This is a genomic window from Trinickia sp., from assembly GCF_051954495.1.
In the GTDB taxonomy this organism is placed as follows: Bacteria; Pseudomonadota; Gammaproteobacteria; order Burkholderiales; family Burkholderiaceae; genus Trinickia.
The window spans coordinates 1-55,837 of record NZ_JBQCHR010000126.1; the positions used below are offsets into that span (position 1 = coordinate 1).

51 protein-coding genes, 1 other RNA gene and 1 pseudogene are annotated in these 55,837 nt (G+C 64.5%); 40 read left to right on the forward strand and 13 right to left on the reverse strand.

Translation table 11 applies throughout. The features are described from left to right. The first annotated feature begins 167 nt into the window (after positions 1 to 167). The 21 genes from rpmF (at position 168) to nagZ (ending at position 19,484) form a co-directional block, all read left to right on the forward strand. Positions 168 to 347 (forward strand): 50S ribosomal protein L32, encoded by a 180-nt coding sequence (gene rpmF, locus ACTHNR_RS17095; RefSeq protein ID WP_010105341.1) that lies wholly within the window; start codon positions 168 to 170, stop codon positions 345 to 347. A 310-nt stretch (positions 348 to 657) separates the two neighbouring features. Next, positions 658 to 1,761, forward strand: coding sequence for a phosphate acyltransferase PlsX (gene plsX, locus ACTHNR_RS17100; RefSeq protein WP_440548847.1), 1,104 nt, complete (start codon positions 658 to 660; stop codon positions 1,759 to 1,761). Beyond that, positions 1,762 to 2,751: a beta-ketoacyl-ACP synthase III gene (locus ACTHNR_RS17105; protein WP_440548848.1), complete on the forward strand. Its 990-nt coding sequence runs from the start codon at positions 1,762 to 1,764 to the stop codon at positions 2,749 to 2,751. Between the two features lie 97 nt (positions 2,752 to 2,848). Continuing rightward, a complete protein-coding gene (gene fabD, locus ACTHNR_RS17110; protein ID WP_440548849.1) occupies positions 2,849 to 3,787 on the forward strand; it encodes an ACP S-malonyltransferase in 939 nt (312 codons plus the stop codon). Between the two features lie 89 nt (positions 3,788 to 3,876). Then, on the forward strand, positions 3,877 to 4,626 hold the full coding sequence (gene fabG, locus ACTHNR_RS17115) for a 3-oxoacyl-ACP reductase FabG (protein WP_440548850.1): 750 nt from the start codon (positions 3,877 to 3,879) through the stop codon (positions 4,624 to 4,626). 134 nt (positions 4,627 to 4,760) lie between these two features. Continuing rightward, a complete protein-coding gene (acpP, locus tag ACTHNR_RS17120; RefSeq protein WP_004197638.1) occupies positions 4,761 to 5,000 on the forward strand; it encodes an acyl carrier protein in 240 nt (79 codons plus the stop codon). Between the two features lie 158 nt (positions 5,001 to 5,158). After that, on the forward strand, positions 5,159 to 6,397 hold the full coding sequence (gene fabF / locus ACTHNR_RS17125) for a beta-ketoacyl-ACP synthase II (RefSeq protein ID WP_440548851.1): 1,239 nt from the start codon (positions 5,159 to 5,161) through the stop codon (positions 6,395 to 6,397). 62 nt (positions 6,398 to 6,459) lie between these two features. After that, positions 6,460 to 6,867, forward strand: coding sequence for a hypothetical protein (locus ACTHNR_RS17130; protein ID WP_440548852.1), 408 nt, complete (start codon positions 6,460 to 6,462; stop codon positions 6,865 to 6,867). 148 nt (positions 6,868 to 7,015) lie between these two features. Beyond that, positions 7,016 to 7,615 (forward strand): RNA polymerase sigma factor RpoE, encoded by a 600-nt coding sequence (rpoE, locus tag ACTHNR_RS17135; RefSeq protein WP_440548853.1) that lies wholly within the window; start codon positions 7,016 to 7,018, stop codon positions 7,613 to 7,615. Positions 7,616 to 7,703: 88 nt separating this feature from the next. Further along, a complete protein-coding gene (locus ACTHNR_RS17140; protein ID WP_440548854.1) occupies positions 7,704 to 8,315 on the forward strand; it encodes a sigma-E factor negative regulatory protein in 612 nt (203 codons plus the stop codon). 4 nt (positions 8,316 to 8,319) lie between these two features. Then, a complete protein-coding gene (locus ACTHNR_RS17145; protein ID WP_440548855.1) occupies positions 8,320 to 9,360 on the forward strand; it encodes a MucB/RseB C-terminal domain-containing protein in 1,041 nt (346 codons plus the stop codon). A gap of 19 nt (positions 9,361 to 9,379) precedes the next feature. Next, positions 9,380 to 10,885 carry a DegQ family serine endoprotease gene (locus ACTHNR_RS17150; RefSeq protein WP_440548856.1) on the forward strand — a complete coding sequence of 502 codons (1,506 nt, stop codon included), beginning with the start codon at positions 9,380 to 9,382 and terminating at the stop codon, positions 10,883 to 10,885. Next, complete coding sequence (locus ACTHNR_RS17155) at positions 10,882 to 11,166, forward strand: glutaredoxin family protein (RefSeq protein WP_440548857.1); 285 nt, start codon at positions 10,882 to 10,884, stop codon at positions 11,164 to 11,166. Before ACTHNR_RS17150 ends, ACTHNR_RS17155 begins: the two co-directional genes overlap by 4 nt. 180 nt (positions 11,167 to 11,346) lie before the next feature. Further along, on the forward strand, positions 11,347 to 13,140 hold the full coding sequence (gene lepA, locus ACTHNR_RS17160) for a translation elongation factor 4 (protein WP_440548858.1): 1,794 nt from the start codon (positions 11,347 to 11,349) through the stop codon (positions 13,138 to 13,140). Positions 13,141 to 13,155: 15 nt separating this feature from the next. Further along, positions 13,156 to 14,049 carry a signal peptidase I gene (lepB, locus tag ACTHNR_RS17165; RefSeq protein WP_440548859.1) on the forward strand — a complete coding sequence of 298 codons (894 nt, stop codon included), beginning with the start codon at positions 13,156 to 13,158 and terminating at the stop codon, positions 14,047 to 14,049. 141 nt (positions 14,050 to 14,190) lie between these two features. Further along, positions 14,191 to 15,285 (forward strand): ribonuclease III, encoded by a 1,095-nt coding sequence (gene rnc / locus ACTHNR_RS17170; protein ID WP_440548860.1) that lies wholly within the window; start codon positions 14,191 to 14,193, stop codon positions 15,283 to 15,285. 103 nt (positions 15,286 to 15,388) lie between these two features. Beyond that, positions 15,389 to 16,252 carry a GTPase Era gene (gene era / locus ACTHNR_RS17175; protein ID WP_440548892.1) on the forward strand — a complete coding sequence of 288 codons (864 nt, stop codon included), beginning with the start codon at positions 15,389 to 15,391 and terminating at the stop codon, positions 16,250 to 16,252. Further along, complete coding sequence (gene recO, locus ACTHNR_RS17180) at positions 16,239 to 17,183, forward strand: DNA repair protein RecO (protein ID WP_440548861.1); 945 nt, start codon at positions 16,239 to 16,241, stop codon at positions 17,181 to 17,183. Before era ends, recO begins: the two co-directional genes overlap by 14 nt. After that, a complete protein-coding gene (pdxJ, locus tag ACTHNR_RS17185; protein WP_440548862.1) occupies positions 17,180 to 17,944 on the forward strand; it encodes a pyridoxine 5'-phosphate synthase in 765 nt (254 codons plus the stop codon). The genes recO and pdxJ overlap by 4 nt, the downstream gene beginning before the upstream one ends. Positions 17,945 to 17,960: 16 nt before the next feature. Beyond that, positions 17,961 to 18,374 carry a holo-ACP synthase gene (gene acpS / locus ACTHNR_RS17190; protein ID WP_440548863.1) on the forward strand — a complete coding sequence of 138 codons (414 nt, stop codon included), beginning with the start codon at positions 17,961 to 17,963 and terminating at the stop codon, positions 18,372 to 18,374. A gap of 81 nt (positions 18,375 to 18,455) precedes the next feature. After that, on the forward strand, positions 18,456 to 19,484 hold the full coding sequence (nagZ, locus tag ACTHNR_RS17195) for a beta-N-acetylhexosaminidase (protein WP_440548864.1): 1,029 nt from the start codon (positions 18,456 to 18,458) through the stop codon (positions 19,482 to 19,484). A gap of 27 nt (positions 19,485 to 19,511) precedes the next feature. On the opposite strand, the gene ACTHNR_RS17200 is transcribed toward nagZ, so the two are convergent. The 3 genes from ACTHNR_RS17200 to earP all read right to left on the reverse strand — a co-directional run bounded on the left by ACTHNR_RS17200 (position 19,512) and on the right by earP (position 23,091). Beyond that, a complete protein-coding gene (locus tag ACTHNR_RS17200) occupies positions 19,512 to 20,891 on the reverse strand; it encodes a sigma-54-dependent transcriptional regulator (RefSeq protein WP_440548865.1) in 1,380 nt (459 codons plus the stop codon). Between the two features lie 309 nt (positions 20,892 to 21,200). Further along, positions 21,201 to 21,758 carry an elongation factor P gene (efp, locus tag ACTHNR_RS17205; protein WP_440548866.1) on the reverse strand — a complete coding sequence of 186 codons (558 nt, stop codon included), beginning with the start codon at positions 21,756 to 21,758 and terminating at the stop codon, positions 21,201 to 21,203. A 166-nt stretch (positions 21,759 to 21,924) separates the two neighbouring features. After that, entirely contained in the window at positions 21,925 to 23,091 is a 1,167-nt protein-coding gene (gene earP / locus ACTHNR_RS17210; RefSeq protein WP_440548893.1) for an elongation factor P maturation arginine rhamnosyltransferase EarP, read from the reverse strand. A gap of 157 nt (positions 23,092 to 23,248) precedes the next feature. Between earP and uvrC the strand changes: the two genes are divergently transcribed. Continuing rightward, the gene (uvrC, locus tag ACTHNR_RS17215) at positions 23,249 to 25,330 is read left to right on the forward strand and encodes an excinuclease ABC subunit UvrC (RefSeq protein WP_440548867.1); all 2,082 of its coding nucleotides are present in this window, start codon (positions 23,249 to 23,251) and stop codon (positions 25,328 to 25,330) included. Between the two features lie 126 nt (positions 25,331 to 25,456). Beyond that, the gene (gene pgsA, locus ACTHNR_RS17220; protein WP_440548868.1) at positions 25,457 to 26,050 is read left to right on the forward strand and encodes a CDP-diacylglycerol--glycerol-3-phosphate 3-phosphatidyltransferase; all 594 of its coding nucleotides are present in this window, start codon (positions 25,457 to 25,459) and stop codon (positions 26,048 to 26,050) included. Between the two features lie 84 nt (positions 26,051 to 26,134). On the opposite strand, the gene ACTHNR_RS17225 is transcribed toward pgsA, so the two are convergent. Next, positions 26,135 to 28,033, reverse strand: a complete 1,899-nt coding sequence (locus ACTHNR_RS17225) for a tetratricopeptide repeat protein (protein WP_440548869.1) — start codon at positions 28,031 to 28,033, stop codon at positions 26,135 to 26,137. 189 nt (positions 28,034 to 28,222) lie between these two features. Here ACTHNR_RS17225 and ACTHNR_RS17230 point away from each other — a divergent pair, with 189 nt between their 5' ends. Further along, complete coding sequence (locus tag ACTHNR_RS17230; RefSeq protein WP_440548870.1) at positions 28,223 to 29,974, forward strand: FAD-dependent monooxygenase; 1,752 nt, start codon at positions 28,223 to 28,225, stop codon at positions 29,972 to 29,974. Positions 29,975 to 30,005: 31 nt separating this feature from the next. Here the strand turns inward: ACTHNR_RS17230 and ACTHNR_RS17235 are convergent, their stop codons facing one another. Genes ACTHNR_RS17235 through ACTHNR_RS17250 form a run of 4 tightly spaced genes read right to left on the reverse strand, consistent with a single transcriptional unit; the run spans position 30,006 to position 35,350 of the window. Then, on the reverse strand, positions 30,006 to 30,254 hold the full coding sequence (locus ACTHNR_RS17235) for a formate dehydrogenase subunit delta (protein WP_440548871.1): 249 nt from the start codon (positions 30,252 to 30,254) through the stop codon (positions 30,006 to 30,008). Between the two features lie 46 nt (positions 30,255 to 30,300). Then, entirely contained in the window at positions 30,301 to 33,249 is a 2,949-nt protein-coding gene (gene fdhF, locus ACTHNR_RS17240; RefSeq protein ID WP_440548872.1) for a formate dehydrogenase subunit alpha, read from the reverse strand. Between the two features lie 14 nt (positions 33,250 to 33,263). Beyond that, entirely contained in the window at positions 33,264 to 34,826 is a 1,563-nt protein-coding gene (locus tag ACTHNR_RS17245; protein ID WP_440548873.1) for a formate dehydrogenase beta subunit, read from the reverse strand. Then, positions 34,823 to 35,350: an NAD(P)H-dependent oxidoreductase subunit E gene (locus ACTHNR_RS17250; protein ID WP_440548874.1), complete on the reverse strand. Its 528-nt coding sequence runs from the start codon at positions 35,348 to 35,350 to the stop codon at positions 34,823 to 34,825. The genes ACTHNR_RS17245 and ACTHNR_RS17250 overlap by 4 nt, the downstream gene beginning before the upstream one ends. A gap of 145 nt (positions 35,351 to 35,495) precedes the next feature. Between ACTHNR_RS17250 and ACTHNR_RS17255 the strand changes: the two genes are divergently transcribed. The 3 genes from ACTHNR_RS17255 to ACTHNR_RS17265 all read left to right on the forward strand — a co-directional run bounded on the left by ACTHNR_RS17255 (position 35,496) and on the right by ACTHNR_RS17265 (position 38,211). Continuing rightward, positions 35,496 to 36,599, forward strand: coding sequence for a substrate-binding domain-containing protein (locus ACTHNR_RS17255; protein WP_440548875.1), 1,104 nt, complete (start codon positions 35,496 to 35,498; stop codon positions 36,597 to 36,599). Positions 36,600 to 36,732: 133 nt separating this feature from the next. Beyond that, positions 36,733 to 36,999 carry a hypothetical protein gene (locus ACTHNR_RS17260; RefSeq protein WP_440548894.1) on the forward strand — a complete coding sequence of 89 codons (267 nt, stop codon included), beginning with the start codon at positions 36,733 to 36,735 and terminating at the stop codon, positions 36,997 to 36,999. 84 nt (positions 37,000 to 37,083) lie between these two features. After that, positions 37,084 to 38,211 carry a Fic family protein gene (locus ACTHNR_RS17265; protein WP_440548876.1) on the forward strand — a complete coding sequence of 376 codons (1,128 nt, stop codon included), beginning with the start codon at positions 37,084 to 37,086 and terminating at the stop codon, positions 38,209 to 38,211. Here the strand turns inward: ACTHNR_RS17265 and ACTHNR_RS17270 are convergent. From ACTHNR_RS17270 to ompA, 5 genes are all read right to left on the reverse strand, one after another. Beyond that, positions 38,208 to 38,570: a sugar ABC transporter ATPase gene (locus tag ACTHNR_RS17270; protein WP_440548877.1), complete on the reverse strand. Its 363-nt coding sequence runs from the start codon at positions 38,568 to 38,570 to the stop codon at positions 38,208 to 38,210. The genes ACTHNR_RS17265 and ACTHNR_RS17270 overlap by 4 nt on opposite strands. 116 nt (positions 38,571 to 38,686) lie before the next feature. Beyond that, positions 38,687 to 39,044, reverse strand: a transfer-messenger RNA (tmRNA) gene (gene ssrA, locus ACTHNR_RS17275). Between the two features lie 136 nt (positions 39,045 to 39,180). Continuing rightward, entirely contained in the window at positions 39,181 to 39,894 is a 714-nt protein-coding gene (locus ACTHNR_RS17280) for an HAD-IA family hydrolase (RefSeq protein ID WP_440548878.1), read from the reverse strand. Between the two features lie 65 nt (positions 39,895 to 39,959). After that, positions 39,960 to 40,658, reverse strand: a complete 699-nt coding sequence (gene ubiG / locus ACTHNR_RS17285; RefSeq protein WP_440548879.1) for a bifunctional 2-polyprenyl-6-hydroxyphenol methylase/3-demethylubiquinol 3-O-methyltransferase UbiG — start codon at positions 40,656 to 40,658, stop codon at positions 39,960 to 39,962. A 150-nt stretch (positions 40,659 to 40,808) separates the two neighbouring features. After that, the gene (gene ompA / locus ACTHNR_RS17290) at positions 40,809 to 41,465 is read right to left on the reverse strand and encodes an outer membrane protein OmpA (RefSeq protein ID WP_440548880.1); all 657 of its coding nucleotides are present in this window, start codon (positions 41,463 to 41,465) and stop codon (positions 40,809 to 40,811) included. Positions 41,466 to 42,024: 559 nt separating this feature from the next. Here ompA and gyrA point away from each other — a divergent pair. The 13 genes and pseudogenes from gyrA to lapB all read left to right on the forward strand — a co-directional run. After that, positions 42,025 to 44,649 carry a DNA gyrase subunit A gene (gene gyrA, locus ACTHNR_RS17295; RefSeq protein WP_440548881.1) on the forward strand — a complete coding sequence of 875 codons (2,625 nt, stop codon included), beginning with the start codon at positions 42,025 to 42,027 and terminating at the stop codon, positions 44,647 to 44,649. A gap of 176 nt (positions 44,650 to 44,825) precedes the next feature. Further along, positions 44,826 to 45,428 (forward strand): DUF2059 domain-containing protein, encoded by a 603-nt coding sequence (locus tag ACTHNR_RS17300; RefSeq protein ID WP_440548895.1) that lies wholly within the window; start codon positions 44,826 to 44,828, stop codon positions 45,426 to 45,428. Between the two features lie 202 nt (positions 45,429 to 45,630). Further along, entirely contained in the window at positions 45,631 to 46,713 is a 1,083-nt protein-coding gene (gene serC / locus ACTHNR_RS17305) for a 3-phosphoserine/phosphohydroxythreonine transaminase (protein WP_440548882.1), read from the forward strand. Between the two features lie 57 nt (positions 46,714 to 46,770). Then, positions 46,771 to 47,853 carry a prephenate dehydratase gene (pheA, locus tag ACTHNR_RS17310; protein WP_440548883.1) on the forward strand — a complete coding sequence of 361 codons (1,083 nt, stop codon included), beginning with the start codon at positions 46,771 to 46,773 and terminating at the stop codon, positions 47,851 to 47,853. A gap of 51 nt (positions 47,854 to 47,904) precedes the next feature. Beyond that, positions 47,905 to 49,011, forward strand: a complete 1,107-nt coding sequence (gene hisC / locus ACTHNR_RS17315; RefSeq protein WP_440548884.1) for a histidinol-phosphate transaminase — start codon at positions 47,905 to 47,907, stop codon at positions 49,009 to 49,011. A 91-nt stretch (positions 49,012 to 49,102) separates the two neighbouring features. Continuing rightward, positions 49,103 to 50,032: a prephenate dehydrogenase gene (locus ACTHNR_RS17320; protein ID WP_440548885.1), complete on the forward strand. Its 930-nt coding sequence runs from the start codon at positions 49,103 to 49,105 to the stop codon at positions 50,030 to 50,032. Positions 50,033 to 50,043: 11 nt separating this feature from the next. Beyond that, positions 50,044 to 51,279, forward strand: a pseudogene (gene aroA / locus ACTHNR_RS17325) (3-phosphoshikimate 1-carboxyvinyltransferase); the annotation flags it as partial. Beyond that, a complete protein-coding gene (locus ACTHNR_RS17330; RefSeq protein WP_440548886.1) occupies positions 51,234 to 51,380 on the forward strand; it encodes a hypothetical protein in 147 nt (48 codons plus the stop codon). The pseudogene aroA and the gene ACTHNR_RS17330, both read left to right, overlap by 46 nt. Next, positions 51,377 to 52,051 (forward strand): (d)CMP kinase, encoded by a 675-nt coding sequence (gene cmk, locus ACTHNR_RS17335; RefSeq protein ID WP_440548887.1) that lies wholly within the window; start codon positions 51,377 to 51,379, stop codon positions 52,049 to 52,051. The genes ACTHNR_RS17330 and cmk overlap by 4 nt, the downstream gene beginning before the upstream one ends. A gap of 134 nt (positions 52,052 to 52,185) precedes the next feature. Then, positions 52,186 to 53,898 (forward strand): 30S ribosomal protein S1, encoded by a 1,713-nt coding sequence (gene rpsA / locus ACTHNR_RS17340; RefSeq protein WP_440548888.1) that lies wholly within the window; start codon positions 52,186 to 52,188, stop codon positions 53,896 to 53,898. 23 nt (positions 53,899 to 53,921) lie between these two features. Then, positions 53,922 to 54,245, forward strand: coding sequence for an integration host factor subunit beta (locus ACTHNR_RS17345; RefSeq protein WP_440548889.1), 324 nt, complete (start codon positions 53,922 to 53,924; stop codon positions 54,243 to 54,245). 330 nt (positions 54,246 to 54,575) lie between these two features. Further along, positions 54,576 to 54,869, forward strand: a complete 294-nt coding sequence (locus tag ACTHNR_RS17350) for a lipopolysaccharide assembly protein LapA domain-containing protein (RefSeq protein ID WP_440548890.1) — start codon at positions 54,576 to 54,578, stop codon at positions 54,867 to 54,869. Positions 54,870 to 54,920: 51 nt separating this feature from the next. Continuing rightward, positions 54,921 to 55,837: lipopolysaccharide assembly protein LapB (lapB, locus tag ACTHNR_RS17355; RefSeq protein WP_440548891.1), on the forward strand; the 917-nt coding region annotated here is incomplete at its 3' end.

Below are 55,837 nucleotides of genomic sequence, written 5' to 3' on the forward strand. Positions count from 1 at the left end.
CCATTCGCCGCGCTCGAGACGCTCAAGCGTGGCGGCGGCGAGAGCGGCAAGAAGCATTGAGCCGTTGCATGACTAATGAGTAGCGCGATGCGGCGCGCCGGCCGTTTGGCCACTGGCGTTACGCCGATCGGGCTGTGTTAGCATCCCGAAAATTTTTAGGAGTTACCATGGCAGTCCAGCAAAACAAGAAGTCGCCGTCGAAGCGCGGCATGCACCGCTCGCACGATTTCCTGACGACGACGCCCCTGGCGGTCGAGCCGAGCACGGGTGAAGTGCACATGCGTCACCACATCAGCCCGAACGGTTACTACCGCGGCAAGAAAGTCGTCAAGACGAAGAACGACTAATCGCGTCGGCGCGTGGCGGCCGCTGAAATCCGGTGGCGCTGTGCGCGGCGAGCGGCTTGCTCGACATTTTTCGGGGTCGAACGAAGGGCGGCATTCGGTTGCCGCTTTTTTGTGTCGGCCATAGTTGGCGCCTGATCTGTCGATCGGAGCTGGCGTTCAAGCATTCGCTCCGGCTCCGCGTGGGGTCGTGTCGTGTCGGCGTCGTGTTTCGCCGCCGGCTCGGAGCGAGCGCTCGAGCGCTTATTTCAGTTCCGTGCGGAGCGACATGCTCCGATCCCACACGCAGCGCGCCTGAAATTCGTCGCGGTCCATGACTATAAAGCTCACGATAGATTGCATGGGAGGCGACCACGGCCCGTCCGTGACCGTTCCCGCTGCCGTCAACTTCGTTCGTTCGCATGACGACGCCGAGCTGATGCTCGTCGGACTCGAAGCCCCGATTCGTGCTCAACTGAAGAAATGCAAGGCGCTCGATATTCGGGCGCTGACGGTCGTGCCCGCGACCGAGGTCGTCGCCATGGACGACCCGGTCGAAGTGGCATTGCGCAAGAAGAAGGATTCGTCCATGCGGGTTGCGCTCAACCTCGTCAAGGACGAGGCGGCGCAGGCCTGTATTTCTGCCGGCAACACGGGCGCGCTCATGGCGGTTTCCCGTTACGTCCTCAAGACGTTGACCGGTATCGAGCGTCCGGCGATCGCTTCGGCGCTGCCGAATTCGCACGGCTACACGATGATGCTCGACCTCGGCGCGAACGTCGATTGCGAGCCGCAGCACTTGCTGCAGTTCGCCGAAATGGGGCATGCCCTCGTCTCGGCGCTCGAGGGGAAGGAGCGCCCGACGATCGGCCTCCTGAACATCGGCGAGGAAGTCATCAAAGGCAACGAGACCATCAAGCGCGCCGGCGAACTCCTGCGCGCGAGCACGCTCAATTTTCGCGGCAACGTCGAAGGCAACGACATCTACAAGGGCACGACGGATGTGATCGTCTGCGACGGCTTCGTCGGCAACGTCGCGCTCAAAACGTCGGAAGGATTGGCGCAGATGCTCTCGGAGATCATCCGCGAGGAATTCGGCCGTTCGGTGCTCACGAAGCTGATGGCGTTCTTGGCGCTCCCGGTGCTCATGCGCTTCAAGAAGCGCGTCGATCATCGCCAGTACAACGGCGCCGCATTGCTCGGCCTGCGCGGGCTCGTCATCAAGAGTCATGGTTCGGCCGACGCCTATGCGTTTGAGTGGGCCATCAAACGCGGGTATGATGCCGTCAAAAATGGCGTCCTTGAACGCCTGGCGCGCGCGATGGAAGAAAACGCGGCTCCGCTCGCGCAAGCAGCGCGCGACGCGGGCGGCGCCGGTCACGTGAATCTCGCCGGCCGTCCGAGCGAGCCCTACGCCGCGGTATCCTCGAAAGCATAAATGGCCCAATCGAACCTCTACTCCCGCGTGCTCGGCACCGGCAGCTACTTGCCGCCCGGCCGTGTCACGAATCAAGAGCTCGCGGATCGCCTTGCCCAACGCGGCATCGAAACGAGCGATGAATGGATCGTCGCCCGTACGGGCATCCACTCGCGTCATTTCGCCGAATCCAACGTGACGACGAGCGATCTCGCGCTCGCCGCCGCGCAGCGCGCGATCGAGGCGGCGGATATCGATCCGCAAACGATCGACCTCATCGTCGTCGCCACGTCCACGCCCGATTTCGTTTTTCCCAGCACGGCGTGCTTGCTGCAGAACAAGCTGCAGATCAAGAACGGCGGCGCGGCCTTCGATATTCAGGCGGTGTGCTCGGGCTTCGCGTACGCCGTCGCGACCGTCGACGCGATGATCCGCAGCGGCCAGCACCGCACGGCGCTGATCGTCGGCGCGGAAACGTTCTCCCGTATCCTCGATTTCAACGATCGCACCACCTGCGTGCTGTTCGGCGACGGCGCGGGCGCGGCGATTCTGCAAGCGTCCGACGAACCGGGCGTGCTCTCGAGCGCGCTCCACGCGGACGGCAGCTACGCCGATATTCTCTGCACGCCGGGCCATGTGAACGGCGGCGTCATCGCCGGCAGCGCGTTTCTCCATATGGATGGGCAGGCGGTCTTCAAGCTTGCCGTGAACGTGCTCGAGAAAGTCGCCGTCGAGGCGCTTCAAAAAGCCGATCTGTCGGCCGATCAGGTCGATTGGCTCATTCCGCACCAGGCCAATATCCGCATCATGACGCACACGTGCCGCAAGCTGGGCGTGCCGCAGGAGCGCATGGTCGTGACGGTCGGCGAGCACGGCAATACGTCGGCTGCTTCGATTCCGCTCGCGCTCGATATCGCCGTACGCGACGGGCGCATCAAGCGCGGTCAGAACGTGCTGATCGAAGGCGTCGGCGGCGGCTTCACCTGGGGCGCATCCGTCATCCGCTTCTGATCGGCATACCGCGAGCGGCGCGGCCGCGCCTGTGGCGGCGGCCCGGTTCGCCCGTGCGCGCCGCTCAGGCCGAACAAGCTCAACATTTGGGGACGATATGAAATTCGCGTTCGTTTTTCCGGGGCAAGGATCGCAATCGGTCGGCATGCTCAACGCGTTCGCCGATCGCGCGATCGTGCGTGAAACGCTTCAGGAAGCGTCCGACGCATTGGGTCAGGACATCGGCAAGCTGATCGCCGAGGGGCCCGCCGAGGAACTCAATCTCACGACGAACACGCAGCCGGTCATGCTGACCGCCGCCTACGCGATCTACCGCGCGTGGCGCGAGGCAGGCGGCGCCGAGCCGGCGCTGGTCGCGGGACATAGCCTGGGCGAATACACCGCGCTCGTCGCTTCGGGGGCGCTCGCGTTTCGCGATGCGGTGCCGCTCGTGCGCTTTCGCGCGCAGGCGATGCAAACGGCCGTGCCGGTCGGCGTCGGCGGCATGGCCGCGATCCTCGGCCTCGACGACGACACGGTCCGCGCGGTTTGCGCGGACGCGGCGCGCGAGAGCGCGGGTGTCGTCGAAGCGGTCAATTTCAACGCGCCCGCCCAAGTCGTGATCGCCGGACACAAGGCGGCGGTCGAGAAGGCCTGCGAACTCGCCAAGGCGAAAGGCGCCAAGCGCGCGCTGCCGCTGCCCGTGTCGGCGCCGTTCCATTCTTCGCTGCTGCAACCGGCGTCCGATCGCCTGCGCGAGTACCTCGCGAGCGTCGAGATCAAGGTGCCGCACATCCCGCTCGTCAACAATGTCGATGTCGCCGTGGTGTCCGAGCCGGCTGCGATCAAGGATGCACTCGTGCGCCAGGCCGCCGGCGCGGTGCGCTGGGTCGAATGCGTGCAGTCGATGGCGCAAAGCGGCGTCACGCACGTCATCGAGTGCGGGCCGGGCAAAGTGCTCGCGGGCCTGACCAAGCGTATCGACGGCAATCTCGTTGGCGCGGCGATCACCGATCCCGCTTCGCTCGACGAAGCGCTCAAGCTCCTCGCCGCATGATGCCCGAGCCTTCGGGCTCGGCCGCGATGGCGAACCGGAATCGAAACTGCGACGAACTCACCGCGTGCTAGCGGATCATTCGAATCTATATGGAAAAAGCTCTCGATAAACAAGTCGCGCTCGTGACGGGCGCTTCGCGCGGCATCGGCCGGGCGATTGCGCTCGTCATGGCTCGGCAAGGCGCGACCGTCATCGGCACGGCCACGAGCGAAGCCGGCGCGGCCGGCATCACCGAAGCCCTCGCGGCGGAAGGCCTGGCGGGGCGCGGCGTCGTCCTCGAAGTCAACGATGCGCAGGCGGTCGACAGCCTCATCGATACGCTCGTCAAGGAATTCGGCACGCTGAACGTACTCGTCAACAACGCCGGCATCACGCGCGATCAACTGGCGATGCGCATGAAGGACGACGAGTGGGACGCCGTCATCGATACGAACCTGAAGGCCGTGTTCCGCCTCTCGCGCGCCGTGCTGCGCCCGATGATGAAGGCGCGCGGCGGACGCATCATCAACATCACGTCGGTGGTCGGTTCGGCCGGCAACCCCGGACAGATGAACTACGCCGCGGCGAAGGCCGGGGTGGCGGGTATGACGCGTGCGCTGGCTCGTGAGATCGGCAGCCGCGGCATCACGGTCAATTGCGTGGCGCCGGGCTTCATCGACACCGATATGACGAAGGTGCTGCCCGAGGAGCAGCAGGCCGCGCTGAAGACGCAGATTCCGCTCGGCCGCTTGGGCAGCCCCGAGGACATCGGCAACGCCGTCGCCTTCCTTGCATCGCCGCAGGCCGGGTACATTACCGGCACGACGCTGCATGTGAACGGCGGGATGTACATGTCTTAACGAATTTCGTTTACCATCCGCGCCGGCGGCAGCCGAACGCTTCCGGCGCCCTAGCCGTGAGCGCGCTTTTTGAGCAGGCAAACCTGATAAAATGCGCGCACTTGCAATTTTGAACTTTTTCCCTCGGAGGGGTAATGGACAACATCGAACAGCGCGTCAAGAAGATCGTCGCGGAACAACTGGGTGTCGCCGAAGCTGAAATCAAGAACGAAGCTTCGTTCGTGAACGACCTCGGCGCGGACTCGCTCGACACGGTTGAACTCGTGATGGCGCTGGAAGACGAGTTCGGCATGGAAATTCCGGACGAGGAAGCCGAGAAGATCACGACCGTCCAGCAAGCTATCGATTACGCGCGCGCGAACGTCAAGGCGTAACGCCTGGCGCGCCTGGCGTCGATCCGCCGGCCGCGTTTGACGCGATTTCACGTCGGATGCCGATGCTGGTGCCGAATTCTTAGCCACAGGGCTCGCAGGGGTGGATTCCTGTGGCCGCTGTGGCTTTTGCTTTTGTCATTTATGGAAAAGGGGTTACCGTGAGCCGTCGCCGTGTTGTTGTTACAGGCTTGGGGCTGGTGTCGCCTGTTGGCAATAATGTTGCCGACGGGTGGGCCAATCTGCTCGCCGGCCAGTCCGGTATCGCGACCATCACGAAGTTCGATGCGACGAACTTCTCGACGCGATTCGCCGGGGAAGTCAAAGGCTTCAACGTCGAAGACTACATGCCGGCGAAGGAAGCCCGCCATATGGATACGTTTATCCATTATGGGATGGCGGCCGGCATGCAGGCGATGCGCGATAGCGGCATCGAAATCAGCGAAGCGAACGCGGAGCGCGCGGGCGTCATCGTCGGCTCCGGCATCGGCGGTCTGCCGATGATCGAAGTCACGCAGACGGAGCTGCTCAATCGCGGCCCGCGCCGCATTTCGCCGTTCTTCGTGCCGGCGTCGATCATCAACATGATCTCGGGCCACCTGTCGATGAAATTCGGTCTGAAGGGGCCGAACCTCGCCATCGTGACGGCGTGCACGACGGGGCTGCACTGTATCGGCGAGGCCGCGCGCCTCATCGAATACGGCGACGCCGACGTGATGCTCGCGGGCGGCGCCGAAGCGACGGTCTCGCCGCTTGGGATCGGCGGCTTCGCGGCGGCGCGCGCGCTGTCGCAGCGCAACGACGACCCGGCCACGGCAAGCCGTCCGTGGGACAAGGATCGCGACGGCTTCGTGCTAGGCGAGGGCGCCGGCGTCATGGTGCTCGAGGAGTATGAGCACGCGAAGGCGCGCGGCGCGAAGATCTACGCCGAAATCGCGGGCTACGGCATGAGCGCCGACGCCTATCACATGACCGCACCGCTGGAAGACGGCGACGGCGCGCGCCGCTGCATGGTCGCCGCGTTGCGCAATGCAGGCGTGAACGCGGACGAAGTCGATTACGTCAATGCGCACGGTACGTCGACGCCGCTCGGCGACATCGCCGAAACGACGGGCATCAAGCGTGCGCTCGGCGATCATGCGAAGAAGGTCGTCGTCAACTCGACGAAGTCGATGACGGGCCACTTGCTCGGCGGTTCGGGCGGGCTCGAAGGGGTGTTCACGGTACTCGCCGTCCACCACCAAGTGTCGCCGCCGACGATCAACATCTTCAACCAAGATCCCGAGTGCGATCTCGACTACTGCGCGAACACGGCGCGGGAGATGAAGATCGACGTCGCGCTGAAGAACTCGTTCGGGTTCGGCGGCACGAACGGCACGCTCGTCTTCAAGCGCGCTTGACCTCGGCGAGCGCTCGGCAGCGGGCGGCCGCCCGCCATGGCGAAGCCGACGTGCGGCGGTGTATGCCGCTGCGCCGCTCCCTAACGGTGCGGGCCGCTTCGCTGGCGTTTGCGCTCGTGTGCACGGCTGCCGTTCATTTCACGGCGGCCCAGCACCTTGGCGTACCCGACGCGATTTGGCTCGCGGCTGCCGCGTTCGCGGCGCTCGCCGTCTCTTATGTGCGGTTCGAACGCCGGCAGCCGATGCTGCTCGAGTTGACGCCGGATGGCGTCATCGGCTACGACGCGGGCGGCCGAACGCTGTTTTACGGGCCAATCGTGGGCGCGGCCCAGTGGGCGGAGCGGCTGCTCGTGCTTGCTGTCGCGGGCGCGGACGCACGTCGGCCGAGAGCGGTGCTCGTCGCGGCCGATTCCGTCGACGGCGCGGCGTTCAGGGAACTGGCGGTGCGCGGCCGGCAAGGCGCGTACTAGTCGGCCGCGGGTTAGCGCGGGGCGTGCCCGCCGCATACCAACCTGTAACGGCCGTAACGACGGTTACACATGGCGCATTAGGGTGTGATCGGGACGCTACAATAGCGGTCCCGCGACGCACCCCTCCCAAGTGAACGGACCCCAACAGGTGAGCGAAAAAGAAATCGACCAGGTTCTGGTCGAGCGCGTGCAGCAGGGCGATAAAGCCGCGTTCGAGTTGCTGGTCTCGAAATACCACCGCAAGATCATTCGCTTGATCTCGCGGCTCGTGCGCGACCCGGCCGAGGTCGAGGACGTCGCGCAGGATGCGTTCATCAAGGCGTATCGGGCGTTGCCGCAATTTCGCGGCGAGTCGGCGTTCTATACGTGGTTGTACCGGATCGCCGTCAACACGGCGAAGAACTATCTCGCGACGCAAAGCCGGCGCGCGCCCACTTCGACGGAAGCAAACGCGGAGGAAGCTGAAACTTTCTCCGACGCGGATCAACTAAGGGATATCAACACGCCCGAGTCGATGTTGATGAGCAAGCAGATCGCGCAGACGGTCAACGCCGCGATGGCGCTTTTGCCGGAAGAGCTTCGGGTAGCGATCACCTTGCGTGAAATCGAGGGTCTGAGCTACGAGGAAATCGCCGACATGATGGGGTGTCCCATCGGAACGGTTCGCTCGCGTATTTTTCGCGCGCGTGAAGCGATTGCGGCAAAATTGCGTCCGTTGCTGGATACGCCGGAGGGCAAGCGCTGGTAGCGCGCTTGCGGCCGATCGATTCGGGCTCGGCATACCAATATTGGGTTAAGTCGTGTCACTACGGGGTGTTTGTAAGATGGGGAGCGTCATGGGGTCGGTCTCGATGCAGTCGCAAGGAAGCTCGCGAGGCGAGCGTTTGTCCGCATTCGTCGATGGGGAAGGATTTTCGCCTTCCGAGCCGGTCGACGAACTGCTGGCCGAGTTCGATCATGTCGATCGCACGACTTGGTCGGCTTACCATTTGATCGGCGACGCCCTGCGCTCCGATGATCTGGCCGTCCACCCGGCCGCGAGCCATGCTTTCCTGGCGGGCTTCGCGGCGCGGCTGGAGGGCGAGCCGCACGTCATCGCACCGGTGCGCTCGGCCAGACCGAGCGCCGCATCGGTGCTGCGCCGGCGCGTCGCGCCCGCGCTGGCCATGGCGGCGGCCGCCGCAACGTTGAGCTGGATCGTCCTTCCGCAATGGCAGCACGGCGGGTTGCACGGCACGGTCCAGACGGCATCCATGGGTGGCCGCGCCGACGGCGTTCAGACCGTCGCCATGTCGAGCCAAGCAGGCGCCCAGGAAGGCAATATCATTCGCGACGCCAGCCTCGATCAATACTTGGAAGCGCACCAGCAGTTCGCGCAGCAGCCGATGATGATGCAGGGCCCGATGCCGCTCGTGCGCGCCGCGGTTCAGACTTCCCAAGGCCAATAAGTCGATGCTGACATTGCGCTCGATGCGCGTTGCCGCCCGTCGGCAGCGGGCGGCATGGCTGCTTTGCGCGGCTGCGCTGTTGTCGGTCTCCCCCCATGCGGCGCTTGCCCAAGCGGACGCCTCCACACGGCAACAGGCCGCAAGCTGGCTCGACCGAATCCACGAAGCGGCTCAACGCGAAAATTACGAAGGCGTGTTCGTCTATCAGCGCGGCAATTTCGTGCAGTCCTCACGGATCGCGCACTACGCCGTACGCGGGGACGGCGAATTCGAATCGCTTGAAAGTCTTGACGGGCAGCCGCGCAAGCTTTTGCGCCACGACGACGATCTTTATACGTTCGTGCCCGAGCGGCATCTATGCGTGGTCGAAAAGCGGCTCAACAGGGATGCTTTCCCCGCGCTCATGAGCGAGAGCGGGGCGCAGGTGCTGTCCGTGTACGACTCGAAGCTGCTGGGCGCCGATCGCGTCGCCGATATTGATGCTCAGGTGATCGAACTCGATCCCAAGGATGCCTACCGCTTCGCCTATAAGCTTTGGGCCGACAAGAAAACGGGCCTGCTGCTGCGCGTCCAGACGCTCGACGCGTCGGGTCAAGTGCTTGAGCAGATCGCCTTTACCCAGGTGCGAATTGGCGTGCCGGCGCAAAAAGCGAGTATCGTCGCGGGTATGCGCAACACCAGCGGCTGGACGATCGTGCACCCGCCGGTGTCGGCCGTCGACATGCAGGCTCAAGGCTGGCGGATCAAGCCCGATGTGCCGGGGTTCCATCAGATCCGCGAGTTGCGCCGGCCGATGGCCGCGCGCGATCCGTCGGCGCCGCCGATCCCCGTGGACCAGGCGGTATTCTCCGATGGCCTTTCGACGATCTCGGTATTCGTCGAGCCGGCCGACAAGAGCACGCGCAAGGAAGGCGCCGGCAGCACGGGCGCAACGCATGTGCTCGTCACACGCTACCGCGACTATTGGGTCACGGTGCTGGGGGAAGTGCCCCAAGCCACGCTGCAGCGCTTCGCGTCTGCCATAGAATACAAGGCTACCAAGTAACGCTTCGGCTTTCCTGCTTATGACGACTCTTTCGGTGCGCAAATTCCTCGCGGCTGCCGCGGCCATGGCTTGCCTGTCGTTCGTGCCGCACTCGGCATGGGCGATTGCCCCCGCAAACTTGCCCGATTTCACCGATCTCGTCGACAAAGTCGGGCCGGCAGTCGTCAATATTCGTACGACTACGCGCGTATCCGGCGCGCCGAGCGGTCAGCGCGGCCTGCCGCCGGGTCTCGACGAAGGGGATATGTCCGAGTTTTTCCGGCGCTTTTTCGGGATCCCGCTGCCGCAGGCGCCGAATTCGCCGCGCGGCGGCGACCGGGGCGACCGAGGCGGCAGCCCCGACCAATCGGACAACAACGACGACGAGAAGAGCAACGGGGTCGGCTCGGGCTTCATCGTGTCGTCCGACGGCTACGTGATGACGAACGCGCATGTGGTCGACGATGCGGACAACATCTACGTCACGCTGACCGACAAGCGCGAGTTCAAAGCCAAGCTGATCGGCGCGGACGATCGTACCGATATCGCCGTGGTCAAGATAAGCGCAACGAATCTGCCGACCGTGACCATCGGCGATTCGAACAAGGTGCGCGTGGGCGAATGGGTGGTGGCGATCGGCTCGCCGTTCGGGCTCGACAACACGGTGACCGAAGGCATCGTCAGCGCCAAGGGACGCGAGACGGGCGATTACTTGCCTTTCATCCAAACCGACGCGGCGGTGAACCCCGGCAACTCGGGCGGCCCGCTCATCAACATGCAAGGCGAAGTGATCGGCATCAACTCGCAGATCTACAGCCGCACGGGCGGCTTCATGGGCATCGCCTTCGCGATTCCGATCGACGAAGCGATGCGCGTGGCCGACCAGCTCAAAACGACGGGCAAAGTGGTGCGCGGGCGCATCGCGGTGTCGATCGGCCAGGTGACGAAAGACGTCTCCGATTCGCTGGGCCTGCCCCGCGCGGAAGGCGCGCTCGTGAGTAGCGTCGAGCCCGGCGGCCCGGCGGAGAAGGCCGGTGTGCAGCCCGGCGACATCATTCTCAAGTTCAACGGCGCGCCGGTCGAGGCCGATACCGACTTGCCGCGCATGGTCGGCGATACCAAGCCCGGCACGAAGGCCACGGTGACGATTTGGCGCAAGGGGCAATCGCGAGACTTGCCGATCACGGTGGTGCAGACGCAGCCGGAGAAGACCGCGAAGGCCGACGAGCAGCAGGCCCCGGCGCCGAAGGCGCGTCCGAGCAACCCGCTTGGCGTCACGGTCTCCGATTTGTCGACCGACCAGGTCAAGTCGCTGAAGCTCGCGACGGGCGGCGTGCAGGTGGACGCTGTCGACGGCCCCGCCGCGCGCGTTGGCCTGCAAAAGGGCGACATCATCTTGCGCGTCGGCGATACCGACGTGTCGAGCGCCAAGCAGTTCGAGCAGGTCACCGCGCACCTCGATGCTCAAAAAATGGTGCCCGTGCTCGTGCGTCGCGGCGAGAACACGCAGTTCGTCCCGATCAAACCGCGCGCGAAAGCCAAATGACGTCCACGGCCACGGCCTCGCGCGCGCCGCGGCTGGCCCCCCGGTTGACCCTATACTCGAGGGCTTGGTGTCATCTCTGCGAAGAGATGCATGCGGCGCTGGCGCCGCTGGCTCAGGCGTTCGGCGCGACGGTCGACATCATCGACGTCGATGCCGATCCCGCGCTCGTCGCGCTTTACGACGAACTCGTGCCCGTGCTGATGTTCGAGGGCGTGGAGTTGAGCCGCTACCGGCTCGATGCCGAGCGAGTGCGCGCGGCGTTGATTTCGCACACGGCGTGAGCGGCTACGCGGGGCGCCGGCGGGCCGTGCAAGGGCCCGCGCGCCATGCCTAACGGCGATCGCTACCGCGAAATCCGCCGTGAGAGGGCCATTTCAGCTAAAATAGCCCGGATTTTCACGTACTTACAAGGCGTGCTCCGCAATCGTCCGAGCGCGCCTTTTTCGCTTGATCGGCCCTGAATGGATCATATACGCAACTTTTCGATCATTGCTCACATCGACCATGGCAAGTCGACGCTCGCCGATCGCATTATTCAAATCTGCGGCGGCTTGTCCGACCGTGAAATGGAATCGCAAGTGCTCGACTCGATGGATCTCGAGCGCGAGCGCGGCATCACCATCAAGGCGCAAACCGCCGCGCTTCACTACCGGGCGCGCGACGGCAAGGTGTACAACCTGAACCTGATCGACACGCCCGGGCACGTCGACTTCTCGTACGAGGTCAGCCGTTCGCTGTCGGCCTGCGAAGGTGCGCTGCTCGTCGTCGATGCGAGCCAGGGCGTCGAGGCGCAAACGGTCGCGAACTGCTACACCGCGATCGAACTCGGCGTCGAAGTCGTGCCCGTGCTCAACAAGATCGATCTGCCGGCGGCCAATCCCGAAAATGCGATTGCCGAGATCGAAGACGTCATCGGCATCGACGCCACCGATGCCGTGCGCTGCAGCGCGAAGACGGGCCTCGGCGTCGAGGATGTCCTCGAATCGCTGATCGCCAAGGTGCCGCCGCCAAAGGGCGACGCGCAAGCGCCGCTGCAGGCGCTCATCATCGATTCGTGGTTCGACAACTACGTCGGCGTCGTCATGCTCGTGCGCATCGTGAACGGTACGCTGCGCCCGAAAGACAAGATCAAGCTGATGGCGACCGGCGCGCAGTACCCCGTCGAGCATGTCGGCGTGTTCTCGCCGAAGTCGAAGAATCTGGACGAGCTCGCGGCCGGGCAGGTGGGTTTCATCATCGCCGGCATCAAGGAGCTTACGGCGGCGAAGGTAGGCGATACGGTAACGCTCGCCAGCCGGCCCGCCCAAGAGCCGCTTCCCGGCTTCAAGGAAGTCAAGCCGCAGGTGTTCGCGGGCCTGTATCCCGTCGAAGCGAATCAATACGATGCGCTGCGAGAATCGCTCGAGAAGCTCAAGCTGAACGACGCCTCGCTGCAGTACGAGCCTGAAGTCTCCCAAGCGCTTGGTTTCGGTTTCCGCTGCGGCTTCCTCGGTTTGCTGCACATGGAGATCGTGCAGGAGCGGCTCGAGCGCGAGTTCGACATGGACCTCATCACCACGGCGCCCACCGTGGTCTATGAGGTCGTGCAAGGCGACGGCACGACGATCATGGTCGAGAATCCGGCCAAGATGCCCGACCCGTCGAAGATCGAGGAGATTCGCGAGCCGATCGTCACGGTGAATCTGTACATGCCGCAGGACTATGTGGGCTCGGTCATCACGCTGTGCACGCAAAAGCGCGGCAGCCAGATCAACATGCAATACCATGGCCGCCAAGTCCAGCTCACGTACGAGATCCCGATGGCCGAGATCGTGCTCGACTTCTTCGATCGGCTGAAGTCGGTGTCGCGCGGCTATGCGTCGATGGATTACGAGTTCAAGGAATATCGCGCGTCCGATGTCGTCAAGGTCGACATGCTCATCAACGGCGACAAGGTCGATGCGCTGTCGGTGATCGTTCACCGCTCGCAGTCGCAGTATCGCGGTCGCGAGGTCGCGGCGAAGATGCGCGAAATCATTCCGCGCCAGATGTACGATGTCGCGATTCAAGCGGCCATCGGGGCGCATATCATCGCGCGCGAGAACATCAAGGCGCTGCGCAAGAACGTGCTTGCGAAGTGCTACGGGGGCGACATCACGCGTAAAAAGAAGCTGCTGGAAAAGCAAAAAGAAGGCAAGAAGCGAATGAAGCAGGTCGGGTCCGTCGAGATTCCGCAAGAGGCTTTCCTCGCAATCTTGCGCGTCGAAGACAAATAACAGGACCGCTCTTACATGAACTTTGCGCTGATTCTCTTTGTGCTCGTCGTTTTGACGGGCATCGCGTGGGTTGCCGATAAGTTAGTGTTTTTGCCTCGGCGCCGCCGGGCCGCAGACGCCGCCGTCGTCGAGTTCGACCGCCAGCAAGCGCGCGTCGGCGAACGTTTCGCCGATGAAAACGCGCCCCAGACCCGCGCGCGGCTGCGCGACGAGAAGCTACGCCAGCCCTGGTGGTTGGAGTACACGGCCAGCTTCTTTCCCGTCATTCTCGTCGTGTTTCTCGTGCGCTCGTTCGTCGTCGAGCCCTTCAAGATCCCGTCGGGCTCGATGGTGCCCACGCTGCTCGTCGGCGATTTCATTCTCGTGAACAAGTTCGAGTACGGCCTGCGTTTGCCGATCACCGATACGAAGATCACGCAGGGTAGCCCGCTTCAGCGCGGCGACGTCGTCGTCTTCCGCTATCCGAAGGACGAATCCGTCGACTACATCAAACGTGTGGTTGGGCTGCCCGGCGACGTCATCGCTTACGAAAACAAGCACCTCACGATCAACGGCCAGAGCGTGGCTGAAACGCCGCTGCCCGATTACTTCGACGAAGAGCGCATCGGCTACGCCAAACAGTTCGAGGAAACGCTCGGTACGCGCAAGCACGCGATCCTGAACAATCCGGCCGTGCCGCCTTTCGTCATCGGCGCCGAAGACTATCCGTACCGCGACAACTGCACGTACAACAGCGCCGGCGTCGTCTGCAAAGTACCGCCCGGACATTACTTCATGATGGGCGATAACCGCGACAACAGCGCCGACAGCCGGTACTGGGGCTTTGTGCCGGACCGCAACATCGTCGGCCGCGCGTTCTTCATCTGGATGAACTTCAGTAATCTGAAACGCATCGGTTCGTTCAACTGAGCGCCTCGTTCGCGTCGCGCCAGCACGCGAATCGCATGCTACACCGAGCACCGAGTCGCTTGACGCACGCCCGATTCGCCTCGTTTTTCGCGTCTTGCCCTGCCGGATCGTCGGGCAGGGCGCGCGCGTTATACTCTGCACATGCCGCTATCTCCGCTGGAAAGCCGGTTGCGCTACGAATTTCGCAATGCGGAATTGTTGCGCCAGGCGTTAACTCACCGCAGTCACAGTGCCTCGCACAATGAACGGCTCGAATTTTTGGGCGATTCCGTTCTAAATTGCGCGGTGGCCGCCCTTTTGTATCAGCGATTCGGCAAATTGGACGAAGGCGATCTGTCGCGCGTGCGCGCCAACCTCGTCAAGCAGCAGTCGCTGTACGAGATTGCTCAGGCCCTGAATATTTCAGAGAGCTTACGGCTCGGTGAAGGCGAACTGCGCAGCGGCGGGTTCAGGCGGCCGTCGATTCTCGCGGACGCGTTCGAGGCGATACTCGGCGCAATTTTCCTCGACGGCGGCTTCGATGCCGCGCAGACCGTCATCAAGCGGTTGTACGTGCCGATCCTCGATCACATCGATCCGCGCACGCTCGGCAAGGATTCCAAGACATTGCTGCAGGAGTACCTGCAGGGCCACAAGATCGCATTGCCCACCTATACGGTCGTGGCAACGCACGGGGCCGCTCACAACCAGCAATTCGAGGTCGAATGCGCGGTGCCCAAACTCGAGGTGAAGGTCTCGGGTTCGGGTGCGAGCCGGCGCGCCGCCGAGCAGGCCGCGGCCAAGAAGGCGCTCGAGGAAGTGATGGCGCTGCAGCCGGCGCTCGAGGTCAAGTCCAAGCGTTCGCGCGGCGCGCGCGCCGCCAAGCTTGGCGAGCCCGAGGTCGTGCCGGGCGTGAAGGGCGTGCAGGCGGCGCTCGACTTGCGTTCGCCCGAGCGCAAGGGCGAACGGGGCGACAAGAGCGATAAGACCGACAAAGACAAAACCGGACGCGGCGATGTCGCGAAGGCCGGCAGCGTGGCCGAAGCCGTCGATCGTGCGGCGAGCGTGCCGCCCGCGATGATCCGGGCCGCGCACGTCGAACACAAGGCGCCGCCGCCAAGCAAGCCGGAATCGGGCGCCGCCAAAACGGAAGGGCAGCCGAGCCCCGGCGGGTCGGCGCGAGGCGGCGAGGCCGAACTCGTCTCCGACATCGCGGGCGCCGCGCGGCCTCGCGCGCCCGAACCCGACCATTCATGACTTCGTTCGCGATGCCGGCGCCTCCCGCGCGCCGCGCGACTCCTTCCCGACTTGGCAGCTCCGCATGATCGATACCCCCACTTCCTCCGGTTTTCGCTGCGGCATGGTCGCCATCGTCGGCCGGCCCAATGTCGGCAAGTCCACGCTGATGAACGCGCTCGTCGGCCAGAAAATCAGCATTACGTCCCGCAAGGCGCAGACGACGCGCCATCGGATCACGGGCATTCATACGTTCGACGACGCGCAGTTCGTCTTCGTCGACACCCCCGGGTTCCAGACGCAGCACAGCGGCGCGTTGAACCGCTCGCTGAACCGCGCCGTCACCTCGACGCTGACCGCCGTCGATGCCGTGCTGTTCGTGATCGAAGCAGGCCGGTTCGGGCCGGACGATCAGAAGGTGCTCGATCTGATTCCGCCGTCGGCGCCGGTGCTGCTCGTCGTGAACAAGCTCGACCGGGTGGCCGACAAGAAGAGCCTGTATCCGTTCTTGCAGAAAATGGGCGCGCTGCGTGAATTCAAGGAGATCGTGCCGTTGTCGGCCAAGCGAGTCGAGGACGTCGAGCATTTGCTGAAGACGGTCAAGCCGTACCTGCCCGAGGGTGAGCCGATTTACGGCGAAGACGATCTGACCGATCGCAGCGAGCGTTTCCTCGCGGCCGAGATTCTGCGCGAGAAAGTGTTTCGGTGGACCGGCGACGAATTGCCCTACACGAGCACCGTGCTGATCGACAAGTTCGAAACGGAAGGGCGTCTGCGTCGCGTCTTCGCGACGATTCTCGTCGAGCGCGACGCCCATAAGGCGATGATCATCGGGCACAAGGGCGCGAAGCTCAAGCAGATCAGCACTGAGGCGCGCGTCGATATGGAGAAGCTCTTCGACGGCCCCGTTTATCTCGAAACCTTCATCAAGGTGAAGAGCGGATGGGCCGACAACGAAGCCGGGCTGCGCGCCTATGGGTACGAATGACGAGATCCACGACGCGCCGGTAGCGCTTCCGTCGCCTGAGCTCGATACGGCCGGCGATGCGCGCAGTCGCGGCGCGCGAGTCCTGCCAGATGAACCGGCAACCGAGGACGGGCATGCCCCCAAGCCGCGCCGTCGTACGAGGCGCGCCGAAGCGGTGCGCCATGCCGATACCGAAGGCATGCCCGCGGCGGAACCCCGCCGCGTCTCGCGCGAGAGCGCGCACCGGATCGCGGAGCAGCCTGCGTTCGTCTTGCACAGCTATCCCTACCGCGAGACGAGTCTCGTCATCGATGTTTTCTCGCGCGATCACGGTCGGCTCGCGCTCGTCGCGAAAGGGGCGAAGCGACCGCACTCGGCGTTGCGCGGCGTGCTGCAGACGTTTCAGCCGCTGTCGATGTCGTGGTCGGGCAAATCGGAGATGCGCACGCTCACGGGTGCGGAATGGGTGGGCGGAATGCTGCCGTTGGCGGGCGACGCGCTGCTGTGCGGCTTCTACGTGAACGAACTGCTCGTGAAATTTTGCGCGCGCGAGGACCCGCACCCTCAGTTGTTTCATCACTATGTCGTCACGCTCACGCGCCTCGCCCACGACGAGCCGCCGGTCCAGGTGCTGCGCTCGTTCGAACGCGTGCTGCTGCGCGAGACCGGTTATGCGATGTCGCTCGACCGCACGGCCGCGCGAAGAGCCGTGACGCCCGAGGGCCGGTATGTGTTCGATCCCCAGCGCGGCGTGCGCGAGGCGAGCGATGCATTGCCGTCGCATTGGCCCATCGTGTCGGGTCAGACGTTGCTCGATATGGAGCGCGACGATTACCATCGTGCTCAGACCATCGCGCAAAGCAAAACGCTGATGCGCTTTCTGCTCAACACTTATCTGGGCGGCACGCCGCTCGCCACCCGACAGATCCTTCTCGACCTGCAGAATCTATGAGCTTCTTTCTGACGTCTCCGACCGTCATCGATCTGGGTGTCAATATCGATCACGTCGCCACGCTGCGCAACGCGCGCGGCACGCGCTATCCGGACCCGATTCGCGCCGCGCTGCAAGCGGAGGCGGCGGGCGCCGACGCCATCACGCTGCATTTGCGCGAGGACCGGCGCCACATCGTCGATGCGGACGTGCGCGCGCTGCGTACGCAGCTGTCGACGCGCATGAACCTCGAATGCGCGGTTACGCCGGAAATGCTGGATATTGCCTGCGATGTGCGCCCGCACGACGTGTGTCTCGTGCCAGAAAAGCGCGCCGAGCTGACGACGGAGGGGGGGCTCGACGTAGCGGGGCATTTTGAATCGGTGCGCGCCGCTTGCCGCCAGTTGGCCGACGCCGGGTCGCGCGTGTCGCTTTTCATCGATGCGGACGAAACACAGATTCGCGCGGCACATGAGGCCGGGGCGCCCGTCATCGAACTGCATACAGGACAGTACGCCGATGCGCACGGCGAAGCCGATCAGCGGCGCGAGTACGAGCGCATCGTACGCGGCGTCGCGTTCGGCGCGTCGTTAGGGTTGAAAGTCAACGCCGGTCATGGCTTGCACTATACGAACGTGCAGCAGATCGCGGCGATCGAGGGCATCGTCGAGCTGAACATCGGCCACGCCATCGTCGCGCAAGCGATCTTTTCCGGCTGGGACAACGCGGTGCGCGAGATGAAGGCCATCATGGTGGCCGCGCGTCTTGCCGCGACGCACTGATCCGAGCGGCGAAAGTATGGCCATCTACGGGATCGGCACCGACGTCATTCAAGTGAGCCGCGTGGCGGCGGTCATGACGCGCACGAACGGACGCTTTGCCGAGAAGGTGCTCGGCCCGGACGAACTGCGCATCTACCATGCGCGCAAGGCCCGCTCGGAAGTGCGAGGGCTAGCGTTTCTCGCCACGCGCTTTTCGGCCAAGGAGGCGTTTTCCAAGGCGATCGGGCTCGGCATGCACTGGCCCATGACCTGGCGCGCCCTGCAGACGCTGAACGAGGCGAGCGGCAAGCCCATCGTCAAGGCGTCGGGCGAACTGGCCGATTGGCTCGCCGAGCGCGGCATCACGGCGCAGGTCACGGTCAGCGACGAGCGCGATTACGCGGTGGCGTTCGTCATCGCCGAATCCGACTTGGCGCCGAGCGCGACTTGAGTCTCTTTCGATTCGTCTAGCCGTCGCCCCGGTCGGGACTGCCGACGCCGTTTCATATTCGATTTTTCTCGCACTTATCCGATGAAAACTTTCCCCGGACCGGTCATGCTCGACGTCAAGGGCCCCGTGCTCGACAAAGACGACGTGCGGCGCCTCTCGCACCCGATGACGGGCGGCGTCATCCTGTTTGCGCGTCACTTCGAGAATCGACGGCAGCTCGTCGCGCTGACCGACGCGATTCGCGACGTGCGCGACGATCTGCTCATCGCCGTCGATCACGAGGGCGGGCGCGTTCAGCGTTTCCGCACGGACGGCTTCACCGTCTTGCCGGCGATGCGGCGGCTGGGCGAGCTGTGGGATCGGGATGTGCTGCTTGCGACGAAGGTCGCCACGGCCACAGGCTATGTGCTCGCCGCCGAGCTGCGCGCATGCGGCGTCGATATGAGCTTCACGCCCGTGCTCGATCTCGATTACGGACGCTCGTCGGTCATCGGCGATCGCGCTTTTCATCGCGATCCGCGCGTGGTGACCTTGCTCGCAAAGAGCCTGAACCATGGCCTCGCGCTCGCGGGCATGGGCAACTGCGGCAAGCACTTTCCCGGGCACGGGTTCGCCAGCGCGGATTCGCACGTGGCGCTGCCTGTCGACGAGCGCGAACTCGATGACATTCTCAACGCGGACGCCGCCCCGTACGATTGGCTAGGCATGGCGCTCGCGTCCGTTATTCCGGCGCACGTGATCTACACGAAGGTCGACGAAAAACCCGCCGGCTTTTCGCGCATTTGGCTGCAGGAAATATTGCGCAAGCAACTGCGTTTCACCGGGGCGATCTTCAGCGACGATTTGTCGATGGAAGCGGCGCGCGCGGGCGGCACGCTCACGCAGGCTGCGCAGGCGGCGCTGGAGGCCGGCTGCGACATGGTGCTCGTCTGCAATCAGCCGGAGGCTGCGGAAGCCGTGCTGCGCGAGCTCGCGTACGTGCCGTCGAAGGAGAGCGCGCAGCGGCTGCGGCAGCTGCGTCCGCGCGGCAAGGCGCCGAGCTGGGGCAAGTTGCTCGAGCGGCCTGCGTACCGGGAAGCACAGGCACTGCTGCGCAGCGCCTTTGCGTAAGACCGGAAGCGTCGACCGCGGGAGCCGTCAGGCCATCTTCATGCGTTGCAGTTTGTTGTAGAGCGTCTTCGGACTAATACCCAGCAACGTCGCGGCACGATGCCGCGTGCCGCCAACCGCGTCGAGCGTCGCGCGAATGAGCAGATCTTCGACGTCGGACAGCGGCGTGCCGACCGTGACCTGTACGCTGCTGCCGTTCAAGCGGCGGCCGCTCGAGCCGTTCGCCTCGTCGGCCCGCAGCGAATCGACGATTTCGCCCGACGCGTTGTAGGCGCGCCGCACACGTTCGTGCAGCTCTCGAACGTTGCCTGGCCAATCGTAGGTCAAGCATTCGCGCACGAGGTTCGGCCCGATGCGCTTGCTCACCGTGGCGAGGCCGCTCGCGTTGATTTCGCGATTGAGCTCGTCGACGAGCGCTTCCGCGAGCAGCACCGCGTCGTCGTCGCGCTCGCGCAGCGGCGGTAGATTGATCGACGCCGCGTCGAGCCGCAGCCACAGGTCTTCACGCAGTACGCCATGCGCGACCGCGTCGCGCGCCGGCTTGCGTGTGGCGGCGACGATGCGGCAATCGACGCTGACTTGGTTGCTGCCGCCCACGCGCATGTAGGTTTGCGAGTCGAGCGCGCGCAACAGCGCTTCTTGCTGCGGCAATGGCAGTTCGACGATCTCATCGAGAAAGAGGGTGCCGCCCGCGGCCTGCTCGAACAGCCCTGGCTCGCGCCGCTCGATGGTCGGCATCGCGCTTTCCTGGCCGAACAGCATGCTGTCCAGCCCGCGTTCGGCGCCGCCGTCGCGCGCGAAGGCGCGGCAATCGAAAACGACGAACGGGCCTTTGCGGCGGCGGCTCATCTCATGCAGCGTGCGCGCCGCCACTTCCTTGCCCGTGCCTGCTTCGCCGCAGATGAGCACCGCCGACTCGGTCGGCGCCAGGCGCTCGATCGAGTCGTAGACATGCTGGATGGCGTTGCTGCGGCCGATCATGGGGCCGAAGCGGCCGAGCCGGCGCAGCGTCGAGCGAAGCGACTGCACTTCCTCGGTCAATTCGTACGGCCGGGGAATGCGCGCCAGCAAGCTGCGCAGCCGCGGGATGTTGACGGGTTTGAGCAGGTAGTCCCAGATTCCGTGGCGCAGGCCTTCGATCGCGCTCTCGACCGTTGCGTTCCCTGTCATCACGATCACGGGCACCACGCCGTCGGGCTGCGCCGGCAGGTTGTGCAGCAGATCGAGACCGCTGCCGTCCGGCAAATTGAGATCGATCAGCACGACGTCGGGGATGAAGCGCGTCAGTGCGGCGCGCGCCTCGGCGAGCGTCGCGGCCGTGTCGACGGAAAAGCCGTCGGCGGCGACGATTGCATTGAGGCCGGACAAGCTATTGGGATCGTCTTCGACAATCAGGGCATGTGGCATGGCTGGCGTTATCAATCAAGGAGTCGAGAGCCCGTCGGCGCTATGGACAAAAGACGCCATGCACGGAGAATGCGTGAGACGGCGAACGGGCACCTATCTCCAAGCATTTCGCGTGCCAGATCGTTCCTCCTTATGGAACAAGCACTTACGGGCGCCACTCGGCAAGAGCGGCAGTTTCGGCCGGTCCACCGTGAAAAAACGACCGGTAAAGATTGCTTCACCATACACTACTCATACGAAAAAAAAAGCGCCCCGTGGGGCGCTTTCGGTCGATTTATCGCTTTCCGCGGGCGAGCCCGCGATGCCGCGTTACGCGCGGCTGCGGTATTCGTCCGTACGGGTATCGATTTCGATCTTGTCGCCGATGTTGCAGAAGAGCGGCACTTGGAGCTCGAACCCCGTTGTGATCTTCGCCGTCTTGAGCACCTTGCCCGACGACGTATCGCCCTTGACCGCCGGCTCCGTGTACGTGATTTCGCGCACGAGGGTGGTGGGCAGTTCGACGGAAATCGCCTTTTCGTTGTAGAACACCACTTCGCAGGGCATGCCGTCTTCGAGGTAGTTGAGCGCATTGCCCATCATCTCGGCTTCGACTTCGAATTGGTTGTAGTCGGCGTCCATGAAGACGTACATGGGATCGGCGAAATACGAGTACGTGACTTCCTTGCGGTCGAGCACGACCACGTCGAATTTATCGTCGGCCTTGTAGACGGCTTCCATCCCGGCGCCCGTCAGCAGATTCTTCAGCTTCATCTTGACGACGGCGGCGTTGCGGCCCGATTTGTTGTACTCGGTCTTTTGCACGACCATGGCGTCGCTGCCGATCATGACGACGTTGCCCGTGCGCAGTTCCTGTGCGATCTTCATAAAAAACAATCCTATGCGAATAAGGTGGCTGACCTGTTGCTCAACGGCAGCGACATCCATCGCTTCTCGGTCGCGCATCGATCGGTTGGGGGCCGATAGGGCTGAAGTCATCGAATCGAGCCCATCGACTTAACCGTACGGATGCACTACGCCGTCGGATAACCGCTTATTTTAACTGCATTTTTGTGAATTCGGCTAGGTTGCCCGCCAGGTCGCCGATGGATGCGAGCTCGTCGGCCCAGGTTTCGGCGCGCGCCTCGAGCGCTGCCCGATGGCCCCAAAAATCGGCCCAATCGGGTGTGCCCGAGCCATTCCACGCGTGCCAGAAGCGACCGAGCGCCGCTTGCGCGTCGGGCGCGAGGCCGGCCGCGTAGTGTCCGAGCGCGGCATCGAGCTTTGGCCGATGGGCGGCGTCCGCTTGCGGGTAGATGTGCCAGACGAAAGGCCGGCGGGCCCACTGCGCACGCACGAACGAGTCTTCGCCGCGCACGAAGTTCACGTCGCTGGCCCACAGCAACGGGTCGAATTCGGGCTGGGGCCGGAACCCCAACGCGTGCGCGCGAAGGTTGCCGCGTTCGGCATGCGCGCCGGCGTGGAAGGCGCGCTGGCCGAAAAAGCGCGCGAGCGCGCCCGAAATGCGCCCTTCCGGCGCGAGCAGCACGATGGGCGAGGCGCCATCGCGCCACTGCTCGAGCAAGCCGTCGATGGCCGGATTTTCGTACGAGAACAGCGACACGACGGTCGCCTCGGTTTCGGGCGCGGGGCCGCCGGTCGCTTGCCGCCACCAGGCGTCGCGCTCGGACGGGGAGGCCTCGAACGCGCGGCGCGCATCGTCGAGCGATCTTTCCTTCAGGACGCCGCCCGTGCCCGGCCCCAGACCCGGAAAGAAGAAAATCTTGGTGAGCGCATGGCGCGCATGCGGCGACGGCTTCAAATGGCACTCGGCTACCCAGTCTTCGGCGCTGAGATATTCGAGGTTGATCCACACGGGCTGGCGCGCGCGCCGAGCCATCGCGGCCACGTACGCCGGCGGCAGCTCGCAAGCGAACGCCTCGATGACGATGTCGGCGACGGTCACGGCGTCGCCGGCATGGGCGGGTTCGCGCCAATGCTCGACGACGATGCCTTCCACGCGTTGGCGATCGAGTGCGACATCGAGCGTCGGGCACAGGCGTGCGAACGTATGCAGATCGTCGACGAGCAACCGGACTTGCCAGCCGTATTCGGACGACAGTTGCCGGGCGAGGCGCCAGCAGACGCCAACGTCGCCGAAGTTGTCGATGACGGCGCAAAACAAATCGCAAGCGATCGAGTCTGGACTGGCAGGGAGCATGGCGAAGGGGCGAGCGATGGGAGCGGGGCCGAGCGCATCGGCCACGACGGACGGCGCGACCGGCCGGCCGCGGCGCGAGGGCGCGTGCAAATGGTCTAAACTGGCGATTCTAAAGCACGCCGCCTCATGCCGCGCGGCGCTTCGCCTCCCAATTCGCATGACCGACTCCGACGCTCAGAACCCGCCCTTCGAACCGAAGAAGTTTCTCGCCCAACTGCCGCACTTGCCGGGCGTGTACCGCTATTACGACGCGCAGGAGAACGTGCTCTACGTCGGCAAGGCGCGCGATCTGAAAAAGCGCGTATCGAGCTACTTCACCAAGACGCAACTGTCGCCGCGCATTGCGATGATGATCACGCGCATCGCGCGCATCGAAACCACGGTTACGCGCTCGGAAGCCGAGGCGCTGCTGCTCGAGAACAATCTCATCAAGGCGCTCGCGCCGCGCTACAACATTCTGTTTCGCGACGACAAGTCGTATCCGTACCTGAAGCTGACGGCGCATGCTTTTCCCCGCATGGCGTATTACCGCGGCTCGGTCGATAAGAAAAATCAGTATTTCGGGCCTTTCCCGAGCGCTTGGGCGGTACGCGAGAGCATTCAAATCTTGCAGCGCGTGTTTCAGTTGCGCACCTGCGAGGATTCCGTGTTCAACAACAGGACGCGGCCGTGCCTGCTGCATCAGATCGGGCGCTGCACCGCGCCGTGCGTGGGAGCCATCGGCGAAGAGGATTACGCGCGCGACGTGGCGAACGCGTCGCGCTTTCTGCTCGGGCGGCAGAACGAGGTCATGAAGGAACTCGAAACCAAGATGCATGCGTTCGCCGCAGAGCTCAAGTTCGAGCAAGCCGCGGCTGTGCGCAATCAGATGAGCTCGCTCTCGACCGTATTGCATCAGCAGGCGATCGAGGTCGGCGGCGACAGCGATGTCGACATCCTGGCCGTGATCGCCCGGGGCGGGCGCGTCTGCGTCAATCTCGCCATGGTGCGCGGCGGACGGCACCTCGGCGACAAGGCTTATTTCCCCACGCACGTGGAGAGTGTCTTCGCCGGCGATGAGCAAGAAGGTGAAGCGGAGCCGGTCGTGCCGGAAGACGTAGCGACGCAAGCTGCATCGCTGGGCCCAGCGGAGGAAACGGACCAAGCGCACCAAGAGGCCAACGAGGCCAACGAGGCAGAGCGCCTCGAGCCCGGCATCGAAACCGAAGTGCTCGAGGCGTTCGTCGCTCAACATTACCTTGGCAATCGCATTCCCCCCGTGCTCGTGGTCAGCCACGCACCCGCCAACGCCGAACTCGTCGATCTGCTGGCCGAGCAGGCAGGACACAAGGTCGTGTTCGTGCGTCAGCCCCAGGGCCAGCGGCGCGTGTGGTTGGCGATGGCCGAGCAAAATGCACGGCTGGCGCTCGCGCGGCTGTTGTCGGAACGCGGCTCGCAGCAGGCGCGCACGCGCTCGCTGGCCGAGACGCTCGGCATGGAATGCGACGACCTCGCGCATTTGCGCATCGAATGTTTCGACATCAGTCACACGATGGGTGAAGCCACTCAAGCGTCGTGTGTCGTCTACCGCGATCACAAGATGCAGCCGGGCGAGTATCGCCGCTACAACATCACGGGCATCACGCCGGGCGACGATTATGCCGCCATGCGGCAGGTGCTCACGCGCCGCTACGAGAAACTCGTCGCGCTGGCTGCCGGCAATGCCGAGGATCGGGCTGCGCAGCTGCAAGCCGAGGCGGCCGCCGCGCCCGAGCTGGCCGCCGATTCGGCGGAACCGATCGCGGCCGGCGGTGTGCTGCCGAACATCGTGCTGATCGACGGCGGCAAAGGACAGGTCGAGGTCGCCCGCCAGGTATTCACCGAGCTCGGGCTCGACCGCTCGATGCTCGTGGGCGTCGCCAAGGGCGAGGGCCGCAAGGTGGGGCTCGAAACGCTCGTATTCGCGGATGGCCGCGCGCCGCTCGAACTCGGCAAGGAAAGCGCGGCGCTGATGCTCGTCGCGCAGATCCGCGACGAAGCTCACCGCTTCGCGATCACCGGGATGCGCGCCAAGCGCGCGAAGGCGCGTCAAACCTCGCGCTTGGAAGAACTCGACGGCATCGGGGCGAAGCGACGCCAGCGCCTGCTCGCGCGGTTCGGGGGGTTGCGCGGCGTCGTGGCCGCGAGCGTCGAGGACTTGGCGAGCGTGGAAGGCATTTCCCGTTCGCTCGCCGAGCAGATTTACCGGCAACTGCACTGAGCCGCTCGCGCGCCGGCGCCCGATGGCGCCGCGCCGGGCGCTTGGCTTGTGGCGGGTTCGACGACGCGGCACAATGGCGTCTGCCTTGCTCGCTCCCATTACTACTCCAACGCCCGCCAACCGTCCATGCCGTTCAACTTTCCGATTTTTCTGACGTGGCTGCGAATCGTGCTGATTCCGCTCGTCGTCGGCGTGTTCTATGTCCCCGACACGATGCTGAGCGCGGTCGACCGCAATATCGCCGCGGCGGCAATCTTCGTGCTGGCCGCGCTGACCGATTGGTTCGACGGCTATCTCGCGCGCAAATGGAATCAGACGTCGGCGTTCGGCGCCTTTCTCGATCCGGTGGCCGACAAGCTGATGGTCACGGCGGCCTTGCTCATGCTCGTGCAACTGGCTCGCATCGATTCGGCCATCGCCCTCGTGATCGTCGGCCGCGAGATCGCCATTTCCGCGCTGCGCGAATGGATGGCGCAGATCGGCGCGTCCAAGAGCGTCGCCGTCAATCAACTCGGCAAGTTCAAGACCGCCTGCCAGATGGTGGCGATTCCGATGCTGCTCTTCTACGGCAAGGTGCCGCTCGGCACGGCGCTTGCGATCGATACTCGCGTGTGGGGCCTGTGGCTCATCTATCTCGCGGCCGTGCTGACGATCTGGTCGATGCTGTACTACATGAAGCTCGCGTGGCCGCAAATCCGGGAACGCGGCGGCGCGCTTTGATCGGCTAGGGACCGGAAACAGCGGCCAGGGACCCACATAGCGCGCGTTGGGGCGCCCGATGCGCCCCGTTCGTTTTCGTGCCTGCTAAGCGAGGCCCAGGTATTCGCGTGAGAGTGCGCGCGCGATGCCCTCGACGACTGGGCCCCATTGTTCGGGGGAGGGCTGCCGCATGAGCCGAGCGCTCGGATACCAGGGGCTGCGGTCGGTGTTCGTGAACCAGCGCCAGTCGGCCGCGTAAGGAAGCATGAGCCAAAGCGGCTTGCCCAATGCGCCAGCCAAGTGGGCGATCGACGTGTCGATCGATACGACTGCGTCGAGCCGGTCGACGATGGCGGCGGTGTCGGCGAAGTCGCCGATACGATCGTCGAACCGGTGAACCGATGCCGTGCGCGCGTATGCTTCGAGCGCTCGCTTGTCGTCGTCGGTCAGATTGGGCTGCAGCACGAGCCAATCGATGCCGGGAAGCGCGAAGAGCGGGGCGAGCGCTTCGACGGGCATCGCCCGATTCTCTTGGGCTTGGATCCGCCCCGACCAGGCCAAACCGACCTTGACTTTCGCATGGCCGCCGAGCGAGCCGCGCCAGCGTCGGCGATAGGCCGCCGGTACCTCCACGTAGCGCCGCGTCGACGGGATCGTGTCGAACTCGATGCCGAGCGCGAGCGGCAAGCTGAGCAGCGGGCAATGCAGGTCTGCTTGCGGCCTCGCTTCGCCGGCCACCGCGACCGCGACGCGCCACGCCTGCGCGAGCGGCGCGACGAGCGGCGCAAGCTCGCGCTGCACGGTGAGCACGATGCGGCCTGCGCGTTCGCGCGCCAGCGGCACGAAACGCAGAAATTGCAGCGTGTCGCCGAAGCCTTGCTCGGCTTCGATCCACAGCGTGCGTTCGGCAATCGGCTCGCCGCGCCAGCGCGGCGGTAAGGCGGGGCTGACCGCGTAGGCCGAGTCCGCCGCCGCGGCGCTCGTCGCAATCGTGGCGATGGCGAGACGCGATTCGTATGCGGGAAGCCCGCGCGAGAAATCGCCGAGCGTGAGCAGCGTGAGCGCGCGATTCAATTGCGCCGACGCAAGCTCGGGCCGCAGCCGCAGCGCCTGGTCGAACGCACGCAAGGCCGCTTCGTGCGCACCGAGCGCGTGGCGTGCATTGCCGAGGCCGAGCCAGGCCAGCGCGAGTTGCGGGTCGAGGCCAACGGCGCGTTCGAAGCGGGCGATCGCCTCGGCATGCCTGCCCAGCGCGGCCAGTGCGTTGCCCAGGCCGAGCAGCGCGGGCGGGAACGCACCCTGCAGCCCGAGGGCAGCGTCGAAGGCGCCGACGGCTTCCTCGTGGCGCCCAAGTGCATCCAGCGTATTGCCCAGATTGAAGTAGGCCGCGACATAGCGCGGCTCGGCCTCGAGCGCGGCGCGAAATTGCTCGATCGCTTCGTCGGCGCGGCCGAGCGCCGCGAGCGCCATTCCAAGATTGTTGCGCGCGCCCGCATGTCCGGGGCGCAGCGTCAACGCCCGCGAAAATGCCGCGATCGCCTCTTCGCCGCGGCCGAGCGCATGCAACGCGTTGCCGAGATTGTTGTACGTCGAGGCGTCGTTCGGCTGGAGACGCAGCGATTTTTCGAACGCATCGGCGGCGTCTTCATGGCGGCCGGCCTGAGCGTACGCATTGCCGAGGTTGTAATGCGCAAGCGCAAATTCGGGCGCGAGCGAAAGCGCGTTGCGAAAGCGCTCGATGGCGCCGTCGAGCCGGCCGAGCGCTTTCAGCGCGTTGCCGAGATTGAGCTGCAGCGCGGCATCGTTCGGCCGCAGCGCGACCGCCCGGCCGACGAGGTCGGCCGCTTCTTCGTGGCGTCCTTGCTGGTGGCGCAGCACCCCCAGCAGATGGAGGGCGTCGGTGTGGACGGGATCGGCGTCGATCGCCGCGCGATAGTCGCGCTCGGCGTCGGCGAGGCGTCCGTCACGATGCGCCGCGTAGGCGCGCGCGAAAAAGGGATCCATGACGGCAGGCAATGGCGCAAACGCGGCATTGTCCCATACTCGGCCGGCCCGGCCTATCGCGGCCCGGCCTAACGCGGCCCGGCCTAACGCGGCCCGAACGGTTCAGATGTTCGACAAGCGCAGGTCGAGCCCCGATAACGGGCGACGGGCGTACACTTGGCAAGATCTTTGGTTCGCCGGAGGACAAGCATGGCCGCCGTGACCGCCAACGCGCTGCCGGTGCTGATCGTCGGGGCGGGGCCGACCGGGCTCGCTTGCGCGATGAGCTTGGCGCGCGCACATACGAACGTGCGCCTCATCGATCGTTCGCCTCACGCGAGCGCGCACTCGCGCGCCATCGGCATTCAAGCGCGCACGCTCGAGCTGTTCGAGCAGCACCGCGTCGTCGAGCCGTTCCTCGCGCTCGGCCACCGGCTGCGCGCAGCCAACCTCTACTCGAACGGCAATCGGCTCGCTCGCCTCGATTTCGATCCACTTCAGACGCGTTATCCCTATCTGCTCTGTCTCGACCAATCCGTCACGGAGCGCTTGCTGACGGAGCATCTAGCGACGCTCGGCGTGACGATCGAGCGCGGCGTGGAACTCGTCGGTTTGCGGCAGAGCGCATCCGAAGTCGAAGCGCGGCTGTTGCATGCAGACGGCCGGGAGGAGGTGTGCAGCGTCGCCTATGTGGTCGGCGCCGACGGTGCTCACAGCACGGTGCGTCATCTGATGGGCCTCAATTTCGCGGGCAAGACGCTCGAGCAAACGTTCATGCTCGCCGACCTCCAGGCGGACTCCGATCTATCCGACGACGAGTTTCATTTATTCGCGTCGGGAGACGGGCTCGCTGCAATCATTCCGATGGGAGCCGGCCGCCATCGCTTCATTGCCGACAACGCGCCGGCCGCGGCGGACGAAGCTCATGCGCCGGCTCATGAGGTTGCCGTCGAGCGCCCGTCGGAGCAGACTCGCGCCGACGCGCCCGCGCTAGCCAACGGCGACGCGCACCCGTCGCTCGAACTGTGCCGAACGGTCGCGATGCAGCGCGTGCATCATCCGGTGACGTTGTCGCAGCTCACCTGGTCGTCTTACTTTCATCTCAACAGCCGGATGGTGGAGCGTTTGCGGACCCAGCGCGTCTTCCTGGCCGGCGATGCCGCGCATATCCACAGTCCGGCCGGGGCGCAGGGCATGAACACCGGCATCCAAGAGGCGCTGAACCTCGGCTGGAAGCTCGCGCGGCGGATGGCGGGCCAGGCGGGGGAGCCGCTGCTCGACAGTTACCAAGCGGAGCGTCATCCGATCGAGCGCGACGTGCTGCGCCAAACGGCCTTCGTCACGCAGTTGGCGGAAGCCGAGCGCGGCCCGTTCAAGCTGCTGCGTGAGCGCGTGATGCCGGTGCTGGCCGCGTTCGGGCCGCTGCGCGATGCGGCGCGGCTCATGGTGAGCGAACTCGCCATCCAGTACCGGCGCAGCCCGCTCACACTGGAGCGCGTGCTCGATGGCGGGCCGCGCGCCGGGGAGCGCGCACCCGATGCGCTCGTGCATGTCGTCGACGGACCGCTTGGGCGAGCGCCAGGGACGGCGCGTCTCTACGACCTTCACGATCCGGGGTTGTTCTCGCTGTTCGTGCTCGTGGCGTTGCCCGGCGGCGTGGAGGCAATGCTCGACGCGACGGGTACGCTCGCGGCGCCGCCTGTCGCAGCCGACCCCGAGTACGACCGTCTGGCCTCGGCGATCGAAGCCGCATTGCCTGGCGTGGTGAGAATTTGGCGCGTGACCGATGCGCGCGAAGGGGACGCCCCCTCGCTCATGCACGCGTATGGGCGCACCCGCCCTGCGTTTTACCTCGTACGGCCGGATGGCTATATCTGCGCTCGCGGCCGGCCCGCATCGGATGCGAGCGCCCTCGCGCGGCATTGCGAGACCTGGTTTTCGGCTGGCCGATCGCAAGTCTGAGCCGCCCCGCGCAATCCCGCTTGGGGGGAGGTTACGAGACGGCGGCCGGTCGCGGAGTGAGCTTTTCGCGCGCACGCGTCAGCGCCTCTCGCACGATCGGCGACATTTCGGCGCTCGCGGCCGCATCGTCGAGCGAGTCGAGGATCGCTCGACGCATCCGCGGTTCCCAGAAGCGCCGGATGTGATCCGCGATGCCGACCAGCGCTTCCTCATGGTCGGGCATCGATGCGAAAAACTCGCCGATCTGATTGGCCATCTCGATCAAGTGCTCGACCTTCATCGCGCTTTGCCTTCGTGGGTCAGTTTTCGTTTGCCGATCATCGCGCCTACTTGCCGTTCGTCGCCGCGGCGACCGTACGCTCGCGCAACAGCTCGAGCTGCGCTTCGTTGAAGCGCTCGTACTGCTGCTGCCATTCGGACGGCTGCTGTACCGGCTGCACCTGAACGGCCGTGACCTTATATTCGGGGCAGTTGGTCGCCCAGTCGGAGCTGTCCGTCGTGATGACGTTCGCTCCCGATTCGGGGAAGTGGAACGTCGTGTAGACGACGCCGGGCTGCATGCGTTCGCTCACGAGCGCGCGCAACACCGTTTGACCCGAACGCGATTCGATGCCGACCCAATCGCCCGTCTTGATGCCGCGGTCCTCGGCGTCATGCGGATGGATCTCGAGGCGATCCTCTTCGTGCCAGCGCGAGTTTTCGGTGCGGCGTGTCTGCGCGCCGACGTTGTATTGCGAAAGGATACGGCCGGTCGTGAGCAGCAGCGGGTAACGTCGCGTCACTTTCTCGCGCGTAGCCACGAACTGCGTGATGACGAACTTACCCTTGCCCCGCACGAATTCATCGATGTGCATCGTCGGCGTGCCTTCGGGCGCTTGTTCGTTGCAAGGCCATTGCACGCTGCCGAGACGGTCGATGAGCGCATACGAGACGCCATGGAACGTCGGCGTGAGCCGCGCGATTTCGTCCATGATTTCCGACGGGTTCGCGTAATCCATATCGTAGCCGAGCGCACGAGAGAGCATCAGCGTGACTTCCCAATCGGCGTAACGGGCCAGCGGCGGCATGACGCGCCGCACGCGCGAGATCCGGCGTTCCGCGTTCGTGAACGTGCCGTCTTTCTCGAGGAAGGACGAGCCGGGCAGGAAGACATGCGCGTACTTCGCCGTCTCGTTCAGGAAGATGTCCTGCACGACGATGCATTCCATCGACGAAAGGGCCGCGGCCACGTGCTGCGTGTCCGGATCCGATTGAACGATGTCCTCGCCTTGGCAGTACAAGCCCTTGAAGCTGCCGTCGAGCGCCGCGTCGAACATGTTCGGGATGCGCAGGCCGGGTTCGGGCTGCAACTGCACGCCCCACGCCGCTTCGAATTCGCCGCGCACCTCGGCGCCGCCGATATGGCGATAGCCGGGCAGCTCGTGCGGGAACGAGCCCATGTCGCACGAACCCTGCACGTTGTTCTGGCCACGCAGCGGATTGACGCCCACGCCTTCGCGGCCGATGTTGCCCGTGGCCATCGCGAGATTCGCGATGCCCATGACCATCGTCGAGCCCTGAGCATGTTCGGTTACGCCGAGGCCGTAGTAGATGGCCGCGTTGCCGCCTGTCGCGTAAAGGCGTGCCGCCTCGCGCAGCTGCTCGGCGGGGACGCCCGTGATGTCCGCCGTCGCTTCCGGCGAGTTCTCGGGCTTGGAGACGAATGCGCGCCACTGCTCGAAGGCAAGCGGTTCACAGCGCTCGGCGATGAACGCCTCGTTGAGCAGTCCTTCGGTGACGATCGTATGCGCGAGCGCGTTGACGAGCGCGACGTTCGTGCCCGGGCGCAATTGCAAATGGTAGGCGGCTTTGACGTGAGGCCCATCGATGAGATCGATGCGACGCGGATCGGCGACGATGAGCTTGGCGCCTTCGCGCAGCCGGCGCTTCAGACGCGAGCCGAACACCGGGTGGCCGTCCGTCGGGTTCGCCCCGATGACCATGATGACGTCGGACTTCTCGACGGACGCGAAGGTCTGCGTGCCGGCCGATTCGCCGAGGGTCGTCTTCAAGCCATAGCCAGTGGGCGAATGGCAGACGCGCGCGCAGGTGTCGACATTGTTGTTGCCGAAGGCCGCCCGCACGAGCTTCTGCACGAGATACGTTTCCTCGTTCGTACAGCGCGAAGAGGTGATGCCGCCCACCGAATCGCGCCCGAACTTGCCTTGAATGCGACGAAACTCGGAAGCCGCGTAGGCGATCGCTTCCTCCCACGTCACCTCGCGCCAAGGGTCGGTGATTTCCGCGCGAATCATCGGCTTGGTGATGCGATCCTTGTGCGTCGCATAGCCCCAGGCAAAGCGTCCTTTCACGCAGGCATGACCTTCGTTGGCCTGACCGTTCTTGTACGGCGTCATGCGTACGACTTCGCTGCCCTTCATCTCGGCCTTGAACGAGCAGCCCACGCCGCAATAAGCGCACGTCGTGATGACCGAGTGTTCGGCTTGACCGACGAACGAGACAGTCTTTTCAACGAGCGTGGCAGTGGGGCAGGCCGCGACGCAAGCGCCGCACGAGACGCACTCCGATTCCATGAACGGCTGATTTTCGCTCGCCGCGACGCGCGATTCGAAGCCGCGCCCCGCGATCGTCAACGCGAACGTGCCTTGCGTCTCCTCGCATGCGCGCACGCAGCGATTGCAAACGATGCACTTGGCGGGATCGTAGGTGAAATAGGGATTCGATTCGTCCTTGACGTCCTTCAGGTGGTTCGCGCCGTCGAAGCCGTAGCGCACTTCGCGCAGGCCGACCACGCCGGCCATGTCTTGCAGCTCGCAATCGCCGTTGGCGGGACAAGTTAGACAATCGAGCGGGTGATCGGAGATGTAGAGCTCCATCACGTTGCGGCGCAGCGCCTGCAGCCGGTCGCTTTGCGTGCGCACGCGCATGCCCGCCTCGACGGGTGTGGTGCACGAGGCCGGATAGCCGCGCTTGCCTTCGATTTCGACGAGGCACAGGCGGCAGGAGCCGAACGGTTCGAGCGAATCCGTCGCGCACAGCTTGGGCACGTTGATGCCGGCTTCGATCGAGGCGCGCATGACGGACGTACCCGCCGGCACCGTGACCGATTGCCCGTCGATTTCGAGCGTGACGTCGGTGTCGGCGTGCCGGCGCGGCGTACCGTAATCGGTGTCGTCGAGCGGCGAAGCCGCGCTCGAACGACATGCGCAGTGTGCGGAACCGCAGCCGCCCGAGTTCATCGAGGCGGAAGGGGTACGGGCGGGCGCATCGGACATGAGAGGCTCCATCGTCAAGCCGCAGCCGCTTTCGGCTGAACGGGGCGAAGACCGAAGTCTTCGGGAAAGTGGTCGAGGGCGGACAGCACGGGGTAGGGCGTCATGCCGCCCATCGCGCAGAGCGAACCGGACACCATCGTGTCGCAGAGCTCGCGCAGCAGTTGCACTTGCTTTTCCGACGTATCGCCGTTGCGAATGCGCGCGATGACTTCGACGCCGCGCGTGGAGCCGATGCGGCAGGGCGTGCATTTGCCGCACGATTCGACGGCGCAAAAGTGCATCGCGTATTGCGCGAGTTCGGCCAGGTTCGACGTATCGTCGTGAACGACGAGCCCGCCGTGGCCGACGACCGCGCCGACGGCCGCGTAGGCTTCATAGTCGAGCGGAATGTCCCATTGGCTTTCCGGCAGATAGGTGCCGAGCGGGCCGCCGACTTGCACCGCACGCGCCGGCCGGCCGCTCGCTGTGCCGCCGCCGAATTTCTCGACGAGCTCGCGCAGCGTGACACCGAAGGCCAGTTCCACGAGCCCGCCTTGCTTGATATTGCCGGCCAGTTGGAACGGCAGCGTGCCGCGGGAGCGTCCCATACCGAAATCGCGGTAGAACTGCGCGCCGCGCGCGAAGATGATCGGCACCGTCGCGAGCGTGATGACGTTGTTGACGACGGTCGGTTGACCGAACAAGCCGACGAGCGCCGGGACCGGCGGCTTCGCGCGAACCACGCCGCGCTTGCCTTCGAGCGATTCGAGCAGCGCCGTTTCCTCGCCGCACACGTACGAGCCCGCACCCTTGGCGACTTCGAGTTCGAATGCGTGGTCGGAGCCGAGCACGCGCTCGCCGAGCCACCCCGCCGCGCGTGCCTTGCCGATGGCCGCGTTCAGCATCGAGATCGAATGAGGGTATTCGCTGCGCACGTAAATGTAGCCGCGCGTCGCCCCGGTCGAGATCCCGGCGATGATCATGCCTTCGATCAGCGCGAACGGATCGCCTTCCATCGCGAGACGATCCGAGAACGTGCCCGAGTCGCCTTCGTCCGCATTGCAGACGATGTACTTTTGCGCGGCGTTCGCTTCGCGGACGGTGCGCCACTTGATGCCTGCCGGGAAGGCGGCCCCGCCGCGACCGCGCAGGCCCGAGTCGAGCACCGTTTGGCAGGCGGCTTCGGCGCTCATGCCGAGCGCGGCTTTCAGGCCCACGAGACCTTCGTGCGCGACGTAGTCGTCGATCGAGAGCGGATCGGTCAGCCCCAAGCGCGCAAACGTCAAGCGCTGCTGCTGCTTCAAATAGGGAATCTCGTCGACGAGGCCGACCGAACGGGCGTGCGCGCCGCCGGTGAGAAAGCTCGCCTCGAACAGCGAGGCCACATCGGCGGATTCGACGTTGCCGTAGCCGATGCGCCCTTGCGCGGTTTGCACTTCGACGAGCGGCTCGAGCCAGAGCAGACCGCGCGAGCCGTTGCGCACGAGCTCGATCGAGACGCCGCGGCGTGCGGCTTCTTGCGCGATGGCATCGGCGATCGCGTCGGCGCCCAGCGCCAACGCCGACGAATCGCAGGGAACGAAAACGCGCGTCGTCATACGCTTTCCTTGTGGGCGAGGGTGGACGCCGCGCACTCGCGGGCTTGCTCCAAGAGCGCATCGAACTTGGCCGGCGTAACCTTGACGTGCAGCGCGCCGTTGATCGTCATCGCCGGCGACAACGCGCACTGACCCAGGCAATACACCGATTCGAGCTCGACCTCCCGCCCCGTGGCCTGCTCGGCATGACCGGACGCACCGTGCGCGGCGTCGAAGCGGCAACCCGTGCGGCCCTCGACGTGTCGCGCCAGCGCTTCCGTGCCCATGCTGCGGCACGCCTCGGCGCGGCACAGCGCGACCGTGACGGGCGCGGGCGGTTGCCTACGGAAGTGGTGGTAGTACGTGATGACGCCATGCACTTCGGCGCGCGACAGATTGAAGGCGCGCGCAAGCGGCGCGACGACTTCGGGCGGGACGAAGCCCGTCTCATCCTGGATGGCGTGCAGCACCGCGATCAGCGATGCGCCCGGCGAGGTGTGTCGGCGGACGAGTTCATCCGGCGCCGGGGCGCTGGTATGTTCCAAGGTGGGGCTCCTCTTAGACTCCGGCTCCTCTGCGCCTATATGCACTTGCTAGTCATATGACGGGCATATATGCTCGGCTCTGGCCGTTGTTTCGCAACAATAGGCGTGGGCCGCGCGTTGTGCAATAGGAAATCGGACAGCATAAATGATCGAGATCAAATGCGTCGCGGAATTGGTCGTGCGCGATAGCGCCGGCCGCGAGGCGAGCCTCACGGACATTGTCCCGTTGCTTGCGCTCATCGATGAAACGGGCAGCATCGCCCAGGCCGCCGAAGAACGCCAATTGTCTTACCGGCATGCTTGGGGGCTTTTGCGCGCGCTCGAGGCGCGCCTTGGCGGCGAGCTGATTTCGAAAGAGCGCGGCAAAGGCTCGGTGCTGTCGGCGTTAGGCAGGGCCGTCGTGCAGGCGCAACGCGCCTGTGCTGAACGGCTCGATGGGCCGCTCAAGCAACTGGCGGCCGACGTCACGGCGGAATTGAATCGGCAGCTCGGCGCGAGCGGGACCACGCGGATCCACGCCTCCCATGGCTACGCGGTGGCGGCCCTCGTCGCGCAAATGAGCGCGCGCGAAGGCGGAACCGTCGACATCAAGTACCGGGAAAGCGCAGAGGCAGTGTCGGCGCTCGCGCGCGGCGAATGCGACTTCGCCGGCTTTCACCTGCCGCGCGGCGCCTTTCGGGAGCTGTGCGCCGACATCTATCGCGGCTGGCTCGATCCGAAGCGGCATGTGCTCGTCTATCTCACGGGGCGCAAGCAGGGACTCTTTCTCGCCAAAGGCAATCCGAAGGGCGTGCGTGGCCTCGACGATCTGGCGCGACCCGACGTGAAATTCGTCAATCGCCAGCCCGGCTCGGGTACGCGGCTGCTGCTCGATCTCGCGTTGAACAGCATCGGGGTCGACCCCGAGCGCATCAACGGGTACGCCTCGACCGAACTCACGCATACGGCGATCGCGGCGTTCGTTGCAAGTGGGATGGCCGATGCCGGCTTCGGCGTAGCGCCGGCCGCCCACCACTTCGGCCTCGATTTTTTGCCGGTCGTCGACGAGGATTACTACTTCGCCTGCGATCGCGGTCGATTGTCGGCGCAGCCGCTTGCAACGGCGCTGGCCATCCTGCGCAGCGCCGAGTTTCGCGCGGGCGTGGCGACACTCGAGGGCTACGATCCGACGCACTGCGGCGAAATCGTCGACGTCGCGGCGGGGCTGCGCGGTGCGCCGCTGCCCGAAATCGCGCGGGCGTCGCGGTAAACATGCCGGCGCGTCGGCGCCGCATGTTTACCGTCGTAACGCGCCCGGCTGCATGAGCGCTGTGTTCTGCGGTACGCTTGCACCTTTCGAATTTCGTCAGATTTGGAACGCGCCGTTCGGCGCGGCAATCGTTATGAAATCGCTCCTCAATCTTTGCATCGCCGCGGCTGCGGCGGGCACGCTGTCCGTCGTGGCTTCGCTCGCATTCGCGCAAAATTCGCCCGGTATCCCCGGCGGCATCCTGCAGGACCAGTTCCGGCTGCAAGAGCATCCGCAATTGGAGTTCGCCGCGTCGGCGCCAAGCAAAAAATATCAAAACGGCCGCTCGAAGTTGCGCAAGCGCGGCGACTACGGCGATCCGAACGGCTGCAATCTGCAGTGTCCCGACGACGCGCAATAGCCGCGCGATAGGCCGTGCTCGCTCGTTGAACGGCACGCGGGGGCGGCAGTTGCGCTTGCGGAGAATACGGCCAATAATCTCCGCATGAATTGCGGAGATTGCACTTACATCTGGCAGGATCCCGACTGGCCGCATTGGCGCTACGACGCCGCTGCGCTGGCGCAGCTGCTCGAGGCGGTCAGCCGGGCTCAAGGCGTGCTGCTGGGGCGGCTCTCAGACGTCGGTGTCTCGTTGCGAGACCAAGCAAGCCTTGCCGCGTTGACCGCGGATGTCGTCAAGACCAGCGAGATCGAGGGCGAGCGTTTCGACGTTCAATCTGTTCGCTCGTCCATAGCCCGCCGTTTGGGCGTCGATATCGGTGCGTTGGCGCCTGTCGATCGGCACGTCGACGGCGTGGTCGATATGGTGTGGGACGCCACTGTGAACTGCGACTTGCCGGTTACGCGAGAGCGTTTATTCGGGTGGCACGCGGCATTGTTCCCGACCGGCTATTCCGGTCTTTCGAAGATTGGCGTAGGGGGCTGGCGCGACGATGCCCACGGTCCGATGCAAGTCGCGTCCGGCCCGATCGGTCGGCAACGCGTGCATTTCGAGGCGCCACCGGCGGACCGGGTCGAACGCGAAATGGCGCGGTTGCTGGCTTGGCTCGATGCGCCGTCGCACGAGAGCGGACTCCTCAAGGCCGGGATCGGTCATCTATGGTTCGTGACGGTCCACCCGTTCGACGATGGCAACGGCCGCATCGCCCGGGCGGTCGGCGATCTGCTTTTGGCTCGCGTCGACGGCAGCCATCAGCGCTTTTACAGTTTGTCGGCCCAAATACAGCGAGAGCGCAGCGCCTATTACGCCGTGCTGGAGCGGACTCAGAAAGGCTCGCTCGATATCACCGGCTGGTTGGCTTGGTTTCTCGCGGCACTTCAAGGTGCGATCGACGAGGCTCAGCGCACACTTGATTCCGTTCTCTTCAAAGCCCGGTTTTGGCGGCGTTGGGGCAGCACGCCGTTGAACGAACGGCAGGCGAAATTGCTCGATCGGCTCTTGGACGGCTTTGACGGCAAGCTCACGTCGAGCAAATGGGCTGCGATCGCCGAGTGCTCGGCCGACACCGCGCTGCGCGATATCAACGTCATGCTCGCGCGGGGGCTACTGCGGAAGTCGGAGGCGGGCGGTCGCAGTACCGGTTACGAACTGGCCGATTTCGTCGACGGCTAGGTCGTGCAGCGCGCGATGGCGAAGCGCAGCTCCGGCTCGGAGACCGAATCGTCGTCGACCGCCTTTTCGACCTTCACGTTCGAGCCGCTGGCGATCGGCATCAGCGTGACAAGCCACGCGTAGCCGCTCGCGGACCGTCCGACGTCGAGTTCCGTGTAGCCGGGGCCGGTATGTTCGCTGACCTGCGAGAGGCGACTCGTCAGGCAACGCGCGATCGTGCGGGGCGAGCGTGACGAAGAGAAGGACATGAACGAATCGGCGCCGCTCGAGCCGGATACGTGCTGCGGAGCGGATCCGCAAGCGGAAAGCAGGGCGACGGTCAGCGCGAGCGGGGCAACGGCGAGCGAGAAGCGTTTCATCGATGGGGAAGGGGAGCGAGAGGACAGACGACGAAGGTGCCAGTTTAACCGTCATCGACTTCACGTCCAGCTTGACCAATGAAAAAGGCCAACCGCAAAGGTTGGCCTTCGAATGTTGGTGGAGCCGGCGGGAATCGAACCCGCGTCCGCAAATAGTCCACAGCCAGTTCTACATACTTAGTTCAGCCATTTGATTTAACCGCACCGACGCGGACGAACACGCTTCGTTACGGCGAGTCACTAGGTTTTCGGCCCCGGCGTCGTGACACCACCGAGGATTATCTGACGTATATGACCTCGCTAGTCTTGCGACCCTGGCCCGTCAGCGAGCCAGTGCGAGGCGAGCGGGGGTTAAGCCGCTACGGCGAACGAGTTATCGTTTGCAGTTACTAAAGTCCCATTGATTTACGAGGTGACGGGTCCTCGGTATGCCCTGCACTGCTTCGTTACCCACGTCGAAACCAGGTCGGCCCCTGTGCGTATGGTGGGATTATCCCACAGAAACCAACATGGTGCGGCTTGTGGGGAATTCAAGAGCGGGCGCTCGCCCTAAAGTCGATCTTCGGTCCCGTAGAGGGTTGCCGAAGTTTGCCGCCTCCGTGACCGCCTCCTAGCCGAGGACGTCGAGCAAGCGTTGAAGCTGACGGGGGGAATCGACGATGTGCTGCGCATGCCACATCGCCGGGGGAAGATCGGCGCCGCAGTAGCCATACGCCGCGGCGACAGTGGCCATGCCTGCCGCGAACCCGGCCTGGACATCGCGCAAGTCGTCGCCCACATAGACGATTTGCTCAGGCGGCAGCGCGAGCGCCTCGGCGGCATGAAGCAGCGGGGCCGGATGCGGCTTGGAGTGCGGCGTGGTGTCGCCGCTGACGACGCAGCCGGCGCGTGTCGCGAGGCCGAGCTGCGAAACCAGCGGCATCGTCAGCCGGCCGACCTTGTTCGTGACGATGCCCCAGCGGATGCGGCGATCATCCAGCGCGTCGAGCAACTCGGCGATACCCGGAAAGAGCGTCGTCTCGATGCACAGATCGGCCTCGTAATTCGCGAGGAATTCCTCGCGCATCGCGGCGAAATCGCGATGTTCCGGCCCGATGCCGAACGCGCCCCCGATCAGGCCGCGCGCACCCGCCGACGCGAGGTGGCGCAAATCGTCCACGGGCACGAGCGCGAGACCGCGGTCCCGACGCATCTTGTTGACCGCGGCAACGAGGTCGGGCGCCGTATCGGCGAGCGTACCGTCCAGGTCGAAGAGGGCGGCGCGGCATTGCGCGATCTGGGGCGCGTCGTCTTGTCGCGCGGGAGACGGGGGCGGTTGGCTCATGAATCGATCGTGCGATGAGGCTGGGGTGGGGCGATGCAACAGGCGGCGCGCCGCTCGAATTTGTATCAGCTGTCGCGCCGGCAGGCGAACAGATAGTTGACGCTCGTATCGTCGGATAGGCCGAAGTGCTTGCTGAGCGGGCGATACGTGATGCCCTTGACGTCGGCTTCGCGCAGGCCGGCTGCGCGCGCAAATGCCGCTAGCTCGGACGGACGGATGAAGCGAGCGTAATCGTGCGTGCCCTTGGGCAGCATCTGGGCGATGTACTCCGCGCCGATCACCGCGAATAGGTATGACTTGACGTTTCGATTGAGCGTGGAGAAAAAGACCCATCCACCCGGCTTGACGAGGGTGGCGCAAGCTCCAACGATGGCCGAAGGATCCGGTACGTGCTCGAGCATTTCCATGCAGGTGACGACGTCATAGCTGCCGGGTTCGCGCGCGGCGAGCGCTTCCGCGGCGATCTCCTCGTATTCGACCGTGATACCGCTTTCCAAGCTGTGCAGATCGGCTACGCCGAGCGCCTGCTCCGACAGATCGATGCCCTTGACCTGCGCGCCTAGACCCGCCATCGATTCGGAAAGAATGCCGCCGCCGCAGCCGATATCCAGCACCCGTTTGCCGGGCAGATGCGCATGAGCGTCGATCCAGCCGAGGCGGACTGGGTTGAGTTCGTGCAGCGGTTTGAATTCGGCGTTCGGATCCCACCAGCGGTGTGCGAGGTCACTGAATTTCCGTAGCTCGTGGGGATCGGCGTTCGTCATAAGCTTGCAAAAGGTCGGATGAGGCTGAATTAGGCTGAGTATATCGAGGGTTGCGCGGTGCCGCAAAAGTCGCAGTGCCACGGACCGAGGCGGGACAGGCAGAAAAAAACCCCGCCGAGGCGGGGTTTTTCGTGAAGCGAGAGCGGCGGCTTACTGTGCTGCTTTTTGCGTACCGACGATTTCGACTTCCACGCGACGGTTCGGAGCCAGGCAAGCGATGAGTTGCTTGCGGTTCTTCTGGTTGCAATCCGTCTTGACCGGGTTGCGCTTGCCCTTGCCTTCCGTGTAGATCTTGTTGGCCGGCACACCCTTGCTGACCAAGTACGCCTTGACGGCTTGCGCGCGGCGCAGCGACAGACGGTCGTTGTACTTGTCCGAACCGATCTTGTCCGTGTAGCCCGTTGCAACGGCGACTTCGAGGTCCATGCCTTGGATCTTCGATGCCAGGTCGTCAAGCGCTTGCTTGCCGGCCGGCTTCAGGATCGCCTTGTCGAAGTCGAACAGCGTGTCGGCTTGGTACGTGACCTTTTGGCTCGAGATAGCCGGGGCTGCCGGAGCGACCGGAGCCGGCGGCGTCGGGGCTTGTGCGACGAGCGCGCCGTCGCACTTGGCGTTGGCCGTAGCCGGCGTCCAGAATGCATCGCGCCAGCAAAGCTCGTTCGTGCCGTTCATCCACACGTATTCGCCGGTACCGTTCACCCAGTTGTCGTTCGTAGCTTGTCGCGATGCCGGCACCGATTGCGCCGATGCGGATGCAGCCACAACTGCGGTAGCTGCAATGAACGCGAGCTTTGAAAATTTATTCATATTTCTCCTCTCGAAATTGAGATTACCGCAGGTTTACTGCGAGCCTGGATGACGAAGACAAGTCATACATTGCTCGAAGTATAACATTGGTGCGGTACAAAAAACGCGGACCCTGTGGACACTTCGAGCAGCGTCTAACCAAGTGCGTTGGCATTTTGCCATATCGTTCCCTTCTTACGAAAAAAAAATCCCGTCGCGCCAAATCGCCCGTTTCGAATGTGGTGCCCCCGCAACAGCGTTGCGGGACGGGGCTTTCGGGGCGGTCGAGGGTCGCACGATGCGTGCCAGAGCGGGGCATGAAGTCGTAACAATTGATTTCGGGCCAGTACGAGCCGGTTTGCAGGGCGCGCGAAATTCGCGCCGTTAGGCCGTTGCGGCTCCCGTGCGCGTGGGGGAGTACATGCCGCGTATCGGGCGGGGATGGCGGCCATGTTAGAATCGCGTGATGCCCGGCGCCTCCTGCCGGGCCGGTGGGCGCGCGTGCGGCTTACGTGATCGCGAGGTATGACCGCGCGGTTGCGCTGCTGCGCGCGGCTCGCGCCCGACAAAGATACGGATAATGGATCAATTCGCCAAAGAGACTCTGCCGATCTCCCTAGAGGAGGAAATGCGCCGTTCGTATCTCGATTACGCCATGAGCGTGATCGTCGGACGGGCGCTCCCCGACGTTCGGGACGGCCTGAAGCCGGTGCACCGCCGCGTGCTCTACGCGATGCACGAGCTCAACAACGACTGGAACCGCGCCTATAAGAAGTCGGCGCGTATCGTCGGCGACGTCATCGGTAAGTACCATCCGCACGGCGACACCGCGGTCTACGACACGATCGTGCGCATGGCGCAGGACTTTTCGCTGCGCTACATGCTCGTGGACGGCCAGGGCAACTTCGGTTCGATCGACGGCGACAACGCCGCCGCCATGCGGTACACGGAAATCCGCATGGCCAAGATCGGCCATGAACTGCTCGCCGACATCGACAAGGAAACGGTCGATTTCGGCCCGAACTACGACGGCAGCGAAAACGAGCCGCTCATTCTGCCCGCGCGCATCCCGAACCTGCTGATCAATGGCTCGTCGGGCATCGCCGTGGGGATGGCGACGAACATTCCGCCGCACAACCTGAACGAAGTCGTCGACGCCTGCCACCATCTGCTGAAGAATCCGCAGTCGAGCATCGACGAGCTCATCGAGATCATTCCCGCGCCCGATTTTCCGACGGCCGGCATCATCTATGGCGTCGCGGGCGTGCGCGACGGCTACCGCACGGGGCGCGGGCGCGTCGTCATGCGCGCGGCCACGCACTTCGAGGAGATCGATCGCGGCCAGCGCATGGCGATCATCGTCGACGAGCTGCCGTACCAGGTCAACAAGCGCTCGCTGCTCGAGCGCATCGCCGAGCTCGTCAACGAGAAGAAGCTCGAGGGCATCTCCGATATTCGCGACGAGTCGGACAAGAGCGGGATGCGCGTCGTCATCGAGCTCAAGCGCGGCGAAGTGCCGGAGGTCGTGCTCAACAATCTCTATAAGGCGACGCAGCTTCAGGACACGTTCGGCATGAACATGGTCGCGCTCGTCGACGGCCAGCCCAAGCTCCTGAATCTGAAGGAGATGCTCGACGCGTTCCTGTCGCACCGGCGCGAGGTGCTGACGCGGCGCACGGTATACGAATTGCGCAAGGCGCGAGAACGCGGACACGTGCTCGAGGGCCTGGCCGTCGCGCTGGCGAACATCGACGAATTCATCGCCATCATCAAGGCCGCGCCCACGCCGCCGATCGCCAAGCAGGAACTCATGGCGCGCCCGTGGGATTCGTCGCTCGTGCGCGATATGCTGGCCCGGGCCGAAAGCGAAAACGCGGCGGCGGGCGGGCGCGAGGCTTATCGTCCGGAGGGCCTTAACCCGGCTTTCGGTATGCAGGGCGACGGCCTGTACAAGCTGTCCGACACGCAGGCGCAGGAAATCCTGCAAATGCGGCTGCAGCGCCTCACGGGTCTCGAGCAAGACAAGATCATTGGCGAATACCGGGAAGTCATGGCCCAGATCGCCGATCTGCTCGATATCCTCGCCCGGCCCGAGCGCATCACGGCCATCATCGGCGACGAACTGACGGCCGTGAAGGCCGAATTCGGCGACGCGCGCCGCTCGAAGATCGAGCTGAACGCCACCGAACTCAATACCGAAGATCTCATCACGCCGCAGGACATGGTCGTGACGATGTCGCATACCGGCTACGTGAAGTCGCAGCCGCTGTCCGAATACCGCGCGCAAAAACGCGGTGGGCGCGGCAAGCAGGCCACGCAGATGAAGGAAGACGACTGGATCGATACGCTGTTCATCGCGAATACGCACGATCACATCCTGTGCTTCTCGAATCGCGGCCGCGTGTACTGGGTGAAGGTGTACGAGGTGCCGCAAGGCTCGCGCAACGCGCGCGGCCGGCCGATCGTCAACATGTTCCCGCTGCAGGACGGGGAAAAAATCAACGTCGTGCTGCCGGTCAAGGAATTCTCGGCCGATAAGTTCGTCTTCATGGCCACGTCGCTCGGCACCGTCAAAAAGACGCCGCTCGAAGCTTTCAGCCGGCCCATGCGCAAAGGTATCATTGCGGTTGGCTTGGACGACGGCGATTATCTGATCGGCGCGGCCATCACCGACGGTCAGCACGACGTGATGTTGTTCTCCGACGCGGGCAAGGCCGTGCGATTCGACGAGAACGACGTGCGTCCGATGGGCCGCGAGGCGCGCGGCGTGCGCGGCATGCAGCTCGACGAAGGCCAGCAGGTCATCGCGATGCTCGTCGCCGGCAGCGAGACGCAATCGGTGCTGACCGCTACCGAGAACGGGTACGGCAAGCGCACGCCGATCAGCGAATACACGCGGCATGGCCGCGGGACGAAGGGCATGATCGCGATCCAAACGTCGGAGCGCAACGGCAAGGTCGTGGCCGCGACGCTCGTGGACGCCGAAGATCAGATCATGCTGATCACGACGACGGGTGTGTTGATCCGCACACGCGTTTCCGAGATTCGCGAGATGGGCCGGGCGACGCAGGGTGTTACACTCATCAGCCTTGATGAGGGTACGAAGCTCTCCGGGCTGCAGCAGATCGCGGAAGCCGATTCCGACGTCGATGTCGACGGTGCGGCGGCCGACGACGATGCGGGCGAGGAAGGCGCGGCGCAGTGAAAGTGAAGCCGGCCGGTTCGGTCGGCGGTACGCCTCGATTTTTTGACGAAAGACAACGAAGCGCGCGAGCGATCGCGTTATAGGTGAGGGCGCCCGCCACGCCAAGGGCGGCGGGGGCAACGAGCCGGGCCGATGGGCCTCGCGCGCGAACGATTCATTTTCTAGAGGGAGTGATGATGCAACGACGTTTCAAACAATGGATGCTGCTGGCTGCTTTCGTGCCGACTTTCGCGATGGCGCAAGCGCTCCAGAGTCAAGCGCCGGCTGCTTCGGCTGCCGCCGCTGCGCCGGTCGATCCGGCCAAGCAAGCTGCGATCAAGGAGCTGCTCGAAGCGATCGACGCGCAAAAGCTCGTCGGTGCGATCGGCAACAGCGCTCAAATGCAGGCGAAGCAGTACGTGCCGGAAATCCTCTCGGAAGCGCTGTCCGAGAACAAGACGCTGAACGACAAGCAGAAGCAGGCTGCCGTGCCTACGCTGCAAAAGAATGCCGTGCCCAAGCTCGTGGATTCGGCCGGTCAAGTCTTCGCCTCCGACGGCTTCCGCCAAGACGCGATGCAAGCTCAATACGACGCTTACGCGAAGTATTATTCGACGCAGGAAATCAAGGACTTGACGTCGTTCTACAAGAGCCCGACGGGTCGCAAGTTCATTCAGGTGCAAGATCAAGTGGGCCGGGACGTCGTCGGCGGCTTGATGCAGAAGTACATGCCGCAATCGATCCAGGCTACGCGCGCGCAAGCCGATAAGGAAATCGCCGCGGTCAAGCCCGGCAAGTAAGCCGCAAGGGCCCGTTCGGGCCCGGCGCCGTAAGCCCGCGGGTCGGGCTTACGCGAGCGGCTTTCGATCGGCGGTGCGATAATGGCCGTTTGCGCGGAACGCGCGAACGGCCATTATCTATTTCTGACATGGATCCGGTGCGTTCGCCGGCGGGCAACATGCCGCCGCTCGCGGCCGTCCATTCATCCTCGGGAGTTTCACGATGCGTGTCTTCAATTTCTCGGCCGGGCCGGCGGCGCTGCCCGAAGAAGTGCTGCGCCAAGCGGCCGACGAAATGCTCGATTGGCACGGCAGCGGCATGAGCGTGATGGAAATGAGCCATCGCGGGCGGGAATTCATGTCGATCCACGAGGAAGCGCTCACCGACCTGCGCGAGCTCATGCAAGTGCCGGCCAGCCACCGGATTCTGTTTTTGCAGGGCGGCGGGCTGGGCGAGAATGCGATCGTTCCGATGAACATGCTGGGTTCGCGCTCTGACGCCGACTTCGTCATCACGGGTTCGTGGTCGCAAAAATCGTTCAAGGAAGCCGCCAAATACTGCACGCCGCATCTGGCGGCGAGCGGCGAAACGACGGACGGTTTCACGCGTGCGCCCAAGCGCGGCGAATGGCAATTGTCGGACGATCCGGCCTATGTCCACCTCTGCACGAACGAAACGATTCACGGCATCGAGAACTTCGACATCCCCGAGCTCGGCGACATCCCGCTCGTGGCCGATGTTTCCTCGCACGTGCTTTCGCGTCCGCTCGACGTGGCCAAGTACGGCGTCATGTTCGGCGGCGCGCAGAAGAACATCGGCATGGCCGGGTTGACGATCGTCGTCGTGCGCGAGGATCTGCTCGACCGTGCGCTCCCGATTTGCCCGTCGGCGTTCGAATGGCGCATCGTGGCCGAAAACAATTCGATGTACAACACGCCGCCTACCTATGCGATTTACATCGCGGGCCTCGTATTCAAGTGGCTCAAGCGTCAAGGCGGACTGCAGGCGATCGAGGCGCGCAACCTCGAAAAATCGAAGCTGCTTTACGACGCGATCGATTCGAGCAGCTTCTATGTCAACAAAGTGGAGCGCGATTCGCGTTCGCGAATGAACGTACCGTTCTTCCTCGCGGACGAGTCGCGCAATGAAGATTTCCTGGCCGGCGCGAAACAGCGCGGGCTCATGCAGCTCAAGGGCCACAAGTCCGTGGGCGGCATGCGGGCGTCGATCTACAACGCGGTGCCGCTCGAGGGCGTCAAAGCGCTCGTCGAGTATCTGAAGGAATTCGAACAGACCCGCGCCTAATCCGCACGGGCAGGGCGGCGATCGACGCTGCCCGTTTTCGATACGGCCGTATTACGCATGGACGACGAACTCAATTCAAAGCTCAAGCCGCTGCGCGATCGGATCGATGCGATCGACGCAGAGCTCATCGCGCTGCTCAATCAGCGCGCCGCGATCGCGCTCGAAGTGGGCGAGGTCAAAAAACTCTACAACGCGCCCGTGTTTCGGCCCGAGCGCGAGCAGCAGGTCATCTCGCGCTTGCAGGGCATGAGCGAGGGCCCGCTGGCGGGCGATCACATCAGCGCGATTTGGCGCGAGATCATGGCGGCGAGCCGCTCGCTCGAGCGCCCCGTCACCGCGGCTTACCTCGGCCCGGCCGGAACCTATAGCGAAGAGGCGATGTACGAGTACTTCGGTCAGTCGATAGAAGGCTTGCCTTGCCCGTCGATCGACGAGGTCTTTCGTTCGGTCGAGGCGGGCGGCGCCGAATTCGGCGTCGTGCCCGTCGAGAATTCGAGCGAGGGGGCGGTGTCGCGTACGCTCGACCTGCTGCTGCAATCGCAGTTGCTGATCGGCGGGGAATTGGCTTTGCCGATTCGGCACAACCTGCTGACGCAAAGCGGCGCGCTCGCGGGCATTACGCGCGTCTGCGCCCATCCGCAAGCGCTGGCGCAGTGTCAACGCTGGTTGTCGACACATATGCCGCACATCGAGCGGCAAGCCGTGTCGAGCAATGCCGAAGCCGCGCGCATGGCCGCCGCCGATCCGACCGTCGCCGCGATTGCAAGCGACCGCGCGGCGTCGTACTACGGACTGCAGATCGCGTACGCGCTGATTCAGGACGATCCGCACAATCGAACCCGCTTCGTGATGATCGGACACGCGCCGGCCGGCCGCAGCGGGCACGATCAAACCTCGCTGATCGTTTCGGTCAAAAACGAGCCGGGGGCGGTGTTCAAGCTGCTCGAGCCGCTCGCGCGCCACGGTGTGTCGATGACGCGATTCGAGTCGCGCCCGGCCCGCGTGGGCACCTGGGAGTACTACTTTTACATCGACGTCGAAGGTCATCGCGAGGACCCGTCCGTTGCCGCCGCGCTCGCCGAGCTCGAGAAGAAGGCCGCGTTCCTCAAGATTCTCGGCTCGTATCCGCGTTCGCGGTAGCGTCGCGTTTGTCTGCCTCGCTACCCTGCGCTGTCCGCCTTGGAGATGCCCATGACCTTGCAATACGGCCCATCGTACGTGCGCCAAATCGCGCCTTACGTCGCCGGTAAGCCGATTTCCGAAGTCGCGCGCGAATTCGGGCTCGACGAAGCGCGCATCGTGAAACTGGCTTCGAACGAAAACCCGCTCGGGATGCCGGAGTCGGCCAAGGCCGCGATGGTGCGGGCCGCGTCCGAACTCGGCCGCTACCCGGATGCGAACGCGTTTGAACTGAAGGGCGCGCTCGCGGCGCGCTATGGCGTGCCGGCCGAATGGATCACGCTCGGCAACGGCAGCAACGACATTCTCGAAATGGCCGCGCACGCGTTCGTCGAAAGCGGGCAGTCGGTCGTCTACTCGCAGTATTCGTTCGCCGTCTATGCGCTTGCCACGCAAGGGCTCGGCGCGCGCGCGATCGTCGTGCCCGCGCGCGAGTACGGCCACGATCTCGATGCGATGCTGGCCGCGATCGAAGACGACACGCGCCTAGTGTTCGTCGCCAATCCGAACAATCCCACGGGCACGTTCATCGATGGCCCGGCGCTCGAAGCGTTTCTCGAGAAGGTGCCCAAGCGCGTGATCGTGGTGCTCGACGAAGCCTACACCGAGTACCTTGCGCAAGCACATCGCTACGATTCGATCGCCTGGGTGCGGCGCTATCCGAACCTGGTCGTGTCCCGCACGTTCTCGAAGGCGTTTGGTCTCGCCGGCTTGCGCGTCGGGTTCGCCATCGCGCAGCCCGAGTTCACCGATTTGCTCAATCGGCTGCGTCAGCCTTTCAATGTGAACACGATGGCGCAGGCCGCGGCGATCGCGGCGCTGGGCGATACGGCGTTCCTCGAACGGACGGCCGCGCTGAATACCGCAGGCTATCGCCGACTGACCGAAGCCTTCGAAAAGCTCGGCCTCGAATATGTGCCGTCGTTCGGCAACTTTGTCCTCGTGCGCGTGGGGCATGACGACGGCGCGGGCGCGCGTGTGAACCTCGAATTGCTCAAGCAAGGGGTCATCGTGCGCCCGGTCGGCAATTACGGTTTGCCGCAGTGGCTGCGCGTGACGATCGGTCTGCCCGAGGAGAACGAGGCGTTTATCGCGGCGCTCGAAAACGCGCTTGCGTGAGGGCGAGGCGCACTGCGCGGCCGCACTCGCCGTCCCCGATTTACCTGCTGCGCGCGCCCCGTGCGCGCGCTTTTCAGCTTGCGAGCAACTCGTGACAACGTTCACTTTCGACAAACTCGTCATTTTCGGCGTGGGGCTCATCGGCGGCTCGCTGGCGCGCGCCCTGCGCGAGCGCTCCGGCGCCGCTAGCGGCGGGCGGATCGTCGGCGTGGGCCGTTCCCGCGCCTCCGCCGAGCGGGCGCGCGAGCTCGGCGTCGTCGACGATGTCGCGGCGCTCGACCGCGACGACGAACTCCGCGCCGCGCTGGACGGCGCCGATCTGGTGCTGATCGCGGCGCCGGTGGCCCAAACGGGGCCGCTGCTCGAGCGCATCGCGCCGTTCTTGAGCGACGCGGCGATCGTCACCGATGCGGGCAGCACGAAGTCGGATGTTGTGGCAGCGGCGCGTGCGGCGCTCGGTGACCGGATCGCTCGATTCGTGCCCGCTCACCCCATCGCGGGGCGCGAGTCGAGCGGTGTGGAGGCGGCGCTGCCCGATCTGTACGTGGGCCGAAACGTCGTAGTCTGCCCGCTGCCCGAGAATCGTCCGCAAGACATTGCGCGCATCGACGCGCTATGGCGCGCGACGGGGGCGCAGGTCAGCACGATGAGCCACGAGCAGCACGACCGCGTATTCGCGTCTGTCAGTCATCTGCCCCATCTGCTGTCGTTTGCGCTCGTCGAGCGCATTTTGGGCGCGCCCGACGCGGCGCTGAAATTTTCGTTCGCCGCCGGCGGTTTTCGCGATTTCACGCGGATCGCGGCGTCCAATCCCGAGATGTGGCGTGATGTCTGTTTGGCCAACCGGGAGGCGCTCGTCGATGAACTCGACGGCTACACGGCGGTGCTCGCGCGTCTGCGCGCGGCCATCGTGGCCGGCGACGGTGCAGAGTTAGAGGCGGTATTCGCACGCTCGCGCGAAGCGCGCAGCCAATGGCAGGAACGCGGCGGCCGCGCCAGCGGCGATACCGCCCCGAAATGAAAGGACACACCATGGAATACCTCGATCTCGGACCTTACTCGCGGGCGCAAGGCACCGTCCACCTGCCCGGCTCGAAGAGCATCTCGAACCGCGTGCTCTTGTTGGCGGCTCTGGCCGAAGGCGAGACGGCGATTTCGAACCTGCTCGATTCGGATGACACGCGCGTGATGCTCGACGCACTCGAAAAGCTCGGCGTCAAGTTTACGCGCGAGGGCGACCGGTGCGTCGTGCAGGGCACGCGCGGCGCGTTTACCGCCAAGACGGCCGATCTCTTTCTCGGCAACGCCGGCACGGCGATTCGCCCGTTGACCGCCGCGCTCGCCGTGAACGGCGGCGACTACCGCGTGCACGGCGTGCCTCGGATGCACGAGCGGCCGATCGGCGACCTCGTCGACGGCCTGCGCCAGATCGGGGCGCGGATCGACTACGAGGCGAACGAAGGCTACCCGCCGCTGCGTATTCGCGCGGGGGACATCGCGGTGGACGAGCCGATCCGCGTCCGCGGCGACGTCTCGAGCCAGTTCCTGACGGCCCTCCTGATGACGCTGCCGCTCGTGCGGGCGAAATCGGGCGAGATCGTCGTCGAAGTCGAAGGCGAGCTGATCTCCAAGCCTTACATCGAAATCACGATGAAGCTGATGGAGCGCTTCGGCGTAACGGTCGCCCGCGAGGGGTGGCAGCGCTTCACGGTGCCGGCCGGCGTGCGCTACCAGGCCCCGGGCGCGATCATGGTGGAGGGCGATGCGTCCTCGGCGTCGTACTTCCTCGCGGCGGGCGCGATCGCGGGCGGGCCCGTGCGTGTCGTCGGCGTGGGGCGCGAGAGCATTCAGGGCGATGTCGGGTTCGCGGACGCTCTGACGGCGATGGGCGCGAACGTCACCATGGCCGCGGATTGGATCGAGGTGCGCGGCGTGGGCCACGATCACGGCCAGCTCGAAGCGGTCGACATGGATTTCAATCTCATCCCTGACGCCGCGATGACGATCGCCGTCTGCGCGCTGTTCGCGCGTGGCACGACGCGCCTGCGCAACATCGGCAGCTGGCGCGTGAAGGAAACGGACCGCATCGCGGCCATGGCGAAGGAACTGCGCAAGGTGGGCGCAACGGTGGAGGAGGGCGAGGACTTCCTCGTCGTGACGCCGCCCGCGCGGCTCGCGCCCGGCGCCGCCATCGACACCTATGACGATCACCGCATGGCGATGTGTTTTTCGCTCGTTGCGCTCGGCGCGGTGCCCGTGCGCATCAACGATCCGAAGTGCGTCGGCAAGACGTTTCCCGATTATTTCGACCGCTTCGCGGCGCTCGTCGGCGCCTGATGCCCGGCCCGATGCTCTCATTCCTTAGATGAAACCGACTCGCCCCTTCCATCAGACTCCCGTCATCGCCATCGACGGCCCGACCGCCTCCGGCAAGGGCACCGTGGCGGCGCTCGTCGCCGCCCAGCTCGGCTTTCATTTGCTGGACAGCGGCGCGCTGTATCGCTTGGCCGCCTTGGCCAGCGTACGCTACGGCGTCGCCGCCACGGACGCGGACGCGCTCGCCGCGCTCGTCGACGACTTGCACATTACGTTCCGCGAGGGCTGCGCGCAGCTCGACGGCGTCGATGTGTCGAGCGAAATCCGGGCCGAGGAAATCGGCAATCGGGCCTCGGCCATCGCGGTCCATCAGAACGTGCGGGCGGCCCTCGTGGCGCGCCAGCGGGCCTTCCGCAAGGAACCGGGGCTCGTGGCGGATGGCCGCGACATGGGCACCGTCATCTTTCCCGACGCGGTGCTGAAGGTGTTTTTGACGGCCAGCGTCGAGGCACGCGCGGCCAGGCGGTATAAGCAATTGATCCAAAAAGGCTTTTCTGCTAATATGGATGACTTGCTTCGGGATTTGCGCGAGCGCGACGAACGTGACAGCAGTCGCGCCGCCGCTCCGCTCAAGCCCGCGGCAGATGCAAAGCTGCTGGATACCTCAACGCTTTCGATCGACCAAGCGGTCGGCGAAGTGGCGAAGTGGTATCGGGAGCGGTAGGTGCTCGAGGCGCGATAGCGCTTTGCGCGTGGTTTCAACCCTTAACCCCGTATGGCGTTCGCATCGCCGTCGTAGCGTGCCCGGTTGTTCGTTGCCGGCACTGACAATCGCGAAGCCATGCATTTACGATTTTTATGTCCGACCTGCAAACCTCCAACCCGAACACCGAATCTTTCGCGGCTCTCTTCGAAGAGTCGCTGACCAAGCAAGACATGCGCGCCGGCGAAGTGATTTCCGCCGAAGTCGTGCGTGTCGACCACAACTTCGTGGTCGTCAATGCAGGTCTCAAGTCCGAAGCCTATATCCCGCTCGAAGAGTTCCTGAACGACGCGGGCGAGGTAGAAGTGCAGGCGGGCGACTTCGTTTCGGTCGCGATCGACGCGCTCGAAAACGGATATGGCGACACGATCCTCTCGCGCGACAAGGCGAAGCGTCTCGCTTCGTGGCTGTCGCTGGAAAAGGCGCTCGACAACAACGAACTCGTGACCGGCACGATCACGGGCAAGGTCAAGGGCGGCATGACCGTCATGGTGAACGGCATTCGCGCGTTCCTGCCGGGTTCGCTCGTCGACACGCGTCCGGTCAAGGACACGACGCCGTACGAAGGCAAGACGCTCGAATTCCGCGTCATCAAGCTCGACCGCAAGCGTAACAACGTCGTGCTGTCGCGCCGCGCCGTCATCGAAGCGACGCAAGGCGAAGAGCGCGCGAAGCTGCTCGAGACGCTGAAGGAAGGCGCGATCGTCAACGGCGTGGTCAAGAACATCACCGATTACGGCGCGTTCGTCGACCTCGGCGGCATCGACGGCCTGCTGCACATCACCGATATCGCGTGGCGTCGTGTGCGTCACCCGAGCGAGGTGCTGTCGGTCGGTCAAGAAGTCACGGCCAAGATCCTCAAGTTCGACCAAGAGAAGAACCGCGTTTCGCTCGGCATCAAGCAATTGGGCGACGATCCGTGGGAAGGCATCTCGCGCCGCTACCCGTCGGGCACGCGTCTGTTCGGCAAGGTCACGAACATCACCGATTACGGCGCGTTCGTCGAAGTCGAATCGGGCATCGAAGGTCTGGTGCACGTGTCGGAAATGGACTGGACGAACAAGAACGTCGCTCCGTCGAAGGTTGTTCAGCTGGGCGACGAAGTCGAAGTCATGGTGCTCGAGATCGACGAAGACCGTCGTCGTATCAGCCTCGGCATGAAGCAATGCAAGCCGAACCCGTGGGATGACTTCAGCCGCAACTTCAAGAAGGGCGACAAGATCACGGGCGCCATCAAGTCGATCACCGACTTCGGCGTGTTCATCGGTCTGCCTGGCGGCATCGACGGCCTGGTCCACCTGTCGGATCTGTCGTGGAGCGAAGCCGGCGAAGAAGCCGTGCGCAAGTACAAGAAGGGCGACGAGGTGGAAGCGGTCGTGCTCGGCATCGACGTCGAGAAGGAACGTATTTCCCTCGGCATCAAGCAACTCGAAGGCGATCCGTTCAGCAACTTCGTTGCGATGAACGACAAGGGTTCGATCGTCGACGGCACGGTGAAGACGGTCGACGCCAAGGGCGCGGTGGTTGCGCTGTCGGCTGAAGTCGAAGGCTACCTGCGTGCTTCGGAAATCGCGCAAGATCGCGTCGAAGATGCTCGCAACGTGCTGAAGGAAGGCGACAAGGTCAACGCGATGATCATCAACATCGATCGCAAGTCGCGTGGCATCAACCTGTCGATCAAGGCCAAGGATTCGGCCGAGCAGCAGGAAGCGATTCGCGGCCTCGCGGCCGACACGAGTTCGGCCGCTTCCGGCACGACGAACCTTGGCGCTCTGCTCAAGGCCAAGCTCGACGGCCAGAATCAGTAAGCCTTTGAGAGGTTTGCCGCAGTATGACCAAATCGGAATTGGTCGCCCAGTTGGCAGCGCGATTTCCGCAGCTTGTTCTTAAAGATGCGGATTTCGCGGTCAAGACGATGCTTGATGCGATGTCCGAGGCGTTGGCTAAGGGACATCGCATTGAAATTCGCGGCTTTGGCAGCTTTGGTCTGAACCGTCGCCCGTCCCGCGTCGGACGTAATCCGAAATCGGGAGAGAAGGTGCTCGTGCCGGAAAAGCACGTGCCGCACTTCAAACCCGGCAAGGAACTGCGTGAGCGGGTGGACGGTCGGGCCGGCGAGCCGCTCAAGCCGGACCAGGCGGACGACGATCTTTGACTGCGGCGCGGCCCCCCGGGTAAAAGGGAGGCGCAACGCAGGACGGGCTCGTCGTCGGTGGTGTCCTCGACGCCAAGGCCGACAGTAAAACCGGCAAAGCAATTCGAAAAAGCGCCTTCGGGCGCTTTTTCTTTTTGTTCGATGCGCCCGGGGTGCAGCAGCCGCCACCGCTCCGGCCTGACGTGGCCCGGCCAGCCCCGCATCCTTTCCATTACAATACGGGCACTTTTACGTAGGCGCCGAGACGTCGGGCGCCGGTGCGTCATGCGTGGATGCACGCAGGCTAGCGCCGCTTTTACGACAACCGTATTCGCCGTCGAGAGAGCTTTTATGAAATTTATCGTCTGGGTGATCCGTGTGCTCGTGTTCGTGGTGCTGCTCGTCCTCGCGCTCGCCAACCAGCAAAGCGCATCGCTGAGCTTCGCGGGCTACGTATGGCAAGCGCCGCTCATCCTGATCGGCCTCGCGTTCTTCGCCGTCGGCTTGCTCGCGGGCCTGGTCTCCGCCGTACCGGCAGTCGTGCGGCTCAAGCTCGAGAACGCGCGCACGCGGCGAGAGCTTCGCGCGGCGCGCGAGCAAACGCCGCCCACCGTTGTCGAGCCGCCGATGCCCCCGGTCATTTGAGTCGACCTTTCGTCCGCACGCATTTCTTTTCGCCGTTTCTTCGACCTTCGCATGGATCTCGATTTCTGGTGGCTCCTTGTCATCCCCGTTGCGTTCGCGCTCGGGTGGATGGCATCGCGCTATGACTTGAAGACGCTGCTGTCCGAAAGCGCCAATCTGCCGCGCTCTTACTTCCGCGGCCTGAACTTCCTCTTGAACGAGCAGCCGGACCAGGCGATCGATGCATTCATCGAAGTCGTCAAGCTCGATCCTGAAACGATCGAACTGCATTTCGCCCTCGGCAACTTGTTTCGTCGCCGGGGCGAAACGGACCGCGCGATCCGCATTCATCAGAATCTGCTGAGCCGCGCGGACTTGCCGGCCAGCGAGCGCGATCACGCGCTGTTCGAACTGGGCCAGGACTTTTTGAAGGCGGGTCTGCTCGATCGCGCCGAGGAGGCCCTCGGCCGGCTCGACGCGGGCGAATACGCGCGCGACGCGCAGCGCGCGCTACTGACGATCTACGAGATCGAAAAGGACTGGACGAAGGCGATCGATGCGGCGCGCCGGCTCGAGACGATGGGCGCGGACTCGCTTGCCAAGGAAATCGCGCAGTTCCACTGCGAATTGGCACAAGAGGCGTTGCAGCGCAAGGACGCCGAGCAGGCCGACGCGCAACTCGACCGCGCGCTCGAGGCCAACCCCGCAAACGTACGGGCGACGATTCTGGCCGGCGACGTGGCCGCCGCCCGGGGCGATCACGCTGGCGCGCTCGACGCTTGGCGGCGCGTGGAGTCGCAAAATCCGTCGTATTTGCCGCTCGTCGCGGAAAAATTGATGAAGGCGTTCGCGGCTCTGTCGCGGCCGCAGGAAGGCGCCGCATTGCTGCGCGGCTATGTCGAGCGCTACGGGTCGAGCGATCTGCTCGACGTCGCCTATCCGCACGTCGCGCAGCTGTGCGGCGCCGAGGCGGCCCATGCGCTGGCCCG

What these genes read in the sequence shown, in the direction of transcription:
- rpmF (WP_010105341.1), top strand. Translation starts at nt 168, where the DNA reads ATGGCAGTCCAGCAAAACAAGAAGTCGCCGTCGAAGCGCGGCATGCAC.
- plsX (WP_440548847.1), top strand. Translation starts at nt 658, where the DNA reads ATGACTATAAAGCTCACGATAGATTGCATGGGAGGCGACCACGGCCCG.
- ACTHNR_RS17105 (WP_440548848.1), top strand. Translation starts at nt 1,762, where the DNA reads ATGGCCCAATCGAACCTCTACTCCCGCGTGCTCGGCACCGGCAGCTAC.
- fabD (WP_440548849.1), top strand. Translation starts at nt 2,849, where the DNA reads ATGAAATTCGCGTTCGTTTTTCCGGGGCAAGGATCGCAATCGGTCGGC.
- fabG (WP_440548850.1), top strand. Translation starts at nt 3,877, where the DNA reads ATGGAAAAAGCTCTCGATAAACAAGTCGCGCTCGTGACGGGCGCTTCG.
- acpP (WP_004197638.1), top strand. Translation starts at nt 4,761, where the DNA reads ATGGACAACATCGAACAGCGCGTCAAGAAGATCGTCGCGGAACAACTG.
- ACTHNR_RS17130 (WP_440548852.1), top strand. Translation starts at nt 6,460, where the DNA reads ATGCCGCTGCGCCGCTCCCTAACGGTGCGGGCCGCTTCGCTGGCGTTT.
- ACTHNR_RS17140 (WP_440548854.1), top strand. Translation starts at nt 7,704, where the DNA reads ATGGGGTCGGTCTCGATGCAGTCGCAAGGAAGCTCGCGAGGCGAGCGT.
- ACTHNR_RS17145 (WP_440548855.1), top strand. Translation starts at nt 8,320, where the DNA reads ATGCTGACATTGCGCTCGATGCGCGTTGCCGCCCGTCGGCAGCGGGCG.
- ACTHNR_RS17150 (WP_440548856.1), top strand. Translation starts at nt 9,380, where the DNA reads ATGACGACTCTTTCGGTGCGCAAATTCCTCGCGGCTGCCGCGGCCATG.
- ACTHNR_RS17155 (WP_440548857.1), top strand. Translation starts at nt 10,882, where the DNA reads ATGACGTCCACGGCCACGGCCTCGCGCGCGCCGCGGCTGGCCCCCCGG.
- lepA (WP_440548858.1), top strand. Translation starts at nt 11,347, where the DNA reads ATGGATCATATACGCAACTTTTCGATCATTGCTCACATCGACCATGGC.
- lepB (WP_440548859.1), top strand. Translation starts at nt 13,156, where the DNA reads ATGAACTTTGCGCTGATTCTCTTTGTGCTCGTCGTTTTGACGGGCATC.
- rnc (WP_440548860.1), top strand. Translation starts at nt 14,191, where the DNA reads ATGCCGCTATCTCCGCTGGAAAGCCGGTTGCGCTACGAATTTCGCAAT.
- era (WP_440548892.1), top strand. Translation starts at nt 15,389, where the DNA reads ATGGTCGCCATCGTCGGCCGGCCCAATGTCGGCAAGTCCACGCTGATG.
- recO (WP_440548861.1), top strand. Translation starts at nt 16,239, where the DNA reads ATGGGTACGAATGACGAGATCCACGACGCGCCGGTAGCGCTTCCGTCG.
- pdxJ (WP_440548862.1), top strand. Translation starts at nt 17,180, where the DNA reads ATGAGCTTCTTTCTGACGTCTCCGACCGTCATCGATCTGGGTGTCAAT.
- acpS (WP_440548863.1), top strand. Translation starts at nt 17,961, where the DNA reads ATGGCCATCTACGGGATCGGCACCGACGTCATTCAAGTGAGCCGCGTG.
- nagZ (WP_440548864.1), top strand. Translation starts at nt 18,456, where the DNA reads ATGAAAACTTTCCCCGGACCGGTCATGCTCGACGTCAAGGGCCCCGTG.
- ACTHNR_RS17200 (WP_440548865.1), bottom strand. Translation starts at nt 20,891, where the DNA reads ATGCCACATGCCCTGATTGTCGAAGACGATCCCAATAGCTTGTCCGGC.
- efp (WP_440548866.1), bottom strand. Translation starts at nt 21,758, where the DNA reads ATGAAGATCGCACAGGAACTGCGCACGGGCAACGTCGTCATGATCGGC.
- earP (WP_440548893.1), bottom strand. Translation starts at nt 23,091, where the DNA reads ATGCTCCCTGCCAGTCCAGACTCGATCGCTTGCGATTTGTTTTGCGCC.
- uvrC (WP_440548867.1), top strand. Translation starts at nt 23,249, where the DNA reads ATGACCGACTCCGACGCTCAGAACCCGCCCTTCGAACCGAAGAAGTTT.
- pgsA (WP_440548868.1), top strand. Translation starts at nt 25,457, where the DNA reads ATGCCGTTCAACTTTCCGATTTTTCTGACGTGGCTGCGAATCGTGCTG.
- ACTHNR_RS17225 (WP_440548869.1), bottom strand. Translation starts at nt 28,033, where the DNA reads ATGGATCCCTTTTTCGCGCGCGCCTACGCGGCGCATCGTGACGGACGC.
- ACTHNR_RS17230 (WP_440548870.1), top strand. Translation starts at nt 28,223, where the DNA reads ATGGCCGCCGTGACCGCCAACGCGCTGCCGGTGCTGATCGTCGGGGCG.
- ACTHNR_RS17235 (WP_440548871.1), bottom strand. Translation starts at nt 30,254, where the DNA reads ATGAAGGTCGAGCACTTGATCGAGATGGCCAATCAGATCGGCGAGTTT.
- fdhF (WP_440548872.1), bottom strand. Translation starts at nt 33,249, where the DNA reads ATGTCCGATGCGCCCGCCCGTACCCCTTCCGCCTCGATGAACTCGGGC.
- ACTHNR_RS17245 (WP_440548873.1), bottom strand. Translation starts at nt 34,826, where the DNA reads ATGACGACGCGCGTTTTCGTTCCCTGCGATTCGTCGGCGTTGGCGCTG.
- ACTHNR_RS17255 (WP_440548875.1), top strand. Translation starts at nt 35,496, where the DNA reads ATGATCGAGATCAAATGCGTCGCGGAATTGGTCGTGCGCGATAGCGCC.
- ACTHNR_RS17260 (WP_440548894.1), top strand. Translation starts at nt 36,733, where the DNA reads ATGAAATCGCTCCTCAATCTTTGCATCGCCGCGGCTGCGGCGGGCACG.
- ACTHNR_RS17265 (WP_440548876.1), top strand. Translation starts at nt 37,084, where the DNA reads ATGAATTGCGGAGATTGCACTTACATCTGGCAGGATCCCGACTGGCCG.
- ACTHNR_RS17270 (WP_440548877.1), bottom strand. Translation starts at nt 38,570, where the DNA reads ATGAAACGCTTCTCGCTCGCCGTTGCCCCGCTCGCGCTGACCGTCGCC.
- ACTHNR_RS17280 (WP_440548878.1), bottom strand. Translation starts at nt 39,894, where the DNA reads ATGAGCCAACCGCCCCCGTCTCCCGCGCGACAAGACGACGCGCCCCAG.
- ubiG (WP_440548879.1), bottom strand. Translation starts at nt 40,658, where the DNA reads ATGACGAACGCCGATCCCCACGAGCTACGGAAATTCAGTGACCTCGCA.
- ompA (WP_440548880.1), bottom strand. Translation starts at nt 41,465, where the DNA reads ATGAATAAATTTTCAAAGCTCGCGTTCATTGCAGCTACCGCAGTTGTG.
- gyrA (WP_440548881.1), top strand. Translation starts at nt 42,025, where the DNA reads ATGGATCAATTCGCCAAAGAGACTCTGCCGATCTCCCTAGAGGAGGAA.
- ACTHNR_RS17300 (WP_440548895.1), top strand. Translation starts at nt 44,826, where the DNA reads ATGCAACGACGTTTCAAACAATGGATGCTGCTGGCTGCTTTCGTGCCG.
- serC (WP_440548882.1), top strand. Translation starts at nt 45,631, where the DNA reads ATGCGTGTCTTCAATTTCTCGGCCGGGCCGGCGGCGCTGCCCGAAGAA.
- pheA (WP_440548883.1), top strand. Translation starts at nt 46,771, where the DNA reads ATGGACGACGAACTCAATTCAAAGCTCAAGCCGCTGCGCGATCGGATC.
- hisC (WP_440548884.1), top strand. Translation starts at nt 47,905, where the DNA reads ATGACCTTGCAATACGGCCCATCGTACGTGCGCCAAATCGCGCCTTAC.
- cmk (WP_440548887.1), top strand. Translation starts at nt 51,377, where the DNA reads ATGAAACCGACTCGCCCCTTCCATCAGACTCCCGTCATCGCCATCGAC.
- rpsA (WP_440548888.1), top strand. Translation starts at nt 52,186, where the DNA reads ATGTCCGACCTGCAAACCTCCAACCCGAACACCGAATCTTTCGCGGCT.
- ACTHNR_RS17345 (WP_440548889.1), top strand. Translation starts at nt 53,922, where the DNA reads ATGACCAAATCGGAATTGGTCGCCCAGTTGGCAGCGCGATTTCCGCAG.
- ACTHNR_RS17350 (WP_440548890.1), top strand. Translation starts at nt 54,576, where the DNA reads ATGAAATTTATCGTCTGGGTGATCCGTGTGCTCGTGTTCGTGGTGCTG.